This window comes from Kitasatospora sp. NPDC008115 (assembly GCF_042957205.1).
Lineage (GTDB): Bacteria > Actinomycetota > Actinomycetes > Streptomycetales > Streptomycetaceae > Kitasatospora.
This window is the reverse complement of sequence record NZ_JBIBHU010000021.1, coordinates 115,343-170,581: the sequence shown is the minus strand read 5'-3', so window position 1 is coordinate 170,581 and position 55,239 is coordinate 115,343. Positions and strand designations below refer to the sequence as shown.

Annotated in this window: 54 protein-coding genes (1 of these 54 running past the window's edge); 16 read left to right on the top strand and 38 right to left on the bottom strand. The window is 74.4% G+C overall.

The features are described 5' to 3' along the window. Positions 1-264: 264 nt before the first annotated feature. The 3 genes from ACFZBX_RS25475 to ACFZBX_RS25465 form a co-directional block, all read right to left on the bottom strand. A complete protein-coding gene (locus tag ACFZBX_RS25475; protein ID WP_380762360.1) occupies positions 265-1,074 on the bottom strand; it encodes a DUF3710 domain-containing protein in 810 nt (269 codons plus the stop codon). Positions 1,075-1,137: 63 nt separating this feature from the next. After that, a complete protein-coding gene (gene dut / locus ACFZBX_RS25470; RefSeq protein WP_391536099.1) occupies positions 1,138-1,605 on the bottom strand; it encodes a dUTP diphosphatase in 468 nt (155 codons plus the stop codon). Continuing rightward, positions 1,602-2,213, bottom strand: a complete 612-nt coding sequence (locus tag ACFZBX_RS25465) for a PaaI family thioesterase (RefSeq protein WP_391536098.1) — start codon at positions 2,211-2,213, stop codon at positions 1,602-1,604. Before ACFZBX_RS25465 ends, dut begins: the two co-directional genes overlap by 4 nt. An 85-nt stretch (positions 2,214-2,298) precedes the next feature. Here ACFZBX_RS25465 and ACFZBX_RS25460 point away from each other — a divergent pair, with 85 nt between their 5' ends. Continuing rightward, entirely contained in the window at positions 2,299-2,748 is a 450-nt protein-coding gene (locus ACFZBX_RS25460) for a DUF3093 domain-containing protein (protein WP_391536097.1), read from the top strand. Positions 2,749-2,958: 210 nt separating this feature from the next. Here ACFZBX_RS25460 and ACFZBX_RS25455 read toward each other — a convergent pair whose 3' ends face one another. From ACFZBX_RS25455 to ACFZBX_RS25440, 4 genes are all read right to left on the bottom strand, one after another. Next, positions 2,959-3,258 carry a DUF4193 domain-containing protein gene (locus tag ACFZBX_RS25455; RefSeq protein WP_327681335.1) on the bottom strand — a complete coding sequence of 100 codons (300 nt, stop codon included), beginning with the start codon at positions 3,256-3,258 and terminating at the stop codon, positions 2,959-2,961. A 454-nt stretch (positions 3,259-3,712) separates the two neighbouring features. Continuing rightward, a complete protein-coding gene (locus tag ACFZBX_RS25450) occupies positions 3,713-4,693 on the bottom strand; it encodes an acyl-ACP desaturase (RefSeq protein ID WP_391536096.1) in 981 nt (326 codons plus the stop codon). 320 nt (positions 4,694-5,013) lie between these two features. Beyond that, a complete protein-coding gene (locus tag ACFZBX_RS25445; protein WP_391536095.1) occupies positions 5,014-6,324 on the bottom strand; it encodes a sensor histidine kinase in 1,311 nt (436 codons plus the stop codon). A gap of 94 nt (positions 6,325-6,418) precedes the next feature. Then, complete coding sequence (locus ACFZBX_RS25440; RefSeq protein WP_148642660.1) at positions 6,419-7,072, bottom strand: response regulator transcription factor; 654 nt, start codon at positions 7,070-7,072, stop codon at positions 6,419-6,421. Positions 7,073-7,525: 453 nt separating this feature from the next. On the opposite strand from ACFZBX_RS25440, the gene ACFZBX_RS25435 reads away from it, so the two are divergent. Next, the gene (locus ACFZBX_RS25435; protein ID WP_030301315.1) at positions 7,526-7,711 is read left to right on the top strand and encodes a hypothetical protein; all 186 of its coding nucleotides are present in this window, start codon (positions 7,526-7,528) and stop codon (positions 7,709-7,711) included. Between the two features lie 161 nt (positions 7,712-7,872). Here ACFZBX_RS25435 and ACFZBX_RS25430 read toward each other — a convergent pair whose 3' ends face one another. Beyond that, entirely contained in the window at positions 7,873-8,676 is an 804-nt protein-coding gene (locus ACFZBX_RS25430) for an inositol monophosphatase family protein (protein ID WP_391536108.1), read from the bottom strand. A gap of 43 nt (positions 8,677-8,719) precedes the next feature. Continuing rightward, a complete protein-coding gene (locus ACFZBX_RS25425; RefSeq protein WP_391536094.1) occupies positions 8,720-9,862 on the bottom strand; it encodes a ferrochelatase in 1,143 nt (380 codons plus the stop codon). Between the two features lie 129 nt (positions 9,863-9,991). On the opposite strand from ACFZBX_RS25425, the gene ACFZBX_RS25420 reads away from it, so the two are divergent. Continuing rightward, positions 9,992-11,248 (top strand): MFS transporter, encoded by a 1,257-nt coding sequence (locus ACFZBX_RS25420; RefSeq protein WP_391536093.1) that lies wholly within the window; start codon positions 9,992-9,994, stop codon positions 11,246-11,248. 92 nt (positions 11,249-11,340) lie between these two features. After that, entirely contained in the window at positions 11,341-12,663 is a 1,323-nt protein-coding gene (locus ACFZBX_RS25415; RefSeq protein ID WP_391536092.1) for a D-arabinono-1,4-lactone oxidase, read from the top strand. Here the strand turns inward: ACFZBX_RS25415 and ACFZBX_RS25410 are convergent. Next, complete coding sequence (locus tag ACFZBX_RS25410) at positions 12,660-13,535, bottom strand: hypothetical protein (protein WP_391536091.1); 876 nt, start codon at positions 13,533-13,535, stop codon at positions 12,660-12,662. The two genes, ACFZBX_RS25415 and ACFZBX_RS25410, sit on opposite strands and share 4 nt — an antisense overlap. Before the next feature lie 581 nt (positions 13,536-14,116). On the opposite strand from ACFZBX_RS25410, the gene sepH reads away from it, so the two are divergent. Beyond that, positions 14,117-15,193 (top strand): septation protein SepH, encoded by a 1,077-nt coding sequence (gene sepH, locus ACFZBX_RS25405; RefSeq protein WP_391536090.1) that lies wholly within the window; start codon positions 14,117-14,119, stop codon positions 15,191-15,193. Positions 15,194-15,258: 65 nt separating this feature from the next. Here sepH and ACFZBX_RS25400 read toward each other — a convergent pair whose 3' ends face one another. Beyond that, a complete protein-coding gene (locus ACFZBX_RS25400; RefSeq protein ID WP_391536089.1) occupies positions 15,259-16,119 on the bottom strand; it encodes a sulfurtransferase in 861 nt (286 codons plus the stop codon). A gap of 156 nt (positions 16,120-16,275) precedes the next feature. Between ACFZBX_RS25400 and ACFZBX_RS25395 the strand changes: the two genes are divergently transcribed. After that, entirely contained in the window at positions 16,276-17,025 is a 750-nt protein-coding gene (locus ACFZBX_RS25395; RefSeq protein ID WP_391536088.1) for a VOC family protein, read from the top strand. Positions 17,026-17,032: 7 nt separating this feature from the next. On the opposite strand, the gene ACFZBX_RS25390 is transcribed toward ACFZBX_RS25395, so the two are convergent. From ACFZBX_RS25390 to ACFZBX_RS25375, 4 genes are all read right to left on the bottom strand, one after another. Next, positions 17,033-17,689 (bottom strand): thymidine kinase, encoded by a 657-nt coding sequence (locus tag ACFZBX_RS25390; RefSeq protein WP_380761754.1) that lies wholly within the window; start codon positions 17,687-17,689, stop codon positions 17,033-17,035. A gap of 33 nt (positions 17,690-17,722) precedes the next feature. Next, positions 17,723-18,907, bottom strand: a complete 1,185-nt coding sequence (locus ACFZBX_RS25385) for an alkaline phosphatase family protein (RefSeq protein WP_391536087.1) — start codon at positions 18,905-18,907, stop codon at positions 17,723-17,725. A 148-nt stretch (positions 18,908-19,055) separates the two neighbouring features. Then, positions 19,056-19,655: a DUF5998 family protein gene (locus tag ACFZBX_RS25380; RefSeq protein ID WP_391536086.1), complete on the bottom strand. Its 600-nt coding sequence runs from the start codon at positions 19,653-19,655 to the stop codon at positions 19,056-19,058. A gap of 93 nt (positions 19,656-19,748) precedes the next feature. Next, positions 19,749-22,565, bottom strand: a complete 2,817-nt coding sequence (locus ACFZBX_RS25375; protein WP_391536085.1) for a GNAT family N-acetyltransferase — start codon at positions 22,563-22,565, stop codon at positions 19,749-19,751. Positions 22,566-22,796: 231 nt separating this feature from the next. Here ACFZBX_RS25375 and ACFZBX_RS25370 point away from each other — a divergent pair, with 231 nt between their 5' ends. Then, positions 22,797-23,078: an HPr family phosphocarrier protein gene (locus tag ACFZBX_RS25370; protein WP_391536084.1), complete on the top strand. Its 282-nt coding sequence runs from the start codon at positions 22,797-22,799 to the stop codon at positions 23,076-23,078. Between the two features lie 78 nt (positions 23,079-23,156). Here ACFZBX_RS25370 and ACFZBX_RS25365 read toward each other — a convergent pair whose 3' ends face one another. From ACFZBX_RS25365 to ACFZBX_RS25315, 11 genes are all read right to left on the bottom strand, one after another. Next, positions 23,157-25,730 (bottom strand): ABC transporter permease, encoded by a 2,574-nt coding sequence (locus ACFZBX_RS25365; protein ID WP_391536083.1) that lies wholly within the window; start codon positions 25,728-25,730, stop codon positions 23,157-23,159. Continuing rightward, positions 25,727-26,479: an ABC transporter ATP-binding protein gene (locus ACFZBX_RS25360; RefSeq protein WP_391536107.1), complete on the bottom strand. Its 753-nt coding sequence runs from the start codon at positions 26,477-26,479 to the stop codon at positions 25,727-25,729. The genes ACFZBX_RS25365 and ACFZBX_RS25360 overlap by 4 nt, the downstream gene beginning before the upstream one ends. Before the next feature lie 38 nt (positions 26,480-26,517). Further along, positions 26,518-26,898, bottom strand: coding sequence for an SHOCT domain-containing protein (locus ACFZBX_RS25355; RefSeq protein WP_391536082.1), 381 nt, complete (start codon positions 26,896-26,898; stop codon positions 26,518-26,520). 168 nt (positions 26,899-27,066) lie between these two features. Further along, complete coding sequence (locus ACFZBX_RS25350) at positions 27,067-27,735, bottom strand: response regulator (RefSeq protein ID WP_391536081.1); 669 nt, start codon at positions 27,733-27,735, stop codon at positions 27,067-27,069. Then, entirely contained in the window at positions 27,732-28,940 is a 1,209-nt protein-coding gene (locus ACFZBX_RS25345) for a sensor histidine kinase (RefSeq protein ID WP_391536080.1), read from the bottom strand. The genes ACFZBX_RS25350 and ACFZBX_RS25345 overlap by 4 nt, the downstream gene beginning before the upstream one ends. Positions 28,941-28,954: 14 nt before the next feature. After that, positions 28,955-29,608 (bottom strand): DUF2269 domain-containing protein, encoded by a 654-nt coding sequence (locus tag ACFZBX_RS25340; RefSeq protein WP_391536079.1) that lies wholly within the window; start codon positions 29,606-29,608, stop codon positions 28,955-28,957. Positions 29,609-29,830: 222 nt separating this feature from the next. Next, positions 29,831-30,469 carry an NAD(P)-dependent oxidoreductase gene (locus tag ACFZBX_RS25335; protein WP_391536078.1) on the bottom strand — a complete coding sequence of 213 codons (639 nt, stop codon included), beginning with the start codon at positions 30,467-30,469 and terminating at the stop codon, positions 29,831-29,833. Positions 30,470-30,569: 100 nt separating this feature from the next. After that, positions 30,570-31,199, bottom strand: coding sequence for an NAD(P)-dependent oxidoreductase (locus tag ACFZBX_RS25330; protein WP_391536077.1), 630 nt, complete (start codon positions 31,197-31,199; stop codon positions 30,570-30,572). A gap of 76 nt (positions 31,200-31,275) precedes the next feature. Then, positions 31,276-32,907, bottom strand: a complete 1,632-nt coding sequence (locus tag ACFZBX_RS25325; RefSeq protein WP_391536076.1) for a PQQ-binding-like beta-propeller repeat protein — start codon at positions 32,905-32,907, stop codon at positions 31,276-31,278. Between the two features lie 31 nt (positions 32,908-32,938). Then, on the bottom strand, positions 32,939-33,757 hold the full coding sequence (locus tag ACFZBX_RS25320) for an NAD(P)-dependent oxidoreductase (protein ID WP_391536075.1): 819 nt from the start codon (positions 33,755-33,757) through the stop codon (positions 32,939-32,941). Between the two features lie 441 nt (positions 33,758-34,198). Beyond that, positions 34,199-35,902 carry an MDR family MFS transporter gene (locus tag ACFZBX_RS25315; RefSeq protein ID WP_391536074.1) on the bottom strand — a complete coding sequence of 568 codons (1,704 nt, stop codon included), beginning with the start codon at positions 35,900-35,902 and terminating at the stop codon, positions 34,199-34,201. Between the two features lie 167 nt (positions 35,903-36,069). Here ACFZBX_RS25315 and ACFZBX_RS25310 point away from each other — a divergent pair, with 167 nt between their 5' ends. Together ACFZBX_RS25310 and ACFZBX_RS25305 are read left to right on the top strand one after the other, a co-directional pair. Then, positions 36,070-36,882, top strand: coding sequence for an SDR family NAD(P)-dependent oxidoreductase (locus tag ACFZBX_RS25310; protein ID WP_391536073.1), 813 nt, complete (start codon positions 36,070-36,072; stop codon positions 36,880-36,882). A 65-nt stretch (positions 36,883-36,947) separates the two neighbouring features. Further along, the gene (locus ACFZBX_RS25305) at positions 36,948-37,802 is read left to right on the top strand and encodes a GNAT family N-acetyltransferase (protein ID WP_391536072.1); all 855 of its coding nucleotides are present in this window, start codon (positions 36,948-36,950) and stop codon (positions 37,800-37,802) included. A gap of 176 nt (positions 37,803-37,978) precedes the next feature. Here ACFZBX_RS25305 and ACFZBX_RS25300 read toward each other — a convergent pair whose 3' ends face one another. Together ACFZBX_RS25300 and ACFZBX_RS25295 are read right to left on the bottom strand one after the other, a co-directional pair. Next, a complete protein-coding gene (locus tag ACFZBX_RS25300; protein WP_391536071.1) occupies positions 37,979-39,028 on the bottom strand; it encodes a methyltransferase in 1,050 nt (349 codons plus the stop codon). A 145-nt stretch (positions 39,029-39,173) separates the two neighbouring features. Beyond that, positions 39,174-40,238: an RCC1 domain-containing protein gene (locus ACFZBX_RS25295; RefSeq protein WP_391536070.1), complete on the bottom strand. Its 1,065-nt coding sequence runs from the start codon at positions 40,236-40,238 to the stop codon at positions 39,174-39,176. Between ACFZBX_RS25295 and ACFZBX_RS25290 the strand changes: the two genes are divergently transcribed. The 3 genes from ACFZBX_RS25290 to ACFZBX_RS25280 all read left to right on the top strand — a co-directional run bounded on the left by ACFZBX_RS25290 (position 40,218) and on the right by ACFZBX_RS25280 (position 41,779). Further along, positions 40,218-40,463, top strand: a complete 246-nt coding sequence (locus ACFZBX_RS25290) for an SDR family oxidoreductase (RefSeq protein WP_391536069.1) — start codon at positions 40,218-40,220, stop codon at positions 40,461-40,463. The genes ACFZBX_RS25295 and ACFZBX_RS25290 overlap by 21 nt on opposite strands. Positions 40,464-40,524: 61 nt before the next feature. Further along, positions 40,525-40,905 (top strand): SchA/CurD-like domain-containing protein, encoded by a 381-nt coding sequence (locus tag ACFZBX_RS25285; protein ID WP_391536068.1) that lies wholly within the window; start codon positions 40,525-40,527, stop codon positions 40,903-40,905. 1 nt (position 40,906) lies between these two features. Further along, entirely contained in the window at positions 40,907-41,779 is an 873-nt protein-coding gene (locus ACFZBX_RS25280) for an LLM class flavin-dependent oxidoreductase (RefSeq protein WP_391536067.1), read from the top strand. A 117-nt stretch (positions 41,780-41,896) separates the two neighbouring features. On the opposite strand, the gene ACFZBX_RS25275 is transcribed toward ACFZBX_RS25280, so the two are convergent. From ACFZBX_RS25275 to ACFZBX_RS25260, 4 genes are all read right to left on the bottom strand, one after another. After that, on the bottom strand, positions 41,897-42,532 hold the full coding sequence (locus ACFZBX_RS25275) for a TetR/AcrR family transcriptional regulator (protein ID WP_391536066.1): 636 nt from the start codon (positions 42,530-42,532) through the stop codon (positions 41,897-41,899). Positions 42,533-42,698: 166 nt separating this feature from the next. Continuing rightward, positions 42,699-43,205 (bottom strand): quercetin 2,3-dioxygenase, encoded by a 507-nt coding sequence (locus ACFZBX_RS25270; protein WP_391536065.1) that lies wholly within the window; start codon positions 43,203-43,205, stop codon positions 42,699-42,701. Between the two features lie 85 nt (positions 43,206-43,290). Beyond that, complete coding sequence (locus tag ACFZBX_RS25265; protein ID WP_391536064.1) at positions 43,291-44,268, bottom strand: alpha-ketoacid dehydrogenase subunit beta; 978 nt, start codon at positions 44,266-44,268, stop codon at positions 43,291-43,293. 23 nt (positions 44,269-44,291) lie between these two features. After that, positions 44,292-45,278 carry a thiamine pyrophosphate-dependent dehydrogenase E1 component subunit alpha gene (locus tag ACFZBX_RS25260; protein ID WP_391536063.1) on the bottom strand — a complete coding sequence of 329 codons (987 nt, stop codon included), beginning with the start codon at positions 45,276-45,278 and terminating at the stop codon, positions 44,292-44,294. Positions 45,279-45,639: 361 nt separating this feature from the next. On the opposite strand from ACFZBX_RS25260, the gene ACFZBX_RS25255 reads away from it, so the two are divergent. Beyond that, positions 45,640-46,548, top strand: coding sequence for a sensor histidine kinase (locus tag ACFZBX_RS25255; protein ID WP_391536062.1), 909 nt, complete (start codon positions 45,640-45,642; stop codon positions 46,546-46,548). 124 nt (positions 46,549-46,672) lie between these two features. After that, on the top strand, positions 46,673-47,329 hold the full coding sequence (locus tag ACFZBX_RS25250) for a response regulator (RefSeq protein WP_391536061.1): 657 nt from the start codon (positions 46,673-46,675) through the stop codon (positions 47,327-47,329). A gap of 21 nt (positions 47,330-47,350) precedes the next feature. Here the strand turns inward: ACFZBX_RS25250 and ACFZBX_RS25245 are convergent, their stop codons facing one another. Together ACFZBX_RS25245 and ACFZBX_RS25240 are read right to left on the bottom strand one after the other, a co-directional pair. Next, entirely contained in the window at positions 47,351-47,620 is a 270-nt protein-coding gene (locus ACFZBX_RS25245; RefSeq protein WP_391536060.1) for a hypothetical protein, read from the bottom strand. Between the two features lie 173 nt (positions 47,621-47,793). After that, the gene (locus ACFZBX_RS25240) at positions 47,794-48,795 is read right to left on the bottom strand and encodes a medium chain dehydrogenase/reductase family protein (protein ID WP_391536059.1); all 1,002 of its coding nucleotides are present in this window, start codon (positions 48,793-48,795) and stop codon (positions 47,794-47,796) included. A 182-nt stretch (positions 48,796-48,977) separates the two neighbouring features. Between ACFZBX_RS25240 and ACFZBX_RS25235 the strand changes: the two genes are divergently transcribed. Then, positions 48,978-49,607, top strand: coding sequence for a TetR/AcrR family transcriptional regulator (locus ACFZBX_RS25235; RefSeq protein WP_391536058.1), 630 nt, complete (start codon positions 48,978-48,980; stop codon positions 49,605-49,607). 323 nt (positions 49,608-49,930) lie between these two features. On the opposite strand, the gene ACFZBX_RS25230 is transcribed toward ACFZBX_RS25235, so the two are convergent. Next, complete coding sequence (locus ACFZBX_RS25230) at positions 49,931-50,647, bottom strand: DUF4386 domain-containing protein (protein WP_391536057.1); 717 nt, start codon at positions 50,645-50,647, stop codon at positions 49,931-49,933. A gap of 131 nt (positions 50,648-50,778) precedes the next feature. Here ACFZBX_RS25230 and ACFZBX_RS25225 point away from each other — a divergent pair, with 131 nt between their 5' ends. Then, entirely contained in the window at positions 50,779-51,294 is a 516-nt protein-coding gene (locus ACFZBX_RS25225) for a MarR family winged helix-turn-helix transcriptional regulator (protein ID WP_391536056.1), read from the top strand. 76 nt (positions 51,295-51,370) lie between these two features. On the opposite strand, the gene ACFZBX_RS25220 is transcribed toward ACFZBX_RS25225, so the two are convergent. From ACFZBX_RS25220 to ACFZBX_RS25210, 3 genes are all read right to left on the bottom strand, one after another. Continuing rightward, positions 51,371-52,564, bottom strand: a complete 1,194-nt coding sequence (locus ACFZBX_RS25220; RefSeq protein ID WP_391536055.1) for an RtcB family protein — start codon at positions 52,562-52,564, stop codon at positions 51,371-51,373. 335 nt (positions 52,565-52,899) lie between these two features. Next, entirely contained in the window at positions 52,900-54,267 is a 1,368-nt protein-coding gene (locus tag ACFZBX_RS25215; protein ID WP_391536106.1) for a M16 family metallopeptidase, read from the bottom strand. A 20-nt stretch (positions 54,268-54,287) separates the two neighbouring features. Then, positions 54,288-55,239: the 3' portion of a M16 family metallopeptidase gene (locus ACFZBX_RS25210; protein ID WP_391536054.1), read on the bottom strand. It continues 404 nt past the right edge of the window; only the last 952 of its 1,356 coding nucleotides appear in the window; its start codon lies beyond the right edge, outside the window; its stop codon occupies positions 54,288-54,290.

Genomic DNA, 55,239 nt, shown 5'->3' with positions numbered 1-55,239 from the left:
TGGCACGCTGTTGAGTTCTCAAGGAACGGACGCTTCCTTCAGGCGGCTTTCACACCGGCCCTCCGGGCGCTTCGTTCTTTCGTGTTTCCAGCTTATCAGACGTTTTCTGCTCCGTTTTCCGGAGTTTCATTCCCCGACTTCGCTTTCCGCTTGTCTCCGCTCTCTCGCGGCGACTCCGGAACTGTACGGGGACGGGGCCGCCACATGCAAATCGTCCCCGCCCGGGGTGCGGGCGGGGACGATCGGCGGGGTCGAACGGGGTGCTCAGCGGACCTCGGTGATCTCCGGGCCGCGGGCGAACGGGTCGAGCGCGGCGCCGCCGAAGCGGTTCTCGCCCTCGCCGGCGGCCGCGACGGCGCCGCCACCGTCGGCGACCATCTGCGCGTCCTCGGGAAGCTTCAGCACGATCGGGTCGCGGGGCGCCATCGGGGTCTCACCGCGGACGACGACGGTCTGCCGGAAGACCTGCTCCAGGATCCCGCCCATCTCGGGCTGGACGGCGGCCTGGCCGGAGATCACGCCGCGGAGGAACCAGCGCGGGCCGTCGCAGCCGACGAACCGGACCAGCTGCACGCCCTGCGTGCCGTCCGGCAGCTGCACCGGGACCTGGGCGCGGAGGTGCCAGCCCAGCGGGCCCTCCTCCTCCTCGACGATGCCGCCCTGCGAGGTGATGCCGGTGGCGATCTCCTCGCGGACCTCGCCCCAGATGCCCTCCGACTTGGGAGCGGCGAAGGCCTGCAGCTGGATGGCACTGTTGCCGAGGACCAGGGTGGCGGCCACGATCGCGTCGCCGGCCACCTCCACCCGGAGCTCCATGCCCTCGACACCGGGGACCAGCAGACCACCGAGGTCCACGCGGCCCTCCTCCGGGTTCTCCAGCTCGGAGTGGTCCCACGGACCGTCCGGACGCGGGGCCGGCGGCAGGCCGACCCGGTCCGCCGGGTCCAGCTCGGTCACGTTCTCGCTCTCGGCGGAACCTTCGACGTCATCGGCCGTCTCGTCGGCGCTGATGGCGTCGTCGGCGAGCTGCTCGACAGCGTCCTCGCTCTTCTGGCGACGACGGAACACGGTCACTGTCCTTCCCGGTCCAAGACCGATGCGAATACCTGCTCGGCTTCCTGCGAGGCCGCGGGCAGCCTAGACCGCAGCGTGGCCGCCGGTCGACCCGAACCCGCCCTCGGCGCGTGCCGACCCCGGCAGCTCCTCCACCTCGTGGAAGCGGGCCTTCTCGACCTGCTGGATCACCAGCTGGGCGATCCGGTCCCCTCGGCGGAAGCTGACGCCCTCGCGCGGGTCCAGATTGACGACGATCACCTTGATCTCTCCACGGTACCCGGCATCGACCGTCCCTGGGGCGTTCACCAGAGCAACTCCGCAACGAGCTGCCAGTCCCGAACGGGGGTGGACGAACGCGGCGTGGCCGTCGGGCAACGCGATGGCGATGCCGGTGGGCAGCACGGCCCGCTCGCCGGGGGCCAGCTCGGCGTCGACGGTGGTCCGCAGGTCGGCGCCCGCGTCGCCGGGCTGCGCGTACGCGGGCAGCGGCAGCTCGGGGTCGATCCGCCGGATCAGGACGTCCAGGGGCTCGCGGGGGGTGGTGCTCAAGGGTTCACCTCAAAGGCTCGGGCGCGCTTCATCAGGTCGGGGTCGTCGAGGACCTTCTCGATGTCCTCGGGACGACCGTGCTTGGTGAAGTGTTCCAGCTTCACCTGGATGAAGAGCGCCCGCGCGCGCACCGCGACCGGCCCGTCGGGGCCGCCGATCCGGGCCTCGGCCTCGCTGTAGACCTTCCGGCCGAGCACCCCGGTGACCCGGGCGCTCAGGTGCAGGGTGGTGCCGACCGGCACCGGGGAGAGGAAGTCGGTCTCCAGCCGGCCGGTGACGGCGGGCACGTGCAGGAGCCAGTTGAGCGTGCCCAGGGTCTCGTCCATGGCGGTGGTCAGCAGGCCGCCGTGGGCCAGGCCAGGGCCGCCCTGGTGCTCCGGGCGGACGGTGAGCTCGGCGGTGACGTCCAGGCCCTCGCCGGCCACCGCGTCGATCCGCAGGCCGCCGGGGTGCTGCGGGCCGCAGCCGAAGCAGTGCTCGTAGTGGGAGCCGAGCCGGGTCCCGGGGGCGGGGGCCTCGGGGGCGCGCGGCGGGAGGACGGCCTCCGGCGGCGGCGTGGTGGGGGTCGTGGGGGCGGCGGGCGCGGTGGGGGCTGTCGAACCGGTCACGGCGCCCTACCCTACCGACCGGTAGCCACGTCCGGGACGGGGGTTGCGTCCGGGCGCCGGCGTCATGGCGCCCACAATGGAGGGCATGTACGACGAACGCCTCACCGTGCCGCGCTCCTGGTGGCTGTTCCCGGTCGTGATCGGCCTCACCCTCGCGCTGATCCTGCTGCGCCTCAGCGCGGTGGGCGCGCTGGTCGGGCTGGTGGTCGGCATCGCCGCCGGCGCCGCCGCGATCAGCAGTTACGGCTCGGCCCGGATCCGGGTGGTCCAGGGCTCGCTGGTGGCCGGACCGGCCAGGATCCCGGTGGACGCCCTCGGCGCCGCGCAGGCGCTCGGCCCGGCGGACGCCGCCGCCTGGCGCGGCCCGAAGGCCGACCCGCGGGCCTTCATGCTGCTGCGCAGCTACGTGCCGACCGCGCTGCGGGTCGAGGTGAGCGACCCGGCGGACCCGACGCCGTACCTCTATCTCTCGACCCGCTCGCCGATGAAGCTGGCGGAGGCCCTGGACGAGGCCCGCCGCAGCGCCCGCGCCTGAGGGCGGCCGACCGAAAAGGAGAGGGACGGTACCGCCTCGGCGGTACCGTCCCTTCGCGTCTCTGGAAACGCTTTCCATCCGACCGTATGACTGGTGCGTCCGTCGTGACGGACGCCGGAGCTGCCGTCCGGCCCCGCTGCCCGGGGCCGGAAGGGGCGTCGCACCGGTCTCGCGGACATCGCGAAACCCGAGTCATGACCGCCCTGGTCCTCAGGCGCCGCAGTCCCGGCAGATCGGGTTGCCGTTCTTCTCGCTGTACAGCTGGCTGCGGTGGTGGACCAGGAAGCAGCTCATGCAGGTGAACTCGTCGGCCTGCCGCGGCAGCACCCGGACGGAGAGCTCCTCGTTCGAGAGGTCCGCGCCGGGAAGCTCCATGCCTTCGGCGGCCTCGAACTCGTCGACGTCGACCGAGCTGCCGCCCTTGTCGTTCCTGCGGGCCTTGAGCTCCTCGATGCTGTCCTCGTTGAGCTCATCATCGGTCTTGCGTGGGGTGTCGTAGTCGGTAGCCATTTTTCGCTCTCCCCCTCCGGGTTGTGCGGTGTGTGCGGTATCTCCAGCGCACGTAACGCATGGGGGGTCGGTCTTGTGCCCGACCCGAGGCGGAGATTTTGCCTTACTTCAAGCCCCGTTACTCAATCGACACTCAGCCAGGGGTCCGTTGGGGTGATCCACTCGGGCGTTCGGGGCCTCACGCAGGGCCATCGCCGCGACGCGTGAACGCCCGAATAGTGGACACGCTCCGTGAGCGAAGGTCCTTGACGCGCTCGCCAATTCCCTTGCCCACCAGGGCCGGGAGCCAATCCTCCGATCTGCCCCCGATCGCCGGCCCACTCACGGACGGCGATCGGGGCCGCCGAAGGCATGATCACTCTCCGGCGTCACGCAACCCCTCGGAGCGACACAGTGTGAGCTTGGTCACGTTAGCCGCCGGGCCGGGCAAACCGTGGAAAATCCGCCCAAGCCACTACGCCTGCCGCCGGGCCGCGCGGCGGGCCAGCAGCGCCGCCTGGCGCTCGTCGAACTTGGTCGCCTGGGAGTCCAGCCCCTCCAGGAAGACGCCGAGCTCCTGCTGGGCCTGCGCGCCGTCCGGGCCGAGGCCGGCCAGGTCCATGATCTTGAGGTGGCGCAGCACCGGCTGCAGCACGTCGTCGTGGTGGATGCGCAGGTTGTAGACCCCGCCGAGGGCGATCTGGGCGGCGGCCCGCTCGAAGCCGGGGATGCCGTGGCCGGGCATCCGGAAGTTGGTCACCACGTCGGCGACGGCGCGCATGGCCTGGTCCGGGGCGATCTCCAGGGCGGCCTTCAGCAGGTTCCGGTAGAAGACCATGTGCAGGTTCTCGTCGTTGGCGATCTTCGCCAGGAGCTGGTCCGCGAGCGGGCAGCCGGCGAAGTGGCCGGTGTTGCGGTGCGCGATGCGGGTGGCGAGCTCCTGGAAGGCCACGTAGGCGACCGACTGCAGCATGCTGTGCGCGTTGTCGGACTCGAAACCGTCCGACATGTGGGCCATCCGGGCCCGCTCCAGCTCGTTCGGGTCGACGGCCCGGGTGGTGAGCAGGTAGTCGCGGATGGCTATGCCGTGGCGGCCCTCCTCCGCCGTCCAGCGGTGGACCCACTCGCCCCAGGCGCCCTCGCGGCCGAACATGGTCGCGATCTCGTGGTGGTAGCTGGGGAGGTTGTCCTCGGTGAGCAGGTTGACCACGAGCGAGACCCGGCCGAGCGGGGTCACCTTGGACTGCCCGAGCTCCCAGGCCTCGCCGCCCAGGACGCCGTCGAAGTCACGGCCCTGGCTCCACGGGACGAACTCGTGCGGCATCCACTCCTTGGCGACCTTGAGGTGCCGGTCGAGCTCCTTCTCGACGACCTCCTCCAGGGCCAGGATCAGCCGCGTGTCGGTCCAGGCGCTCGAACCGAGCGAGGTGCTGCGCTGCGCGGGGGCGATGGTCACGGTCTGGCTCCTGGGGGACGGGCACGCGCGGGACGGGCGCGTTGGACGGGTACGCCGGAGTCCGTTCGGACGGCACTTACGGTCGCGTAGGTTACGACACCGTAAGTTGCCCGGGCAGGAAATGACAAGCCGCCCCCGCCAGGCCTTATGTCGTCTTGACGGGCCTGGCGGGGGCGGCTGGGAATGGTCGGCGCACGGACCGGGCTCACCCGGACGGCGCAGCGGCCCCGTCACGGGCCCGAGAAGGGCCGTGACGGGGCCGCGGAGGCCCGGGGAGCACCTGCCCGGAGGGGCAGGGCGCCCGGCGTGTCAGGGGGCTCTCACCCGCCCGGGATGCGCACGCGCATGGTGAGGCCGCCGCCGGCGCGCGGGGTGGCCTCGATGGTGCCGTTGTGCGCGCGGACCACGGAGCGGACGATCGACAGGCCGAGGCCGACCCCCTTGTCGCTGCGGGTCCGGTCGGCGCCCTTGACCCGGCGGAACGGCTCGAAGATGTGCTCCAGCTCGTAGCCGGGCACCACCGGGCCGGTGTTGGAGACCACCAGTTCGCCGCCGCCGGGCACCGGGGCGGTGGTGATCTCGACCCAGCCGTCCGGGCTGTTGTAGCGCACGGCGTTCTGCAGCAGGTTGAGGGCGATCCGCTCCAGCAGGACGCCGTTGCCGGAGACCGTCGCGGGGTGCAGCGAGGCGCGCAGGTCGACCTCCCGCTTGGCGGCCTCCGCCCTGGTCTGCTCCAGGGCCCTGGTGGCCACCTCGGAGAGCTCCAGCGGGCGGCGGTCGGTCAGCTCGTTGTCGCTGCGGGCGAGCAGCAGCAGGCCCTCGACCAGCTGCTCGCTGCGTTCGTTGGTGGCCAGCAGGGTCTTGCCGAGCTGCTGGAGGTCGGGTGAGACGTGCGGGTCGGAGAGCTGCACCTCCAGCAGGGTGCGGTTGATCGCCAGCGGGGTGCGCAGCTCGTGCGAGGCGTTGGCGACGAAGCGGCGCTGGGAGTCGAAGGAGCGGTCGAGGCGCTCCAGCATCTCGTCGAAGGTGTCGGCCAGTTCCTTGAGCTCGTCGTCCGGGCCGTCCAGCTCGATCCGCCGGTGCAGGTCGGAGGAGGCCACCTCGCGGGCCGTGCGGGTGATCCGGCCGAGCGGGCGCAGCACCCGGCCGGCCATCGCGTAGCCGGCCGCGAAGGCGATCACGGCGAGGCAGACCAGCATGGTGAGCGACTTGCGCAGCAGCGTGTTGAGCGCGCTGTCCGCCTTTATGGTGTGGGCGTCGGCGAGGTACTGGTTGAACCCCTCGGTGCTCATCCAGACGCCGTTCACCCGGGCGCCGGAGGGCCCGAAGTCGAAGGGCGGCGGCTGGACGTCGCGCAGGGCCTGGCGGACGAAGACGTACATCAGCAGCAGCAGCACCACGCCGGCCATCAGGAACATCCCGCCGTAGAGCAGGGTGAGCCGGATCCGGATGGTGGGCCGGAACGGCAGCCAGGCGAGCATGCCGTCGCCGGGCACGTAGGTGTCGTGCGAGGAGTGCAGGCGGGGGGCGCGCGGCGGGTGGGCCGGCTTGGGCGGTACGGGCCGGTTGGGCACGGCGCGCCCGCCGGTGGGCGCGCCGGAGGGCCCGCCGGCCGGGGGCGGGGTGGTCATGATGGTCCTCTCGGGGCGTCCGCCGGAGGCGGGCGCGGGGTGGGGGCGGCCGGGATCCGGGAGTGCGGGGTCCGGTCGGAGCCGCGCGGTCCGGTCAGATCCGGTAGCCGGAACCCGGGACGGTGACGATCACCGGCGGGTCGCCGAGCTTGCGGCGCAGCGTCATCACGGTGACGCGCACGACGTTGGTGAACGGGTCGGTGTGCTCGTCCCAGGCCTTCTCCAGCAGCTGCTCGGCGGAGACGACGGCTCCGCCGGCCCGCATCAGCACCTCCAGGACGGCGAACTCCTTGGGGGCGAGCTGGACCGGACGGCCGTCGCGGATGACCTCGCGGCGGCCGGGGTCGAGCGAGATGCCGGCCCGCTCCAGGACGGGGGGCAGCGGGACGGTGGCGCGGCGGCCCAGGGCGCGGACCCGGGCGACGAGTTCGCTGAAGGCGAACGGCTTCGGAAGGTAGTCGTCGGCGCCGATCTCCAGGCCCTCGACCCGGTCGCTGATGTCGCCGGAGGCGGTCAGCATGATCACCCGGGTGGCCAGGCCCTGGTCGACCACACTGCGGCAGACGTCGTCACCGTGGACCAGCGGCAGGTCGCGGTCGAGCACGACCACGTCGTAGTCGTTGACCGCGATGCGCTGGAGCGCGGCCTCCCCGTCGTAGACCACGTCGACCGCCATCGCCTCGCGGCGCAGACCGGTGGCCACTGCCTCGGCGAGCAGCTGCTCGTCCTCGACGACGAGAACCCGCACGGTGGTAGTCCCTTCTTCAGGCCGGCCCCGGAAGCGGACGCGCGGCTCCGACGCTGCCTCCATCCTGCCTGGTCCGGCGGTAAGGCAGCGATAAGCTGCCCCGCGGGCACGGCCGCCCTCCGGCGGGTGCCGGGCGCGCGGCGGCGGTTCGTGGCGCAAGCAGTCCGGTTGGACTGTGACGCGGGCAACTTTCTTCCGCCGGGAGGTTTCCCCGCCCCGGGGGTGGGGAGGACAGGTGCACACCCGCGATCCGGTTCTGAGCCGATCGCACCCACCCGCCGTGCGTTCATCCGCGCCGGCCCTGGGGCTGGGGCGTCACCGGGAGCGGCCGAGGGCCGTCTCCGCGCCCGTCCGGAGATCTTCACCGCCCGGACCGGACGCTTCCGCTGGCTACCGTCACCCCGGGGCGGGGGGCGCACGACCGTGCACGTCCGACACAGTAAGGGGGCCCGTATGGACGCCTTCACCGCCGGAATCCTGCAGCGCATCGCCAATGCCGAGCAGGACCTGCACCGCGCGATCGAGGCCGGGGACGAGTTCCTCGCCGAGGTGGAACAGTCCGAGCTGGACGATCTGCGCCGTCTCGCCGCCGAGCACGGCGTGGACACGGTGCTGGAGCGCCACCGCACCGCCGCCTGATCCCAGCCCGACCCGTCGCCGGATGTCCGGCACCAGCGGCCCTGCGGGGGCCGTGCGAGAAACCAGGCCCTGGCATCCCCCGTATGTCAGGGCTCTTCGTCGCCCCGGAGGGCCCGTCCTCCCGACCGCTCGGCGGCGGGAAGGACGGGCCCTTCGCGTGCTCAGTCCGCCCAGGCGTTCAGGGCGGCCAGCCGTTCCTGGAGCGGCTCGTAGACGCCGGGGGCGGCGGCCACGGTCAGCTCGCCGTCCGCGTCCCGCCCGGGGCGGCCGCCGACCAGGGCACCGGCCTCGGCCGCGATCAGGCAGCCGGCCGCCCGGTCCCAGGGGGCCAGCCCGCGCTCGTAGTAGCCGTCCAGCCGGCCGGCGGCGACGTCGCAGAGGTCCACCGCGGCGGCGCCGCCCCGCCGGATGTCGCGCACCTCGGACATCAGCCCGAGCACCACCTCGGCCTGCCGGACCCGCACCTCGCGGACGTAGGCGAAGCCGGTGCCGATCAGCGCCTGACCCCACGGCGGGGCGGGGCGGGTGGCGAGCGGGCGGCCGTCGCGCCGGGCGCCGCGGCCGCGCACGGCGTGGAACAGCTCACCGCGCGCCGGGGCGTACACGACGCCGACCACCGCGCGCCCGTCCAGCTCGGCGGCCACGCTGACCGCCCAGGACGGCAGTCCGTAGAGGTAGTTCACGGTGCCGTCGAGCGGGTCGACGACCCAGCGCACCCCGCTGGTGCCGGGGCGCTCGGCGCCCTCCTCGCCCAGGTAGCCGTCCTGGGGGCGGCGGGCGGTGATCAGTTCCAGGACGAGCTTCTCGGAGGCCAGGTCCATCTCGGTCACCACGTCGACCGGGCTGCTCTTGGTGCCGGCGACGCCGAGGTCGGCGGGCCGGCCCTCCAGCAGCAGGGTGCCGGCCCGGCGGGCGGCGTCCAGGGCGACGTCGAGCAGTTCGTCGAGCAGGGCGGGATCGGGCACGGCGGGGCTGGACACGGGGTTCTCCTCGGGAGGCGGAACGGGGTCAGCGCTCGGCGGCGGCCGGGCGGGGGGCGCGCGGGTTGGGGCAGCAGGCCACGGCGCAGACGTCGTGGCCGGGGCCGAGCGTGCCGAGGGCGCAGCGGGTCACCGGCTCGCCGCGCTCGGCGGCGGCCCGCTCCAGGACGAGTTCGCGGACGGCGGCGGTGAACCGGGGGTCGGCGCCGACGGTGGCGGCCCGGGCGACCGGCAGGCCGAGCTCGGCGGCCCTGGCCGTCGCCTCGGTGTCCAGGTCGTACCTGACCTCCATGTGGTCGGAGACGAAGCCGATCGGGACCATCACCACGGCGGGGGCGCCGTCGGCGTGCTGCGCCTCCAGGTGGTCGCAGATGTCGGGCTCCAGCCAGGGGATGTGCGGGGCGCCGCTGCGGCTCTGGTAGACCAGCTCCCAGGGGCGGTCGGCGACGCCGGTGCGCTCGGCGACGGCGGCGGCGACCAGCCGGGCCACGTCCAGGTGCTGGGCGACGTAGGCGCCGCCGGGGCGGCCGCGGGCCGGGTCGTCGGGGGCGCCGGAGGTCTCGGCCATGCTGTCCGGGATGGAGTGGGTGGTGAACGCCAGCCGGGCGCCGTCCCTGCTCCCCTCGGGCAGCCGGCCCAGGGCGGCCACGGTGGCGTCGATCATCGGCTCGACGAAGCCGGGGTGGTTGTGGAAGTGCCGCAGCTTGTCGACCCTCAGCTCCGGCAGGCCCTCGGCGGCCAGCGCGGCCAGCGCGTCGGCGAGGTTCTCCCGGTACTGGCGGCAGCCGGAGTAGCCGGCGTAGGCGCTGGTGGCCAGGACGGCGATCCGGCGGTGCCCGTCGGCGGCGATCTCACGCAGGGTGTCGACCAGGTAGGGCGCCCAGTTCCGGTTGCCCCAGTACACCGGCAGGTCGAGGCCGTGCCCGGCGAAGTCCTCGCGCAGCGCGGCCAGCAGTTCGCGGTTCTGGCCGTTGATCGGGCTGACGCCGCCGAACAGGAAGTAGTGCTTGCCGACCTCCTGGAGCCGCTCCTTCGGGATGCCCCGGCCGCGGGTGACGTTCTCCAGGAACGGGACGACGTCCTCGGGGGCCTCGGGCCCGCCGAAGGAGAGCAGCAGCAGGGCGTCGTACGGAGCGGCGCCGGTGACGGTTGTGTTGCGCGCGTCGGACATGGCACCGATCCTGCCACTGTGAACAGGGGGGCCTGTGCCGGGGCCGCACCCGGTGCCCGGAAAAATACCGTTTGCCAAGGTTCGTAAGCTGTCTTTGCCAGCGACGTTCCTTACCCCTGCGGAGCCCTTGTGCTGTCCAGCTACCGCCAGATCTTCGCCTCCCCCGGCAGTCTGGCCTTCTCGTCCACCGGGTTCATATCCCGGCTGCCGATCTCCATGACGGGGATCGGCATCGTCACGATGCTCTCCGAGCTGCGCGGATCGTTCGGCGTGGCCGGCCTGGTCTCGGCGACGATGGCGGTGTCCGCCGCGATCCTGGGGCCCCAGGTGTCCCGGCTGGTGGACCGGCACGGGCAGCGCCGGATCATCCTGCCGGCCACCGCGCTCACCGTGGTCGCCGCGATCGGCCTGCTGCTGGCCGCCCGCTTCGAGGCGCCGGTCTGGACACTGTTCGTGTTCGCCGCCGGGATGGGCGTGATGCCGAGCACCGGCGCGATGGTGCGGGCCCGCTGGGCGCACCTGTACCGGGACCAGGGACCGAAGCTGCACACCGCCTACTCCTTCGAGGCGGTGGTCGACGAGGTCTGCTTCATCGTCGGCCCGATCCTCTCGGTGACGCTGGCCACCGCGGTCTTCCCGGAGGCGGGCGTGCTGCTCGCCGGCGTCTTCCTGGCGGTGGGCGTGGCGCTGTTCGCCGCCCAGCGCTCCACCGAGCCGCCGGTCCATCCGGCCGCCCGGCAGATCGGCAGCCCGGTGATCCTCAACCGGGGCCTCCAGGTGCTGATCCTGACCTTCGTCTCCACCGGCGCGATCTTCGGCTCGGTCGAGGTGGTCACCGTCGCCTTCGCCAAGGCGCAGGAGCACGGCGCCACCTCCGGCCCGATCCTGGCGCTCTGGGCGCTCGGCTCCTGCGTGGCCGGCGTGGTCTACGGCGCCCGCAAGCCGGCCGGGTCGATGGCCGTGCGCTTCCTCGTCGGCGTGGTGCTGATGGCCGTCAGCATGGTGCCGCTGCTGCTGCTCGCCGAGTCGGTGAACGGGGTCGGCGGCCTGGTGGCGGTCGGCGGCGCGCTGCTGATCGCGGGCATCGCCATCTCCCCCACGCTGATCACCGCGATGGCCCTGGTCGAGCGGCTGGTGCCGGCCGCCCAGCTGACCGAGGGCATGACCTGGACGACCACCGGCCTGGCGCTGGGCGTCGCGGTCGGCTCCTCGGCCGGCGGCTGGGTGGTCGACGCCGGCGGCGCGGCGGCGGGCTACTGGGTGCCGCTGGCCGCCGGGGTCTTCGGCGTGCTGGTCGCCTGCGCCGGGCTCGGCCGGCTGCGCGCCGGGGTGGCCGCCGAGAAGAGTGCGCTGCCCGCGGCCGAAACCGTGGACCTCGAACGGTGACCTGACCTACCCTCCTCCCTACCCGCGGCCTACCCGTGGGTAGGGACCGAGGTGAGCCGACACCGTGCGGCCACGGAGCAGGAGGCGCCGCAATGCCCCAGGCCAGTACCGCGACCCGCACCCGCTGGACCAACTGGGCGGGCAACCAGAGCACCGTGCCCGCCCGGGTGGTCACCCCCGGGACGGCGGAGGAACTGGCCAAGGAGATCCTGCGCGCCGGCGACCAGGGCCGGACCGTCAAGGCGATCGGCTCCGGCCACTCGTTCACCGCGATCGCCTCCGCCGGGGACGGCGTCCTGGTCCGGCCGCACGCGCTGACCGCCGTGCGGGAGATCGACCGGGAGAGGGGCACGGTCACCGTCGAGGCCGGACTGCCGCTGCACCGGCTCAACCGGGTGCTCGCCGCCGCCGGCCTCTCGCTCACCAACATGGGCGACATCGAGGTGCAGACCGTGGCCGGCGCCACCAGCACCGGCACCCACGGCACCGGCCGGGACTCCGGCTCGCTCGCCGCCCAGATCCGCGGCCTGGAGATCGTGCTCGCCGACGGCAGCGTCCGGCGCTGCTCCCCCGCCGAGCACCCGCGGCTCTTCGAGGCCGCCCGGCTCGGCCTCGGCGCGCTCGGCGTGATCACCGCGCTCACCCTCGCCGTCGAGCCGTCCTTCCTGCTCACCGCGCACGAGCAGCCGATGCGCTTCGACGAGGTGCTGGAGCGACTGGACGACCTCACCGCCGTCAACGAGCACTTCGAGTTCTACTGGTTCCCGCACACCGACCGCTGCTCGACCAAGCGGAACAACCGCAGCCAGGGCCCGGCCGCGCCGCTGCCCCGGTTCAAGGAGTGGCTGGAGGACGACTTCCTCTCCAACACCGTCTGGGAGGGCGCCTGCCGGGTCGGCCGCCGCTTCCCCGGCTCGGTGCCGGCCATCGCCGCGCTGGCCAGCCGCGCGTGGTCGGACCGCAGCTACACCGACACCGCGTACAAGGTGTTCACCAGCCCCCGCAAGGTGCGCTTCATCGAGATGGAGTACGCGGTGCCGCGCGCGGCGGCCGGCGAGGTGCTGCGCGAGCTGCGGGCGATGGTCGAGCGGTCCGGCTGGCGGATCAGCTTCCCGGTCGAGGTGCGGTTCGCCCCGGCCGACGAGGTCTGGCTCTCCACCGCGCACGGCCGGGACACCGCCTACATCGCCGTCCACCTCTACCGGGGCACCGCCGAGCAGGGGTACTTCACGGCGGTCGAGCGGCTGATGACCGGGCACGGGGGCCGCCCGCACTGGGGCAAGCTGCACACCCGGGACGCCGAGTACCTGGCCGGGGTCTACCCGCGCTTCGCGGACTTCACCGCCCTGCGCGACGAACTGGACCCGGACCGCCGCTTCGGCAACGACTACCTGCGCCGGGTGCTGGGGGCCTAACCCCGCTCCGACGCCGCGCCCGCCGCGCCCGCCGGGGCTTGCGGCGCGGCCGGGGGCGGCTCGGCGGCGGTGCTCGGGGCCGGGGGCTTCGGGGTCGCGGCGCCGGACGGCTTCGTGGACGCCGCCCCGTCGCTGGCCGGCGCGGAGGGAGCGCTGGACGCGGACGGCGCGGGGGGCGCGGACGGCTCGCCGGTGGGGCGCGCGGAGGGCGACGCGGACGGCGCCGTGCTCGGACCCGCGCCGGAACCGGCCGACGGGGAGGCCGACGGTTCACCACCCCCGGTGTCCGGACGGGCACCGGGGCTCGGCCGCCCGGAGGCGCCGCCGTCCGCGCCGTCCCCGCCGGCCGACGGCGAGGGCACCGAGGAGGGTCCTGAGGAGGGGGCGTCACCCGGTGGGACGGTCGGTTTCCGGTCGACCCGGCCGCCGATCGAGGTGCCGCTGCCCGACTCGCCCTTGACCGTCGCCGACACCGGCTGCCCGGTCGCCAGTTCGAAGGCGAGGATCGGGACCATCGCGAGGGTGAACACCAGCGCCGAGACCGCGGTGAACGACTTCCAGGTCCACCGGCGACGCGCCCGGACGACCCGCGGGGTGCTCCACTGCCCGGAGACCGGCGGCGGATCCGCCGCCGGAGCCGGCTCCGGCGCCTGCCTCAGTCCGTTCGTCAGCTGCCCCGGCCCGGCGGTCCGGTCCACGGCGTCGCGCAACTGTTCCCCGGTGCGCTTGAAGAGGTGCTGGAACACCGCACTTCCGGTGGTCGCGCCGATGCTCACCACCGCGGCGCCGAGAATGGTGCCGTACACCCCGAGTTCGGACGCGAGCACCGCCCCCACCACGGTCGCCAGTGCGCTGGCGGCGACCTGAGCCACACTCAGATCAATTCGCCTGCGACCTTCATCGGCTCCGTCCTGGCCGGGCTTCACCTGCGGCATCAACATCCCTCGCGTCAGTACGACTGTCCTTCGAACAAGTCACTCCATCTTGCACAAAGAAGGACACAAGGGTCGAAAATGCGGTTCTTCGCGAGAGATATATGTGAAGATGATCACCGTTCATCGGCCGATCCTCGGCCATTGGGGTCGCATGCTCTTGAGATTCCCGTGAATCGCGGGAGACTTGAGCGGCGAGCCGCCCCTTTGGATGCCACGAATGGAGTACTGTTCGTAAAGCCTGAGGCCTGGGTCGACTTGTCGACTGCCCATCAACCGGCAGCCTGACGAAGAGACACGGTGCAGGCACGCACGGCGACGCCCGTCCCGGACCGTCGCGTTCACTGCGCGTGCGAGGACGGCCGGGACACCCAGGCGCGACGTCGACGGATGACGTGGCAAAAAGGCAACCGTGCCACAGCGGCGTGGCCGGGCGTAAGCCCGACACGCCGGGGAACTCAGCAAGGTTGTGGCCAGTCGCGAGCGGGCAGGCCACACTCAGTACGGGAGCAGCGACGCAGGTGACGTCGGCAGGCACCACCCGGGAGGTAACCGTGCCCGAACTGCGGGTTGTGGCCGTCAGCAACGACGGCACACGGCTGGTGCTCAAGGCTGCCGACAGCACGGAGTACACCCTTCCCATCGATGAGCGGCTGCGCGCCGCCATCCGTGGTGACCGTCCGCGCCTCGGCCAGATCGAGATCGAGGTCGAGAGCCACCTCCGCCCCCGTGACATCCAGGCGCGGATACGAGCCGGTGCCTCCGCCGAGGAGGTCGCGCAGGCGGCCGGCATCTCCGTCGACCGGGTCCGCCGCTTCGAGGGTCCGGTGCTGGCCGAGCGGGCCTTCATGGCCGAGCGGGCCCGCAAGACCGCGATCCGCCGGCACGGCGAGGCCCCCGGCCCGCAGCTGGGCGAGGCGGTGGCCGAGCGGCTGGCGCTGCGCGGCGCGGAGAAGGAGACCGAGCGCTGGGACTCCTGGCGGCGCGACGACGGCACCTGGGAGGTCATCCTCTCCTACCGGGCCGACGGCGAGGGCCGCAGCGCGTGCTGGACGTACGACCCGCCCCGGCGGCTGGTCCAGCCGAACGACGACGAGGCCCGCGCGCTGATCGGCGAAACGGTCGAGCGCGAGGAGGAGTCGGTCTTCCCGTTCATCCCGCGGATCGCCCGGCTCCCCCAGGAGCGGCCGCCCCGCCCGATGATCGACCGGCCCTCGGCGGACCGGATCATGTCGGCCCGCGAGGTGCGGGAGTCGCGCGAGGCGACGGCCGAGTCCCGGGACTCGCTGACCAGCCTGCTGGACGTGGTGCCCGCCTTCCGCGGCGACCTCGCGGTCGGCGCGCCGCCGCCGATCGAGCCGGTGCCCGCCGAGGTGGCCGAGGAGGCCGAGGAGCCGGCGGCCGCCGCCCCGGCGGTCGGCGCGGGCTCGGCGTACGCGGACATCCTGATGCCGCGCGCGGTCGCCCCGCACCGGGACCGGCTGGTCGGCACCACCGACCGGCAGGCCGAGGCGGACGGCGTCCGGCCCGGTCGCCGGGCCACCGTGCCGAGCTGGGACGAGATCGTCTTCGGCAGCCGGCGCAAGAAGCAGGACTAGTAGGAACGGCAGGACAGCGGAGGGGCGGACGGCCGTGGCCGTCCGCCCCTCGCGCGTCCGCGGACTCAGCCGGGCTGGTCGGTGACGGCGACCGGGCGGGTCCCGTCGCTGGACCACTCGCTCCAGGAGCCCGGGTAGAGGGTGGCGGGCAGGCCGGCGACCGTGAGGGCCAGGATCTGGTGCGCGGCGGTCACCCCGGAGCCGCAGTAGACGGCGGTCTCCCGCTCGCCCGCGCCCAGCGCCCGGAAGCGGGCGGCGAGTTCGGCGGCGGGCCGGAAGCGGCCGTCCGGGCCGACGTTCTCGGTGGTCGGCGCGGAGACCGCGCCCGGGATGTGGCCGGCCCTCGGGTCGATCGGCTCGCTCTCGCCCCGGTACCGCTCCCCCGCCCGGGCGTCCAGCAGCAGCGCCTCGCGGGCCCAGGCCGCGGCGCCGTCCGCGTCGGTCACCGGCAGCTGCCCCGGCACCGGTTTGAAGTCGCCGTCCGCGGCGGACGGCACCTCGGTGCTCACCGGCAGTCCGGCCTCCCGCCAGGCCGCGTAGCCGCCGTCCAGCACCCGCACGTGCGGGTGGCCGGCCCAGCGCAGCAGCCACCAGGCGCGGGCGGCGGCCAGCGAGGTGGCGCCGTCGTAGACCACCACCGGGCGGTCGGCCGAGACGCCGAGCCGGCGCAGCGCGGCACCGAACTCCTCGGGGTCGGGCAGCGGGTGGCGCCCGCCGCGGCCGGGCGGGCCGGCGGGGGCGGCGAGGTCGGTGTCGAGGGGGACGAAGTGGGCGCCGGGCAGGTGGCCGGCGGTGTACTCCTCGATGCCGGGCGGGCCGCCGAGCTGCCAGCGCACGTCGAGCAGGACCGGCGGGTTCGCGGAGGCGAGCGCCTCCCGCAGTTCGGCCGCCGACACCAGCGGGGAGTCATCGTGATGGGTGCTCATGGCGGTCATTCTGGCGCAGTGCCACCGGGCCGGTGCTCTTTGTGCGGTCTTTGCCGGACTTTCCGCGCGGCCCGAGGGTTCGACGCGCGCCACGGTGGAAGCATCACCCTCACTGCGCCGTTTCGTGCGCCCGTCCGCCCCCTGAGGAGACCTGTCATGTCCGCGCTGACACTTCGGCTGGCCCAGGGCACCCCGTGCTGGGTCAGCCTGATGACCGACGATCTGCCCGGCGCCCGGGCGTTCTACGGCGAACTGCTCGGCTGGACGTTCACCCAGGGGCCCGCCCAGCTCGGCGCCTACGTGCGCGCCCGGCTCGGCGCGGAGCCGGTGGCCGGGCTCGGGGTGTCCTCGATGACCGGTTTCCCGGTGCAGTGGACCACCTATTTCGCGGTCGACAGCGCGGACCGCTCGGCCCAGTTGGTGCGCGAGTGCGGCGGGACGGTCGCGGTCGGGCCGCTCCAGGCGGAGCGGGCCGGACGGCTGGCGATCGCGGCGGACGTCTCCGGGGCGGTCTTCGGGCTCTGGCAGGGCGAGGAGCACCTCGGCCGGGAGGCCGGTCCCGAGCCGGGCGGGCCCGCCTGGGCGGAGCTGCTCACCCCGGACGCGGACGGCGCGGCGTCCTTCTACCGCGCGGTGCTCGGGGTGCCGGTGGCGGAGGACGAGGGCGGGTCGGCGCTGCTGGTCGGCGGCCGGCCGGTGGCCGGGATCCGGCGCGGCGCCGAACTGCGCGGCCACCCGCCGCGCTGGCGCACCCACTTCGCGGTCACCGACGCGGAACTGACGGCGCGCCGGGCGGTGGAGCTGGGCGGACGGGTCCTGGTGGAGCCGCACGCGACGCCCCGCGGGCGGGTGGTCCGGCTGGCGGACCCGCGCGGCGGGCACTTCTCGGTGCTGGAGACGGCCTGAGACCGGCTCAGGCCTGCTGCTCCTCGAAGGGGAGGACGTCCGGGGAGAGGACGGCGGCGCGGGCGGTGGCGGCGGTCAGCCGGCGGCGGTGGTGACGGCGGCAGAGCACCTCGTAGCCGACCTCGTCCTCGCGGACGGAGATGTCGCCGATGACCACCTGCGCGCCCTCGACCACCATCACCCCGCCGACGGTGCGGGCGTTGTGGGTGGCCCGGGCGCCGCACCAGCAGAGCGCCTCGACCTGGAGCACCTCGACCCGGTCGGCGAGCTCGATCAGCCGCTGCGAGCCGGGGAAGAGCCGGGTACGGAAGTCGGTGGTGATGCCGAAGGTGTAGACGTCGATGTCGAGTTCGTCGACGACGCGGGCGAGCTGGTCGATCTGGCCGGGGGTGAAGAACTGGGCCTCGTCGCAGATCAGGTAGTCGACCCGGCCGCCGGCCGAGAGCCGGTGCACCACATGGGCGTGGAAGTCGAAGTCGTCGCCCACCTCGACCGCGTCGGCGCGCAGGCCGAGGCGGCTGGAGATGGTGGCGGCGCCGGCCCGGTCGTTGCGGGTGAGGATGATCCCCTGCCGGCCGCGAGCGGCGTGGTTGTGGTCCATCTGGAGCGCGAGCGTCGACTTCCCGCAGTCCATCGTGCCGGAGAAGAACACCAGTTCAGCCATGGGTGGTGCAAAGGCCTTTCGCATCAAGGGGGTTCAGCGGCGGAATTCGAGCAGCGGCACGTACTGCTCGACCGGGGTCATCGATCCGTGCAGGCCGATCATCGCGGACTCGCCCGGCTCGTTGCGGGAGGCGGTGATCGCGATGTCGTCGCGGGCGGCGGCGACCACGTCGCCGATCCGGTGGTAGACGCGCTCGTCCACGGCGGGGCCGAACCAGCCGGCCGCGATCGCCTGGTCGCGGGTGGCCACCCACATCCGGTCGCCGAGCACCTCGCTCCAGACCGCGTGGACGTCGGCGGCGGCGCCGGGGACGGCGTAGACGTGGCGGGCCCGGCCCTCGCCGCCCAGCAGGGCGACGCCGGCGCCGAGCTCCCAGTCCTCGTCGAAGTCGATCCGGTCCTCGGGGGCGATGTCGATCATGCCGTGGTCGGCGGTGACGTACATCACCGAGCGCGGGGGCAGCTGTTCGGCGAGCCGGCGGGCCAGCCGGTCGACGGCGTCCAGGGTCATCCGCCACTCGTCGGAGTCCACGCCGAAGCGGTGGCCCGCGCCGTCCAGTTCGCTGACGTAGGTGTAGACCAGTGCGCGGTCGTGCTCGGCCAGCCAGGCGGCGGCGCGGTCCATCCGCTCCTCGCCGGTGGTGCGGCCGAGGAAGGTGCCGCCGGAGAGCGCCACCCGGGTCAGCGGGGTCTGGGCGAACAGCGGGGAGGAGACCTGGGCGGTGGCCACCCCGGCGGCGTCCACCCGCTCGAAGACCGTCGGGTACGGCTGCCAGCTGCCCGGGTCGGTGTGCGGCTGCCAGCGGAGCTGGTTCATCAGGTGGCCGGCGCCGGGCACCGCCACCGTGTAGCCGGCCAGGCCGTGCAGACCGGGCGGGGTGCCGGTGCCGACCGAGGCCAGCGAGGTCGCGGTGGTGGACGGGAAGCCGGCGGTCAGCGGGCGGCCGGTGCCGCCGAGCGAACCCGGGGTCAGCGAGGAGAGGAACGGCGCGTACTCGGGGTGGCGCAGCAGCAGTTCCCAGCCGAGGCCGTCGACGAGGAAGACCACCGCGCGGTCGGCGGGCGCCAGCGGCAGCGCCGCCTCGAAGCCGGTGACGCCGAGGCCGGCCGCCACCGAGGGCAGCAGGTCGCAGAGCGAGCCGGCGCCGTAGGGGGGTGCGGGGGCGGCGGCGGGGTCGAGGAGCTCGAAGGCGTCGTGGCCGTCGGGGGCGAAGGGCATGGTGGCGGGGGTGGCTTCCTGGCTGGCCGGTACGGTCCGGGCGGGTGGGGGCGGCGTCCGGACGGCGCGGGTGGGCGCGTGGCGGCGGTACGAGGCGGTGGCGCGGGCGGGCGGGTGCCGGACGGTGCCGCGGGCGGGCGGGTGCGGGTCAGACCCGGGGGGCGTCGGTGACGGTCGCCTCGGACAGGGCGCGGGCGAAGAGCAGGGCCTGGGCGACCGTCTCGGGGCCGTCGCCGGCCTCGCTGACCCGCAGCGAGAGGTCGTCGGCGGTGGCCGAGCCGGTGTAGCCGTGGTCCGCCTCGCAGTTGGGGTCGGAGCAGCCGGCCGGTTCGAGGTCGAGGCGCTGGACGGCGCCCCAGCCGATGGTCAGCACCACCTCGCGGGGCAGCGTGCCCGGGGTGTAGGTCTCCGGGTTGGCGACCATCCGGCTCACCACGACGGAGTTGATCCGGTCCAGCCGGACGCTCTCGGTGGAGGTGGTGGCCAGCGGGACGGCGGGGCTGCTGGCGTCGCCGGTCTGCTCGTCGGTGTGGCTCACCACGAAGCGGGTCGGGGTCAGCACCAGCACGGTGACGTGCCGGCGGACCTCGTTGGCGTCGAAGGTGGTCTCCTGGTGCACCAGGTAGGAGCTGATCGGCTCGGGACCCACCGCGGACTCCACCGCCTCGGACACCAGGGCCGGGTAGTAGCCGCTGCGTTCGATCGCGGAACGCAGGTCCTGCGTGGTGGTGGTACCGGTCTTCGCCATAACTCCATCCTGGCATGGTCCGCCGACGAAGCGGGCGGCGCGGCGCCGAGCTTCGGACAACGGCGCCCGCGGTCCGGACGCAACCAAGGAAGGTTACAGCGTGCTCATGGCGCGCGGGCCCAGATCACTGCGGACCGGCAGGGGTGCGATGCGCACGCGCGCCCCCAGGATCGCCAGTCCGTGCGGGGCCACGACCACCGGTTCGAGATCCACCGAGGCGACCTCCGGCAGGTCGTCGACCAGCCGGGACACCCGCAGCAGCAGCTCCTCCAGGGCGTCGGTGTCGACGGCCTCGGCGCCGCGCCAGCCGAACAGCAGGGGCGCCGCCCGGACCTCGCGGACCAGCGAGGCGACGTCCTGGTCGGTGGCCGGAACCAGCCGGTGGGCGACGTCGCCGAGCAGTTCGGCCGGGGCGCCGGCCAGGCCGAAGGAGAGGATCGCGCCGACCGCCGGGTCGACGGTGGCGCCGATCACGGTGTCCACCCCGCGCGGGGCGAGCCGCTGGACCACCAGTCGGGCCTGGGCCGCGCCGCCGAGCAGGGCGTCCAGTTCGCGGTGGGCGCGGCGCAGGCCGGGCTCGCCGGTCAGGTCGAGCCGGACGCTGCCGAGGTCGGGGCGGTGGCGCAGGTGGGGGGCGGTGGCCTTGAGCGCGACGGGGTAGCCCAGGGTGGCGGCGGCGCGTACCGCGCTCTCCTCGTCGGGGGCGGGCAGGGTCGGCGAGACGTCGACGCCGTAGCGGGCGAGCAGGGCGGCGGCGTCGGCGTCGGGCAGGGTGATCCGGGCGCCGCCGGGCTGGGTGCGGGCGGCGATCGCGGTGCGGGTGGAGAGCGCGGCCTCGACCAGGTCGCGGGCGCCGGCCTCGTCGATCCGGTCGAGTTCGGGGACCCGGGCGGTCTCCTCGGCCGCGGCCATCCGGTGGCGCCAGTCGGCGTAGTGGACGGCGTGGGCGAGAGCGCGCACGGCGCGCTCGGGCGCCGGGTAGGCGGGGATGTTGCCGGGGCGCAGCCGGCCGGGCAGGTCGGTGAGCGCCAGGTGGGCGAGGAGCAGCGGCTTGCCGGCCACGCGGGCGCGCTCGCCGGCGTCGAGCAGGGCGGCGGCGATCTCCGGGTCGTCGGAGCCGAGTTCCGGGTCGTCCGGGTCGGTGAGCCGGCCGCCGGCGCCCGGGCCCCAGCCCTGGTTGCCGATCGGCGGGATGGCGACGGCGATCACCGCGTCCACCCCCGGGTCGCTCAGCGCGGTGTCCAGGGCGACCCGGAAGTTCTCGCCGGTGGCGGCGGTGGTGAGGTCGACGGGGGTGCGCGGGCGCAGGCCGGCGGAGAGGCAGGCGTCGTGGGTGAGCAGGCCGAGGGAGTCGGAGTTGCCGATCACGGCGACCCGGTCGCCGGACGGCAGCGGCTGGAGGGCGAGCAGTTCGCCGGTGTCGCACAGTTCCGTGATGGTCTCCACCCGGGTGACGCCGGCCTGCTGGAAGAGGGCGTCGACGGTGGCGTCCTTGAGGCCGGTGGCGGTGGCGGGGACGGCGTGGCCGGGCGGCAGGCTGCCGGTGTGGCGGGCGCCCTTGACCACGACCACCGGCTTGGCCTGGGCGAGCCGGCGGGCGATCCGGGTGAACTTGCGGGGGTTGCCGAAGGACTCCAGGTAGAGCAGGACGACGTCGGTGGCCGGGTCCTCGGCCCAGTACTGGAGGAAGTCGTTGCCGGAGACGTCGGCCCGGTTGCCGACCGAGGCGAAGGAGGAGATGCCGAGGCCGCGCCGGTGGGCGGCCTCCAGCAGGGCGACGCCGATCGCGCCGGACTGGCAGAAGACGCCGAAGCCGCCGCGCGCGGGCAGCACCGGGGCGAGCGAGGCGTTGAGCGGCCGCTCGGGGTCGGTGGAGATCAGGCCGAAGGCGTTGGGTCCGATCACCCGCATGCCGGCCGCGCGGGCCTGGCGGACCAGGGCGCGCTGGCGGTCGCGGCCCTCGGGTCCGGTCTCGGCGTAGCCGGCGGTGACCACGACCAGGCCCTGGACGCCGTGCGCGCCGCACTCGGCGACCGCCTCGGGGACGGCGGAGGCGGGGACGGCGATCACCGCGAGGTCGACCGGGCCGGGGATGTCCAGGATCGAGCGGTACACCGGGACGCCGTCCAGTTCGGTGCCGGGGGTCGCGGCGCGGTTGACCGCGTGGACGGGGCGGTCGTCACCGGCGAAACCGGCGAGCAGGTCGCGCAGCAGGGCCCGGCCGACGGTCTGCGGGCGGCGGGAGGCGCCGATCACCGCGACCGAGCGGGGGGTGAGCAGCCGCTGGACGGAGCGGGCCTCGGCGCGGTGCTCGCGGGCGCGCATGACGGCGAGCGAGGCGGCGGTGGGTTCGAGGTCGAACTCCAGGTGGACCACGCCGTCGGCGAAGCTGCGGCGCTGGACGTAGCCGGCGTCGGTGAAGACCTTCACCATCTTGCGGTTCTCCGGCAGCACCTCGGCCTGGAAGCGGCGGATGCCGCGTTCCTGGGCGACGGCGGCGATGTGCTCCAGCAGCGCGGAGGCGACGCCGCGGCCCTGGTGGGCGTCCTGGACCAGGAAGGCGACCTCGGCGTCGGTGCCGGTCTCGGAGGGGCGGCCGTCGTGGTCGATCCGGTCGTAGCGGACGGTGGCGATGAAGCGGTCGCGGACGACGACGGCGAGGCCGACCCGGTTGACGAAGTCGTGGTGGGTGAAGCGGCGGACGTCCTTGTCGGAGAGCCGGGGGTAGGGCGCGAAGAAACGGAAGTACTTGGACTGGTCGGAAACCTGTTCGTAGAACTCGACCAGCCGGCCGGCGTCGGCGGGGGTGATCGGCCGGATCCGGGCCGTGCCTCCGTCGCGCAGGAGGATGTCGGCCTCCCAGTGCTGGGGGTACTCCGGTTCGGTTCGCGGTACCGCAGAGTCGTCCACGACCGTCAGATTATCCGGCGGCGGGCCGAATGGCGCCGGGCGTGTGTTCACGGCAGGGTGGACAGGGCCGCTGAACGGGGATTATTCGCTGTTTATGGCCCCGAAAGAAACAATCACAAGTCCCGAACGCCGCGGCTCGCAGGGGTCGCCTGCGTGCAACACTGGTCTAGACAACACGTCCGTCTCCCCCCATCACGGCCGTGATCCAGCTTTACCGGAAAGGCACGTCTCATGGCTGAGCGCCGCGTCACCATCGGTTGGCCCGAGGGCCTGCACGCCCGTCCCGCCTCCGTCTTCGTCAAGGCCGTCGCGGCCACCGGCGTGCCGATCACCATCTCCAAGCCCGGCGGCAACCCGGTCAACGCCGGCTCGATGCTCGGCCTGCTCGCGCTCGGCGCGCAGGGCGGCGAGGAGGTCGTGCTGGCCTCCGACGCCGAGGGCGCCGACCAGGCCCTGGACCGCCTGGCCAAGCTGGTCGCCGAGGGCCTGGACGAGCTGCCCGCCGCCGCCTGAGACCGCGCCGCGCCGTACGCGTCCGGAGCCCGGGCCCCGTTGGTCGGGGGGCCCGGGCTCCGGTGCGTCCGCGGCGGGTCAACCGGCCGCGATGGCCCGCAGGATGTCCAGCCGGGCCGCCCGGCGGGCCGGCCGCAGCCCGGCCACCGCTCCCGCGACCAGTCCGGCCACCAGCACCACCGTCAGCTGCAGCGGCGGGAGGGCGAAGCTGCCGGTCCCCTCGGTGTCGGCCGCCCGCACCAGCGCCCAGCCCAGGAACGCCCCCAGGCCCAGGCCGCCGACCGTGCCGAACAGCGCCACCAGCACCGACTCCCAGCGCACCATCGCCCGCAGCTGGCCGCGGGTCTGGCCGACCGCGCGCAGCAGGCCCAGCTCCCTGGTCCGCTCGTGCACCGCCAGGGTCAGCGTGTTGGCGATGCCCAGCAGCGCGATCAGCACCGCCAGCGCCAGCAGCGCGTAGACCACCGCGAGCATGGTGTCGACCACCGAGGCCGCGCTCTTCGCGTACTCCGCGCGGGTCTGCACCTTCGGATCGCCGAACGGCGCCACCGCCGCCGTCACCGCCGCCTTGCCGGCCGACAGCGACACCCCGTCCTTCAGCGCGACCGCCACCAGTGAGTCGACGTCCTGCCCCCGGTGCGGGGCCCAGGCCTCCCGGGTGACCAGGTAGTCGCCGGCCAGCTCACCGCCCTGGTAGAGCGCCTTCACCGTGAACGGCGCCTCGACGCCGTCGCTGAACCGCACCGGGACGGTGCTGCCCACCTGCCAGCCGTGCTTCCCGGCCTCGGTGCGGGACACCGCCAGGCCGTCGGTGCCCAGGCGGAGCGAGCCGTCCACCCGGCCGAGGTCGACGATGCCCGCCAGTCGGGCCGGATCGGTGACGTCCAGGGTCCGGCCGTGGCCGTCCACCCGGGCCACGCCCCGGCCCAGGCCCACGCTCCGCTCCACCTCCGGCAGCGCGCCGACGGCGTCCGCCAGCTTCGGGCTCAGCCCGCCGCCGCGGAAGCCCCCGGTGGAGACCGCGAGGTCGCCGGCGAAGGTCCGGCTCACCGTGTCGTCCATGGTCGCCTTGATCGAGGCGCCGAAGACGGTGAACAGCGAGACCACCGTGACGCCGACCATCAGCGCACTGGCCGTCGCCGCCGTCCGCTTCGGGTTGCGGGCCGCGTTGCGCTGCGCCAGCACGCCGGGGATGCCGCGCAGCCTCGGCAGCGGGGCGCCCAGCCACCGCACCACGAAGGTCGCGAACACCGGGCCGAGCACCACCACGCCGAGCAGCGTCGTCACCGCGCCGCCCGCGGTCAGCCCGACCGACGGGCCGTCGGTCGCGCCGGTCACCGTGCCCGCCGCCCCGGCCGCCACCAGCAGCGCGCCGGCGATCCAGCGGATCCGGCCGGCCCGGCCCTGCGCCGCGCCGTCCACCGCCACCGCCCGCATCGCGGCCAGCGGCGCCGTCCGGCCCGCCCGCACCGCCGGCGCGACCGCCGAGGCGACCGCCGTGACCGTCCCCACCAGCAGCGGCAGCGCCACCGAGACCGCGCCGACCACCAGGCCGCCGGCCGGCAGGTTGAAGCCGATCACCTTGAACAGCGACTTCAGCCCCGTCGCCACCCCGATCCCGCCGAGCAGACCGGCCGCCGAGGCGGCCAGGCCGACCACCACCGCCTCCGCCAGGGTCGCCGCCAGCACCTGGCCGCGCGCCGCGCCCAGCGCCCTGAGCAGCGCGTTCTCCCTGGTCCGCTGGGCCACCACGATGGCGAAGGTGTTGTGGATGGTGAAGGTCGCCACCAGCAGGGCGATGCCCGCGAAGACCAGCAGCAGGGTGGTGAACATGGTCAGGAAGCGGCTGGACACCTGCGCGGTGGCCTCCTCGGTGACCTTCGTCCCGGTCACCGCCTCCAGCCCGGCCGGCAGCCGCTCCGACAGCGCCGCCACCAGTTCCTGCTGGGAGACCCCGGGCGCGGCCCGGAACTGGATCGAGGTGGCCTGGCCCCCGCCCTTCGGGGTCAGGTACCGCTCGGCGTCGGCCAGCGTCAGGCCGGTCCAGGTGTTCTGGCCCATGCCGTCGGCCTCGGCCCCGAAGGTCGCGATGCCGACGATGGTCACCTTCACCGGGTCGGGCGCGCGCAGCACGGTGGTGTCGCCGATCCCCAGGTCACCGGCCTTGGCCGCGCCCCGGTTGATCACCGCCTCCCCCGGCCGCTCCGGCGCCCGGCCCTCGGCCAGCCGGTACGGGTTGAGCCCGCTGTCCTTCTGCCAGTAGCCGGCCAGGGTGGGCGGACCCTGGCCGCCCACCGCCTTGCCGTTCCTGCCGATCAGCTGGCCGGAGCCCTGGATCGCCGGCTCGGCCGCCGCCACCCCGGGCACCTGGCGCAGCCGATCGGCCAGCGCCTGCTCCACCGGGGCCCGGACGCCGCCGAAGGTGTTCCCGGTGTCCAGCACGTCGGCGCTGCGCACCACGGCGTCGGTGCCGCGGTTGGCGTCGGCGAACAGGGTGTCGAAGCTGCCGCGCAGGGTGTCGCCGAGCACCAGGGTGCCGGACAGGAAGGCCACCCCGAGCAGGATCGCGGTGAACGTCCCGGCCAGCCGCCGCTTGTGCGCGGCCAGCGAGCGCAGGCTGATCCGCAGGGTGGCGGTGGCGCTGCTGCTCATGACCGGACGCCTCGCCGTCCGGTCGCGGGGGCATGGTCGAAGGCCTTCATCCGGTCCAGCACTCCGGCCGGGGTGGGCCGCTCCATGCGGTCCACCAGGCGGCCGTCGGCGAGGAAGAGCACCTCGTCCGCGTAGCCGGCGGCGGTCGGGTCGTGGGTGACCATGACCACCGTCTGGCCCATGTCGTCCACCGCGCGGCGCATCAGCTCCAGCACCTCGGCGCCGGTGCGGGAGTCCAGGTTGCCGGTCGGCTCGTCCGCGAAGACCACCTCGGGACGGCCGGCCAGCGCCCGGGCCAGCGCGACCCGCTGCTGCTGGCCGCCGGAGAGCTCGCTCGGCCGGTGGCCGAGCCGCTCGCGCAGCCCGACCGCGTCGATCAGGCTCTCCACCCACTCCCGGTCCACCTCGCCGCCGGCCAGGTCGACCGGCAGCGTGATGTTCTCCCGGGCGGTGAGCACCGGCACCAGGTTGAAGGACTGGAAGACGAAGCCGATCCGCTCCCGGCGCAGCAGCGTCAGCCGGCGGTCGCTGAGGTTCTCCAGCTCGGTGTCGCCGATCATCGCGGTGCCGGCGGTCAGCCGGTCCAGCCCCGCCGCGCAGTGCAGCAGGGTGGACTTGCCGGAGCCGGACGGGCCCATGATCGCGGTGAGCCGGCCGGCCGGGAAGCCGACGGTCACGTGGTCCAGGGCGCGCACCTCGGTGCGGCCGATGCCGTAGACCTTGACCGCCTCGGTGACCCCGGCGGCCATCCGGTCGGCCCCGACCACGTCGAGTACCGGGAAGGTGGTCACTTGGCGCCGCCCTGGCCCGGCTTGGTGTCGCCCTGGTCCCGGGTGTGCTCCAGCAGGGTGTCCCGGCGGGTGCGGTACTCCTCCTCGCCGATCTGGCCCTCGGCGTACCGGCGGGCCAGGCTTGCCAGCGGGCCCTCGGGACCGCCCGGCCAGCCGCCGCGCCAGCCCGGTCCGCCGTTCCACGGGCCCTCCCACTGGCCGACCCACGGCGGGCCCCACGGCCCGCGCCGGCGGCGGCGCAGCACGGTGAACACGGTGATCAGGACGAGCAGCCAGAACAGCGGGAAGAGCAGGAACCACGGGCCCGGGCCGCCCCCGTTCCACGGGCCCCAGCCGTCCCGGCAGATCGTGTCCGCGAGTAGTACGGTGCTCTGCATGTCGGTCAACTCCTCGGTGGGCCCCGCGCGTTCGGGCGGGGCCTGGCGCCGGCCCCGGACGGTTCCCCGAGGCCACCACGAGCGTCCCGCCGAGGAGGGGTCCGGCGCGTCCTCCGGGGAGCGGCACCGGGGGTACGACGCGGGGAGTAGGGAGGCGGGACCCGCCTGCTACCCGAGCCAGCCTGGGCGGACCAGGCCGGACTCGTAGGCGAGGACGACGAGTTGGGCGCGGTCGCGGACGCCGAGCTTCACCATGGCGCGGCTGACGTGCGTCTTGGCGGTGAGCGGGCTGACCACCAGCCGACGGGCGATGTCGTCGTTGCTGAGGCCCATGCCGACCAGGGTGAGCACCTCGCGCTCCCGGTCGGTGAGCGAGGACAGCAGCCGTCCGCTCGCGGCGGGCTCCCGGGAGCGGACGGCGAACTCGTCGATCAGCCGGCGGGTCACGCCCGGGGAGAGCAGCGAGTCGCCGACGGCGGCGACCCGGACCGCGCGCAGCAGGTCGGCCGGTTCGGTGTCCTTGGCCAGGAAGCCGGCCGCGCCGAGGCGCAGCGCCTCGAAGATGTACTCGTCCAGCTCGAAGGTGGTCAGCACCACCACCCGGACCGCGGCCAGCTCGGGCCGGGTGCAGATCCGCCGGGTGGCCTCCAGGCCGTCGGTGCCGGGCATCCGGATGTCCATCAGCACGACGTCCGGCCGCAGCTCCTCCACCAGCCGGACGGCCGCCTCGCCGTCGTCGGCCTCGCCGACCACCTCGATGTCGGGCTGGACGTCGAGCAGGGCCCGGAAGCCCGCCCGGACCAGGACCTGGTCGTCCGCCAGCAGTACCCGGATCATCCCGGCCGTCCCTTCGTGCTCGCCGTGCCCGGCCCCGCCGGGTCGGGCAGCCAGGCCCGGACCCGGAAGCCGCCGCCGTGCGGTCCGGCGGTCAGCTCCCCGGCGAAGGCCGCGGCGCGCTCGCGCATGCCGATCAGGCCGTTGCCGGAGCCGCCGCCGTCGCCGCCGGCGGCCGGGCCGGGGTCGTCCACCCGGAGCAGCAGCCCGTCCGGGGAAGACCAGTCCATCAGAACGGTGGCGGTGCGCGCGGCCGAATGGCGGATGACGTTGGTGAGCGCCTCCTGGACGATCCGGAAGGCGGCCAGCTCCACCTGGGCGGACAGCGGCCGGACCGTGCCGGCCGTCTCCACCGTGACGGCGAGTCCGGCGTGGCCGGCCTGGGTGACGAGTTCGGGCAGCCGGGCGAGGCCGGGGGCGGGGGTGCGCGGGGCCTGGCCGTCCGGGCCGCGCAGGGTGCCGAGCACCTGGCGGACCTCGCCCAGCGCCTCCTTGCTGGTCGCCTTGATGACGGTCAGCGCGGCGCGGACCTGGTCGGGGTGCTCGTCGATGAGCTCCAGGGCGACCCCGGCCTGGAGGTGGATCACCGAGATCGAGTGGGCCAGGATGTCGTGCAGTTCGCGGGCCATCCGCAGCCGCTCCTCGGCGGCCCGGTTCTCCTCGGCCTGCCGCCGGGCCAGCCGGCGGGCGGCCAGTTGTTCGCCGCGGGCGCGCATGATCTCGGCGCCGGCCAGGATCAGCAGCAGCCAGGCCGCCGCGCCGGCCTCCTGCCACCAGCCGGGGCCGGTGCCGGGCGCGCGCTGCCAGGAGTGCGGCAGCAGGTGGGAGCTGGACAGGTGGAGCAGGTAGCCGGCGCCGAGCGAGGTCCAGGCCCACCGGCGGCGGCCGCGGGCGAGCGCGCCGTAGACGGCGACGGCGAGGCTGAAGAACACCGGGCCGTACGGGTAGCCGGCCAGCAGGTAGCCGGTGGTGACGGCGGTGACGGCGGCCACCACCGGGCCGGGGTAGCGGTCGCGGAGCATCAGCAGGGCCGGGCCGAGCAGCAGCAGCGCGTACCCGGCGGCGTCCAGCGCGGCCCGGTCCGGCTGCCGGCCGGCGGCGGCGGTGGAGCCGACCACCTGGACCAGGGCGACCAGCAGCGCGGAGACCCGCGTCCAGGCCGGCCTGGTCCAGGGCGGTCCGCCGTAGGGGTCGTGGTCGCCGCTCACGGACGGCGGACCGCTCACCGCCCGGGCGCCGCGTCGGCGGCCCGGCCGGTTCGGGCGGCGCGGGCCTCGGCGGCCAGCCGCCGGCCGCGCCCGGTCATCCCCCAGGGCTTGACCACCGAGAGCACGGTGGCGGTCAGATAGACGAGCAGCGCCACCGAGGGGGCGATCACCAGGACGTGCGGGGCGCGGCCGTCCGGTGGGACGGTGCCGGCGGCGACCTGGCCGGCCGCGTCGTGGATGAAGGCGCGCAGCGCGAGGATCGAGGCCAGGGTGGCGGCCAGGGTGAGCCAGAACTTGGTGGCGACCCAGTAGTGGCGCAGCAGCCCCCAGGTGGTGCCGAGGGACAGCAGCAGGCCGGAGAGCAGCGAGAGCAGGCTGACCGGGATCAGCAGCCAGTCGGCGAAGATCCGCTGGGCCAGGTAGGCGGCGCGCACGGTGTCGGGGTCGTCGGAGAAGCGGCCGGCGATGCCGAGGGCGAGTACGCCGGCGGTCAGGCCGAGCCAGCCGACCGAACTGGCGACGTGCACGACCAGCCAGACCCGGCGGGCGCGCCGGGGCAGCCGCAGGCGCCCGGCGGGGGCCGTCGGGGCCGCGGGCGGCGCCCCCGCCGCTGGCCCGGACGGGGGCGCGGGGGTGTCGGCGGCGGACGGACCGGGAGGTGTGGGCATCGGCTGTGCTCCGGAGGGGCGAGGGGCGACGCGGGCCACGGGCCGGCGGCCACCGGGGTGGATGGTGTGCGGCCGCCGGCCCACGGCTCGGGTGATCCGCGGGATCGGCTCCACTCTGCCCGGTCCGCGGGGGTCGGGCATCGCACCGCGGGAGTAGCCGGCCCTACCGCTCGTTGAGTACGCGCTGCGGGTGGCCGCGGCCGTCGGCCGGCAGGCGGGCGGTCAGTACGCGACCTCGACGACCGCGCGACGGGCGGCCGGGTCGTCGAGCGCGCCGAGCAGATAGTGCGCGAGGTCGGCGCGGGATATCGACCAGGCGCCGGGCAGCCGCCGTCCGGCCGCCGTGCGGTAGCGGCCGCGGGCCCGGCCGGCGGTGAGCCGGGCGGCCCGGACCAGCGTCCAGTCCAGCTCGGTGTCGGCCAGCAGCAGCCGCTCCATCCGCGCCATGTCGGCGTAGGGCCGGCGGAGCACCGGGTGCAGCATCCAGGAGGTGAGCGCGCGACGGGCCGGGTCGGCGGGCCAGGGCGGCAGGCTCATGCCGGTCGTGGAGACGCAGAGCACGCGGGTCACCCCAGCCGCGTGCATGGCCTTGAGGATGTGGCCGGTACCGGCCGAGTAGACGGTGGTGGCGGCCCGGCTGTAGCCGATGCCGAGCGCGGAGACCACCGCGTCCGCGCCCTCGACGGCGCGGGCCACCGCCCGCGGGTCGAGGACGTCGCCCTGCCGGATGGTGGTCGGCCGGGCGTCGACCAGGGCCAGCGGGTCGCGGGCGAAGGCCACGGTGGAGTGCCCGGCCGCGCCGGCCAGTTCCAGGAAGCGGCGGCCGGTGCCGCCGGTCGCGCCGAAGACGGCGATGTTCACGGTGGGGTTCCCCTCGGTCGGCGGTGGTGGTGCCCCTGCGGCGCGCGGCCGGCCCGCGCCGCGGATGTGCCGCGGGCGGGCCGGCCTCCGCCGGGGGTCATCAGTTGGCCACCTCGACGCGCCGGCCGTAGGTCGCGGTGTCATCCAGATGGGTGACGATGTAGTCGGCGACGTTCGCCCGGGCGATGCGCGAGGCCTTGGCGATGTGACCGCCCACCACCGCCTGGTAGTCGGGCGTCGCCGGACCGTCGGTGAGCATCGGCACCCGGACGATCGTCCAGTCCAGCGGGCTGGCCTCGACCTCGTCCTCCATCCGGCCGAGGTCGAGGTGGATGTTGCGGTAGACCCGGTCCACCACGAACTCGGCGACGAAGCGCTGCATCGCCGGCAGGTGCTTGGTCTCCAGGCCCGCCGAGGACATCGTGATCAGCCGGCGCACCCCGCCCGCCCGGGCGGCCGCGATGATGTTGCGCACGCCCTCGGAGAACACCGTCGTGGTGGTGCGGCTGGTCACGCCCAGCGCCACCACCACGGCGTCCTTGCCCTCCAGCGGGCCGGCCAGCGAGCCGGCGTCGAACACGTCGCCGCGCGCCTTGGTCAGCCGATCGTGCTCCACCGGCAGCTTGGCCGGGTCGCGCAGCAGGGCGGTGACGCCGTGCTTGTTCTCCAGGGCCTTCTCGACCACCAGCCGACCGGTCCGGCCGGCCGCTCCCACCACGACGATCTCCATGACTTCCTCCTTGCCGGGGCCGGCGGCAACTTGGCTTCGCCGGCCGTGAGTTGACCTTCGCTTGCGCCGACGCGTCCTACCGTAGGGAAAACGCGAGCAGCGCGCCGCCCGATGCGCTCGGGTACTGCGGGTAGTACGCCGCCTGGACGTAGAGCATGCCGTCGGCGACCACCGCTCCCCCGCCGCCGGAGAGCGCCGTGCCGTGCGCCGGGACACCGTTGACCGTGGCGAAGTCGCGGACCACGTCGTACTGCCAGAGCACCGCGCCGGTGCTCGCCGAGAAGACCCGCATCTTGCCGTCCGCGCCGCCCTCGTAGACCAGGCCGCGGCTGACGCTCACGGCGGGGGTGAAGGCGCGCCGGCAGAGCTCCGGGTAGGCGGCGGCGCCGCCCCACCGGCAGCCGTCCGCCGGGCTCTCGGTCTGCCAGAGGGTCGCGCCGGTCGCCGGGTCGAGCGCGTACAGGGTGCCGGGGTCGGCGAACCAGGTGGCGACGTAGAGCCGGTGCCCGTCGTAGCCGGTGCCCCACTGGATGCCCGAGCTGCCGCCCTTGGTGTTGGGGTCGGCGACCACCGCGCGGTCCCACACCTTGGCGCCGGTCAGCGCGTCGTAGACGTGGTAGACGCCGTTCTTCTGGCCGATGCCGACCACCCGGCGCTCGCCGATGCTGAAGACGTTGGCGCCGGCGCCGAAGTCCCAGTCGTGGTCGGTGCCGTCGGCCTTGCCGGGGCAGTAGGCCTCGGCACCGGGGATGCCGCAGGCGACGGTGAACGTGTCCGGGAAGACCTCCTGGGCGCGCCAGCGGACGGCGCCGGTGGCGGCGTTCAGGGCGAGCACCGAGTCGGTGTCGCCGCCCGCGCCGGAGTAGTTCTGGCCGGTGCCGACGTAGACGGTGCCGCTCTCCCGGTCGACCACCGGTGAGCTCCAGACGGCGACGCCGGAGGGCTCGTAGCGGTTGGCACCGTTCGGCCAGGTGCCGGCCGGCTGCGGCTCGGGGCTGGTCCAGTGCCGCCAAGTGAGCTGTCCGGTCGACGCGTTGACGGCGACGACCGAGCCGCGGAACGTGCAGCAGGGGTAGCTCAGGTCGAAAGTGGCGCCGGATTCCCTGCTGGACACGCCGACGTACACCTGGCCGTTGTACACCAGCGGCGAGCTGGTGATCTGGGCCTGCGGGTGGCTGTCGAGCCGCAGCGACCAGCGCAGCGCGCCGCTCCGGCGGTCGAGCGCGTACAGGTGGCCGCGGTTGTCGCCGAAGTAGACGGTGTCGCCCTCGACGGCCGGGCTGCTGCGCACCGGGTCGGGGTCGGTGACGGAGTGGGCGCCGGCCACCGGGGCGACGTCGAAGGTCCAGCGGGCCGCGCCGGTCCGGGCGTCCAGGGCGTGGAAGGTGCCCTCGGCGCCGCCGACGTACAGGGTTCCGTCCACCACGGCGGGCTGGCTGCCGAGGTAGACGCCGGAGACCTTGGCGTGGCCGAAGACCCACTTCAGGCCGAGGCCGCCGACGGTGGCCGGGGTGATCCGGTACTCCTGGCCGTTGAACCGGCTGCCGGCCGGATCGAACTGCCAGCCGCTCCAGTTGCCGGGACGCGGGCGGGCCCCGGCGTCCTCGGCGCCGGCGCCGTTGGTGGCGGCGAGCAGCACGAGGGCGGTCAGCAGGGCCACCAGGCCGGTGCCGAACCCGGCCACCCGGGGCCGTCTGGACTGGGACACGTGGATCAACTCCTCGATGAGGTCGAGTGGTTCACGTACGGTCCGGGGTGCCGGCCAGTCCGGCGGCGGCCTCCGCGTGGGAGAGCACGGCGGCGCAGTCCAGCTCGCCGAGACCGGCCTCGGCGGCGGCGACGAGCGTCTCGTGGGTGGTGTCGCAGACGGGGGTGGCGACGCCCAGGCGGCCGGCCTCGGCGGTGGCCAGCCGGAGGTCCTTGCGCATCAGGTCGAGCCTGAACTGCGGCTCCCCGTAGGCCCGGCGGCGCATCACACCGGCCTTGTAGCGCATCACCGGGGAGCTGAATCCGCTCTCGCTGATCATCGACAGGGCGAGCTCGCGGTCGATGCCGGCCCGCTGGGCCAGCGTCACGGACTCGGCGAGCACCTGCATCTCGACGCCCATCAGCACATTGAGCATGACCTTGGCGGTGGCGCCCAAACCGCTCGGGCCGAGGTGGCGGACCTCCTTGGCGAGCGGCTCCAGCACCGGGCCGAGCCGCTCGAAGACCTCGGCGGACCCGCCGACCATGAAGCGCAGTTCGCCGTCCGCGGCGTGCCGGCCGTTGCCGATGACGCAGGCGTCCGCACCGGCGCGACCGAGGCCCGCGACGCGGTCGGCCACCGAGCGGGCGAAGTCCGGGGAGACGGTGCTGGTGTCCATCACGACGCCGTGCGCGGGCAGCGTCTCCAGCACCCCGCCGGCGCCGAACAACTGCTCCTCGACGGCCGCCTCCGAGGCGAGACTGAGGATCACCACGTCCACCCGCGCGGCCAGCCCGGCCGGGGTGGCGGCGACCTCCGCGCCGCGGGCGGCGTACGGCGCGGCGCGCTCGGGGGTGCGGTTGTGGACCACGATCCGGTGGCCCCGGTCGCAGCCGGGAGGCCATCCCGCCGCCCATCACGCCGAGACCGATGACGCCGATCCTGGTCGCCGGGGGTGCGCCGGGGGCGGCGGCGGGCGGGAGGTCCCGGGAGAGTGCACGCCGCCGGCTGGGTATGTCGGCCATGGAGTCGACCCGCTTCCTGGTGGCTGGTCGCGCCGGGGATCCCGGCGCTCGGAGTGCGGTGGGGAAGCCGTGCCAGGCACCCCGCCCCACCGCGGCCGGGGTGTCGACTGCCCGTCAAGCCTAGCGGGTGAACACTCACTCCGCGATGGCTTCCGACGTCCGTTCGAGCCGTTCCCGGTGCTGATGTGCCGTCAATTCCTTTGCAGGACAAGCCTCCTCTCCCACCACCCGGGGTAGCGGTGGGAGAGGGGAGGCCGAGTCGACCGGCTCCGGCCCGACCTTCGCCGTCAGCCGGCTGCGGTCTCCGGTCGGCCGCCGGCGGCGGGTCCGGCGGGTCCGCCGGACTGGGCACCCGGGGTACCGGCGGCACCCTGGCCCTGCCACTGGCCGCCACCGGGGCCGCCCTGGCCCTGCTGCTGCCCGCCGGGGCCACCGGGGCCGCCCTGACCGCCGGGGCCCCTGCCGCCCGGCGCGCCCATCGGCGCCCGCATCGGCCGCTCCTGGAGGAAGACCACCACCAGGGCGCCGATCAGCGCGATGACCATGCCGGTCAGATAGACCGTGTGCAGCGACTCGGCCAGCGCGGCGGCGACACCGTCACGCACCGCCGGCGCCTGCGCCCTGACCTTGGCCGGAGCGGTCAGCAGGCCGTCCGTGCCGAGCCGCGCCAGGGCGTCGGCGGGCACCTTCTTCGGCAGCCAGTCGCGCAGCTGCGAGTTGAGGACGGCGCCGAAGATGGTCACGCCCATGGCGCCGCCCAGCGAGCGGAAGAAGTTCGCCGCGGCCGTCGCCACACCCAACTGCCGCATCTCGACGGAGTTCTGCACCGCCACGATGAGCACCTGGGTGACCAGGCCGAAGCCGATGCCGAAGACCGCCAGGAAGACGCCGGCGGCGACCTCCGAGGAGTCCGCCTTGAGCGTCGACATCAGGTAGAGGCCGAGGGCCATCACCAGCAGGCCCACGATCGGGAACAGCTTGTACCGGCCGGTCTTCTCGACCACCTTGCCGGAGAGGGTCAGGCTGGCCACGGTGGCGAGCATCATCGGGACCAGCAGCAGGCCGGATTCGGTGGCGCTGTCACCGTTGGCGACCTGGAGGAAGAGCGGGGTGTAGACCGTCGCCACGAACAGCGAGACCGAGGTGAGGAAGAGGCCGAGGGTGGCCACCAGGACCACCGGGTCCTTGAACAGCGCCAGCGGGACGACCGGTTCGGCGGCCCGCTTCTCCTGCCACACGAAGCCGGCGAGCAGCACCACGGCGAGCACCAGCAGGCCGATGATCTGCGCCGAGCCCCAGGAGTACTGGTCACCGGCCCAGACCGAGACCAGCAGCACCGAGACGATGGCGGCGCTGAGCAGCGCCGAGCCCAGGTAGTCCAGCTGCTTCTTCTGCTTGTTGACCGGCAGCTTCAGCACCGAGCCGACGATCAGCAGCGCGACCACGCCGATCGGCAGGTTGATGTAGAAGATCCACGGCCAGGACAGGTGGTCGACGAAGGCGCCGCCGATCAGCGGGCCGACCACGCCGGCGACCACGAAGCAGGACTGCGCGTAGCCCTGCCACTTGCCGCGCTCGCGCGGCGGGACCAGCTCCGCGATGAGCGCCATGGCCAGCGCCATCAGACCGCCCGCGCCGAGCCCCTGGAGCGTGCGGAAGCCGATCAGCTGGCCGATGTTGCCGGAGATCCCGGACAGCGCCGAGCCGAGCAGGAAGATCGCGATGGCCGACTGGAACATCAGCTTGCGGCCGTAGAGGTCGCCCAGCTTGCCCCAGAGCGGCGTGGCCGCGGTGGCGGCCAGCATGTAGGCGGTGACGACCCAGGCCAGGTGGGTCACGCCGCCGAGGTCACCGGCGATGGTCGGCAGTGCCGTCGCCACGATCGTCTGGTCCAGGGCCGCCAGGAACATGGCGAGCACCAGGGCGGCGAAGATCGTCAAGAAGGTCTTGCGTGGCACTTCCGGGGCGGGTGCGGGGTACGGGGCGCTCATGGGTACTCCTCGAGGAGGCGCTCGCCGACTCGGAGTCCTTGCTCCGAGCTTGAATTCGTATAGACTATACAATCAAAATTAGCCGTCAAGAGCCAACGTCAAGGGTGGCCACCGGCCGCCCGGAGGGGCAGCTAACGATGAGTCAACTCCAGGGGAAGATCGCACTCGTGACCGGTTCGACCTCGGGCATCGGCGCGGCCGCGGCGGCCGCGCTGGCCGCCGCCGGGGCGCACGTGGTGGTCTCCGGCCGCCGCTCCGGGCTGGGCGGATCCGTCGTGGAGCGGATCCGCGAGAAGGGCGGGCTCGCGGAGTTCATCGCCGCCGACGTCACCGTCGAGGATGACGTCGCCCGGCTGGTGGGTACCACGGTCGAGCGACACGGACGACTGGACATCGCCTTCAACAACGCGGGCGGCGGCGGGGCGTTCGGCCCGCTGGACCGTGTCCCGGCGGAGGCCTTCAACGAGGTGATCGCCGTCAACCTGATCGGCACCTACCACTCGCTCAAGCACGAGATCGCCGCGATGCGGGCGAACGGCGGCGGCAGCATCATCAACAACGCCTCCACCGCCGGCGTCCAGGGCACCGCCTTCGGCCTGGGCGCGTACACCGCGGCCAAGCACGGAGTGGTCGGCCTGACCCGGGCCACCGCACTGGAGGCGGGCCCGGCCGGCATCCGGGTGAACGCCCTGATCACCGGACCGGTGGACACCGAGGACTTCCGCCGGCGGGTCGGCGGCCAGCCCGGTGCGCTGGAGCGGGCCGGGGCGGCCACCGCGCTGGGGCGGATCGCCACCGAGGAGGAGGTCGCCCACGCGGTGGTCTTCCTCTCCAGCGACGCGGCGAGTTTCGTCACCGGCTCGCTGTTCGGGCTGGAGGGCGGCATGACGGCCGGCGTCACGGCCGGGGCGATGGGCCGTCCCGGCGGCGGCGCCCCGGGGCAGGGCGGCCCCGGTGCCGGACGACCGGGCGCGAACTGACCGGAACGCATTCCCCGGAGCGCCGCGCCATTGCCAGCACACCACCCCCGGGATACTTTTTCGGCATGCTCGTTAAAACCACGAGGAACATCGAAGAGTTCATCTCGGAAACCGGCGAGTGGACGGCCGGGAACCCGGTCGGGAATTCCATCCTGCTGACCATGATGGCGGGTGCGAAGCACCGCCCGCCGACTGCCCCGCCGATCAACTGGAGCCGGGTCGAGGACCCGGACTCCGGTGCGGCGCCGGTGGTCGGCGTGGCGGCCTTCACCCCGCCGCACCTGGTCGTGCTGAGCGGGATGCCGGACGCCGCCGCGGCCGCCCTGGGCGCCGGACTGGGCACCGGGCCGGACCTCCTGCCGGGCGTGATCGGACCGGACCGCGCGGCCGCGGCGTTCGCCGCCGCGTGGTCCGGGGCCACCGGCCGCCCCGCTCGGCCCGGCCGGCGCGAGCGGGTGCTCCGGCTGGACGGCCCACCGCTGCCGTCCGGCCGCCCGGCGCCGTCCGGCCAGGTCAGGGCCGCCGAGGTCGCCGAGACGGAGCTGTTCACCGGCTGGTGCCTGGAGGCCGCGCACGGCGCCGGGCTCAGCCGGGAGACCGCTCGGCGCTCGGTCCAGGGGCAGATCCGCGGCGGCCTGCTGCGGGTCTGGGAGGACGGCGGCCGCCCGGTCGCCGTCCTGGGCCGGACCGCCGCCGTCGCCGGCGTGGTCCGGTACAACCCGATGTACGTCGAGACCGGCGTCCGCCGCGGCGGCTACGGGCGGGCGCTGCTCGCCGAGGTGCTGACCGCGGTGCACTCCGGCGACGGCGCGCCGGTCGGCCTGGCGGTCACCGCCGACGGGAACAGTGCGATCCGGACGCTCTTCGAATCCTTCGGGTTCCGGCCGTCCGGCGGTCTCTCCGAATACCGTTTCGACTGAACGGCGCACCCCTCCGGGGAATTCCCGGAGGAAAACCGCGGGGCCCGGGTCCGCATCGGATCCGGGCCCTTTTCCGGTCCCTGCGAAAAGGCCCGGCCCCCGGAAATTCCGGGGGCCGTTCCCGCGTTCCCCTCCTGCGTTCCGCGGCGCTCGGCCGGGTGGCTCGGTCCGGCGGCTCAGTCCAGCGGGTCCGGGTCCGGGACGGCCTCCAGCAGCGAGAAGGCCGTCCCGGTCGGCACCACCCGGTTCAGCCGGTAGCCGCCGCGCCGGAAGACCTCGGCGAACTGCTCCTCGGTGCGCACCTCGCCGCTCATGGTGACCAGCATGACCAGGTCGAAGTTCTTCACGAACCGTGGCACTCCCTCGCTGTGCACCAGCTCGGCCGCCACGAAGCGGGCGCCCGGCGAGGCCTCGCGGCACCGGCGCAGCAGCCGGACCAGCGCCTCGTCCGGCCAGGAGTGCCAGACCTGCTTGGTGACGTACGCGCCGATCCCGGCCGGGACCCCGGCGAAGAAGTCGACCGGCTGGAACTCCAGCCGGCCCTGCTCGGCCAGCCCGGCGACCTCCGGCCGGCTCCTGGCCTGCTCGATCACGCTCGGCAGGTCGGCCAGCACGCCGCGGCCGAGGGCGTCGTACTTGTGCAGGATCGCGGCCAGGTAGGTGCCCTGCCCGCCACCGAGGTCGCAGACCGCACCGGCCTCGGCGAACCCGGGGTACGCGGAGACCAGGGCGTCGGCGAGCGCGTCGGTGAAGTCGGTCATCGCCTGGTTGAACGTCGCGGCGGCGGCCGGGTTGCGCTGGAGCCAGGGCCAGAGCGCGGTGCCGTGCACCTTCTCGAAGCCGGGCTTCCCGGTCGCCAGGCTGTGGTCCAGCGCGCCCCAGGAGGACCAGAGCCATTCGGCACCGACCATCCGGGCCATCGCGTCCATCGACCCGGGCACACCCGGGCGGAGCAGTTCGGACAGCCCGGTGTTGGCGAAGAGGCCGGGCTCGGTCTCCTCGAAGACGCCGTCCTCGGCGAGCAGCGTGAGCACCTTGGCCAGCGGGCCGGCCGCCACCCCGGCGCGCTCGGCGAGTTCGGCGGCCGGCAGCGGGCCGTCGGCGAGCAGCTCGGCGATCCCGAACTCGGCGGCCAGCGCCAGGCAGCGCGGGGTGGACGGGAACATCAATTCGGAGAGGAACACCGCGCCGGCCGAGGCAGGGGCGGTCTGGGATACGGCGGTCATGGGGTGGGGCCTCCCTGCGGGAACCTGGCCGGGGGCGGACGGCGCCCCGGCCGGGGTCGGCGGTCATGGGTGGGCGGGCCGGACAGGCCCGCGCCGGGCGGCCCCGGACGGGCGGGGCCGCCCGGCGTTCGCACGGGTCCTGGCCTCAGCCCAGCAGGGCGAAGCCGAAGCCGCCGCCCGGGTTGGCCATGAACTTGTTGGTCGGCGGGATCTCGCCGCCGGCGGCGACGCCCACCGCCGGGCCGGTCAGCGCGATCGGGGCCGGGGTGGGGACGATCCGGACCTGCCCGGCGGCCAGCTGGCCCCAGTTGTTCCAGCCCCAGCCCCGCACCGAGCCGTCGGCCAGCAGCGCCAGCGTGTGCCCGCCGTTGCCGGGGGCCGCGTCGGTGCCGCCGCCGCCGGCCGCGATCGCCTTGACGCCGCTCAGGCCGGGCACCGGGGCCGGCACCGCGCGGTCGACGGTGGTGCCGTCGCCGAGCTGGCCGCCGTCGTTGAGGCCCCAGGCCCAGACGGTGCCGTCGGCCAGCAGCGCCACCGTGTGGTGGTAGGCGCCGACCAGCCGGGCGACCGGGTGCAGGCCGGTGAGCCTCTGCGGGGCGGGGCGGTCGACGGTGGTGCCGTCGCCGAGCTGGCCGCGGTCGTTGAAGCCCCAGACCGAGGCGCTGCCGTCGGCGTGCACGACCATGCTGTGGCCGCCGCCGGCGCTCATCCGGACGGCCGGCTCCAGACCCTCGACCACGGCCGGGCGCGGCCGGCAGTCGAAGGAGGCGGTCATGTAGGAGCGGACGATCCGGCCCTCGCGGGTCGAGCCGGGGCCGTCGCCGAGCTGGCCGCGGTCGTCGCGGCCCCAGGACCAGACGGTGCCGTCGGCCTTGAGCGCCAGGTTGTGGGCGCCGCCGACCGCGAGGTCGACGACGTCCTCCAGGCCGTCGACCCGCACCGGGACGGGCTGCACGCCGAACTCGGCCTCGCCGAGCGCGCAGAAGAAGCCGGCGCCCCAGGCCCAGACGGTGCCGTCCTCCAGCAGGGCGGCGCTGTGGCCGCCGCCGGCACCGGCGGTGCGGACCCGGCCGGGCAGTCCGACGGTCCGCACCGGGGCGGCCCGGTTCTCGGTGGAGCCGTCGCCGAGCTGGCCGAAGGCGTTGCGGCCGAAGCCCCAGAGCTCGCCGTCGCCGGTGACGGCCAGCGCGTGGCCGCTGCCGGCCGCCACCCGGACGACGTTCTCCAGGCCCTTGACCTCCTGCGCGGTGGCCCGGTTGACGGTGCCGCCGCAAACCCCGAGTTCATGCGGATGGTGCTCGGCCGGATCCCGCTGGGCCGCACCGCCGAGCTGCACGAGGTGGCCGACGCCGTCGCCTTCCTCGCCTCGCCACGGGCCGGCTTCATCACCGGCCAGATGCTGTACGTGGACGGCGGCGTCACCGCCAGCCAGTGACGGCGCCCGCCCCTCCCCCACCGACGGGCCGAGCCCGGCCCCGAACCGTCAGGAGACGACCGTGAGCACGTGGCACGCGCTGTACTACCCGCTGCTGCCGGGCAGCGAGGACACCGTCAAGGAGCTGTTCCGCAAGAGCGGGCGCCCGGACTTCGACGTCCGGACGCCCGACGGCACCGTGGTCGGCAGGCTCCTCGGCACCCAGGCCTTCGTGGGCAGGGAGCTGGCCGTCCGGGTGATCGAGATCGAGGGCCCGCTGCCGCTGGTGGCCGCCCACATGAGCCAGCAGCCAGCCGTTCGCGACTTCGAGCGGGAGCTGGAGAAGCACCTCGCCGTTCCGCGCGACATGACCAGCCGGGAGGGCGCGCAGGCCTTCTTCCGGCTGGCCTCGATGGAGAACGTGCTCTCCCGCCGCCACGACCGGCCGATCGAGGGTGAGTGAGATGAAGGTCGGGATCGGACTGCCGACCTCGCTGGCCGGCGCGGTCGGCGCCGACGTGGTCGCCTGGGCCCGGCTAGCCGAGGAGTCCGGGTTCTCCACGCTCGGCATCATCGACCGGCTGGTGCACACCAGTTGGGAGCCGCTCACCACGCTGGCGGCGGCCGCCGCGGTGACCCGGCGGATCGGCCTGGCGACCAGCATCCTCGTCTCGCCGCTGCGCGGCAACACCGCGCTGCTGGCCAAGCAGGCGGCCACCGTGGACCGGCTCTCCCATGGGCGGCTGACCCTCGGCCTGGCGGTCGGCTCGCGCCAGGACGACTTCGAGGTCGGCCGGGTGGAGAAGGCCGGCCGGGGCGCCCGGACCGGCACCCAGGTGGCCGAGCTGCGCCGGCACTGGGCCGACGCGCAGTCCGGCCGGGAGCCGGCGGTCGGCCCGGCCCCGGTCCGGCCGGACGGGCCGGAGCTGATCCTGGGCGGGCACTCCCCGGCCGCACTGCGGCGGGCCGCCCGGCTGGCGGACGGCTGGATCGGCGGCGGCACCGGGCCGGTGATGTTCGCCCCGGGCGCCGAGGCGCTGCGCGAGCAGTGGGCGGCCGAGGGCCGGACGGGCACGCCGCGGCTGGTGGCCCTGGCGTACTTCGCGCTCGGTGAGGACGCCGGGAAGCACACCGAGGGCTACCTGCGGTCGTACTACAGGGACGCCGGGCCGTTCGTGGACCACATCCTGCGCGGCGCGGCCGACAACCCGGGCAGGCTGCGCGGGCTGGTCGGCAGGTACACCGAGGCGGGCTGCGACGAGCTGCTGCTGATGCCGTGCGCCGGGGACCTCGGCCAGGTCACGGCAGCGGCCCGGGTCCTGGGTCTCCGGGGCTGAACCGCGGCACACCACCCGGGGGCGGACGGCGATCGCAGCCGTCCGCCCCCGGGTGGTGTGCCGAAAAAGCCCGCCGCCCGGTACTGCTCACCGGGCGACGGGCTGGTCCTCGCCCGCTCAGCGGGCCTTGGTGCGGCTCTTCGCGGGCGCCGCCGGCCGCTCGGCCGGGGCCAGCGTCCGCCAGACCTGCCGGACGAACGCCTCGGCCTCGCGCAGCGCCTCCGACCCGCCCGACGGGGCGGCGAACACACTCCCGTACGCGGCCAGGTAGCAGGCGCCGAGCAGGAGTTGGGCCGCCGCCACCGGGTCGGCGTCCCGGCTGACCAGATCGGCCCGCTGGGCCCGCCGCAGGTAGTCCGCCAGGAGTTCGGCGGCCCGGTGCGGCCCCGCGTTGTTGGCCCGCATCCACTCCCGGTGGCGGTCGAGCAGCTTGGGCTCGGCGAAGACGGACAGCAGCATCGGCATCGACTCGCGGTAGAAGGCGAGCGCCTCCTCGGCCACCTGCTGCAGGGCCGCCCGCACCTCGCCCTCGCTGGTGACCTCCTCGGGCAGCGTCCGCAGCACCGGCAGCAGGCCGGGCAGCCGCTCGGCGAGGACGGCCAGGAAGACGTCCTCCTTGCTGCGGAAGTGCCGGTAGATGGTGCCCTCGGAGCAGCCCGCCACCTCGGCGATCTCCTTGGTGGTGCAGCGGGCCAGGCCGAGGTCCCGGATCACCCGCTCGGCGGCGTCGACGATCTGCTCGCGCATACTCATGAAGGCTCCGAGGGGGAAGGGGCGGCCGGTTGCGAGCCGGCCGCGGCTGCGGAGGGGTACTCGAAGAATAGCGTGCAGGTGAGTGCCCGCTCACAGGCTTCGACCAGCACGCCGGCCCCACCGCCCGCGGAGGGCGACGGGGCCGGCGAGGGGTCGGCGGCACCGGTCAGCGCGGCGGCCCGGCGGGCCCGCCAGGACCGGGCGGCGGCCCGACCAACTGGACGCCGAGCGGCTCCAGTTCGCCGATCAGCCGGGCGAAGTCCGGCGGGCCCTGGAGCGGCGGCGGCAGTTCCGGGCGGGTGGCCGGCTCGCCGGTCCGGAAGAACCACTCCTCGAACCCGGCCGGGGTGCCCAGCACCAGGAACCGGGTCCCCTCGGTCTCCACCCGGTACTGGTGGGCGATGCCGCGCGGAGCGAAGACCGTCGCGCCCGGGCCGACCTTGTGCTCGTCGTCACCGATCCGCAGCACCATCTCGCCCTCCTGGACGATGAAGAACTCGTCCTCGCGGGTGTGCAGGTGGACCGGCGAGGCGTAGCCGGCCGGGGACAGCTGCTCGGCGAGCCAGAACTGCCCGCCGGTCTCGGCGCCGGTCGCCTTGAACGTCAGCAGCGCGCCGACGTGCCAGATGGCGCGCCCCTCGTCGGGCCGCTTCACGAACGGTTGGGACGTCACTCGGTTCCTCCTCGGTCGGCGGGGCCCGCGGCCGGGCCCGGCGGCACAGCGGTACGGAAACTGATGGACGGTCGGATTCGGCTGCTCAGGCCGCGGTCCGCACCGGCCCGGTGGCGCGCACGGCGGTCACCACCTGGTCCGGGCCCGGCGCGAAGGCGTCCTCCAGCTCGGGACTGAACGGCACCGGCGCGTGCGGCCCGGTGACCATCCGGACCGGCCCGCGCAGCGCGGCGAAGCGGTCCTGCGCGACCTGCGCGGCGATGTCGGCGGCCAGGCTGCACCGGGGGTGGGCCTCGGCCACCACGACCAGCCGCCCGGTCCGCTCCACGCTGCCGTAGATGGTCGAGGTGTCCAGCGGGGACAGCGTCCGCGGGTCGATCACCTCGACCTCCACGCCCTCGGCGGCGAGTTGCCCGGCGGCGGCGAGCGCGACCGAGACCATCCGGCCGACCGCCACCACCGTGCAGTCCGTCCCGGGCCGGACCACCTTGGCCGAGCCGAGCGGGATCGCGTAGGGCTCCTCGGGGACGCCGCCGGGCACGAAGTAGAGCATCTTGTGCTCCAGGAACAGCACCGGGTCGTCGTCCACCAGGGCCTGCGCCATCAGCCCCTTGGCGTCGTACGGGCTGGACGGCGCGACCACCTTGAGACCGGGCAGGTGGACGAAGAGCGGGTGCAGCGCCTGCGAGTGCTGGGCGCCGCGGCGCAGGCCGGTGCCCCACATGGCGCGCAGCACCAGCGGCACGGAGATCCGGCCGCCGGCCATGTAGCGCAGCTTGGCGGCCTGGTTGGCGATCTGGTCGAAGCAGACGGTGGCGAAGTCGACGAAGAGCAGGTCGACCACCGGGCGCAGGCCGGTCGCGGCGGCGCCGACCGCGGCGCCGACGAAGGCGGCCTCGGTGATCGGCATGTCGAGCACGCGGTCCGGGAACTCGCGGTGCAGTCCCTTGGTCGGGCCCCAGGCGTTGGTGCTGTCCTCGCCCATGAGGACCACCGAGCGGTCGAAGCGCATCTGCTGGGCCAGTGCCTCGCCGATCGCCTGCTGGTACGTGATGGTGCGCACGTGGATCCCTCCTTGGGGGCGGGTCAGCGGGTGTAGACGTGGTCGAGCAGGCTGCGCGGGTCGGCCGTGAACGGCCCGGCGGCGGCGGCGACGGCGGCCTCGACGAGCGCGGCGGCGTCCCGGTCGATCCGGTCGAGTTCGAAGGCGGCGGGTCCGGGCACGGTGCCGTCGGCGATCCGGGAGCGGAGCAGCAGCAGCGGGTCGGAGTCGTTGCGCAGCCGCTCCGGGTCGGCGCCGGGGCGGTAGGACTGGTCGTCCCAGAGCTCCATGTGGCCGTGGAAGCGCTCGGCCCGGAACTCCAGCACGGTCGGGCCGCCGCCGTCCCGGGCGCGGCGGACGGCCTCGGTGGTGGCGGCGTGCACGGCGAGCACGTCGTAGCCGTCGACCACCGCACCGGGGATGCCGAAGCCGGCCGCGCGCTGGGCCATGTCGGTGCCGGAGAAGTGCCGGTCGGCGGGGGTCGCCTGGGCGAAGCCGTTGTTCTCGACGGCGAAGACCACCGGCAGGTCGAGCATCCGGGCCAGCACCAGGCTCTCCAGCACGGCGCCCTGGTTGGCGCCGCCGTCGCCGGTGAAGGCCACCGCCACCTGCCCGGTGCCCTGCTGGCGGGCCGTCAGCGCCGCGCCGCAGGCGAGCGGGACGCCGCCGCCGGCCAGGCCGTTGGCGCCGAGCATGCCGCGGTCGAAGTCCGCGATGTGCATCGAGCCGCCCTTGCCGCCGCAGATTCCGTCGGGGCGGCCGTGCAGTTCCTTCATCATCGCCTCGACGTCGCAGCCCTTGGCGATCGCGTGGCCGTGGCCGCGGTGGGTGCTGGCGAGGTAGTCGTCGGGGGCGAGGGCCGCGCACACGCCGGCGGCGACGGCCTCCTGCCCGCTGTAGAGGTGGACCGCGCCGGGGAGGTTCTTCGCGAGGCCGTGCAGGCGGTCCTCGAAGGCCCGGATCACGCTCATCGTCCGGTAGATCTCGGCGATCTGATTGAGCGTCAGATCGGTGGTGCGGGATGTGCCCATGGGTCGCCTCCTCGGCTCTCCGGGGGACGCCGGCGGGGCGTCGCGCGCCTCGTTCGCCGGTCGTGCTCGTGGCCCGACTCCATGAGGGTAAGTGCTCACTCACATGGGTGCAACCAAGTGTCCGAATCCGTCGGGGCCCCCTCACCGACCCGGCTCTCCCACCCTTGCGCCCCCTGCAACGGCGCGCCTAAGGTCTTGTTCCGGGTGAATTGGGATCGCGGCATTGGAACGCACGACGGACCGATAGCGAGGGGTCCGTCGTGCCGTTTTTCGGAGATGCCTGAGGAATTCCACTTCCCCGCGCCAGGAAACGCCCGTGCACAGTGGATCAGACGCGAGCGACGGGGGGATCTCAGGAACCATGCTGGAACAGATAATAAAATCCTCCGGCAGGGCCGACCGAAGACCGACCAACCTGGCCACGGGCGACGCGGCGGCGCCCGCCCCACGCGGTGAACGGAACACCTCCGACCGGATCGGCCGCCTGGTGAGCACCCTGCTGGGACTCGCCACCGGCCTCGGCGCGGCCGGCCTGCCACCCGTCCAGAGACGCCGGCCGGTACCCGCCACGGCCGCGCCCCCGGGCGCCGACACGGAGTCCGGCTGTCCGGACGCCGCCGCCCGACTCGACGAACGACGCCGCCTCAGGCGGGAGTTGCACGACTCGCTGGCTCCCCGGCTGGCCGCCCTGCACATGCGGATGGAGCTGGCGGGCCTCGATCTGAGCGACGACGCCGAGCAGGCACCGGCCCTGCTGGCGCAGGCCCGGGAGGACATCAGCACCGCCATCGCGGACGTCCGCCAGGTGATCCGGAACCTCGACCGGTCCGGGCCCGGGACCGCGGAGTCCGCCGGAACCCTTCGTCAGTTCCTGGACCGCCAGGTCCATGTTTTCGAGCAGGCCGGGGCGGGCCGGCTGCGGTTCGTCACGGAGCTTCCGACGGTCCTGGACGATTTCCCGGCCGACGTCCAGACCGAATTGAAGAAGATCTCCGGCGAGGCCGTCGCCAATGTCGCCCGGCACGCGCGGGCGTCGGTCTGCCGGATCTCCGCCTCGGTCGGCAGCGGCGGTCTCAACCTGTCGATCGAGGATGACGGGATCGGCATTTCCGCGGACGCCGTCGGAGGAATCGGACTTCCGTCGATGTGCGTCCGCACCAGAGAACTCGGCGGCGTTTTCTCGGTGGCCGCCCGGACCCCGCACGGCACCGCGGTCCGGGTCCGGCTGCCGCACTCGGCGCTGGCCGACGGCACCGGCCGGCTCGGCTGACCCCGCTCCCGGTCCCCTCCCGCCCCTTCCCCGGCCGAGGCGGGTTCCGTGCCCGACCGACCCGTCTGCGCACCCGGTCCCCCGCACGTTCCCCGCGTTCCCTCACCCATCCCTAGGAGCCCCCATGGATCCGGCCGCGCCCCGAAACCTCCGCATCCTGGTCGTCGACGACCACGAGCTGTTTCGGGCGGGTTTGCGCCAACTCCTGGACCGCATCGACTCGCTGACGGTGGTCGGCGAGGCGACCGACGGGGCGGACGTGCTCTGCGCCGTCGAACGGCTGGCGCCGGACGTCGTGCTGATGGACATCGGCATGCCCGGCACCGACGGCATCGAGGCGACCCGGACCCTGCTCGCCCGCCACCCCCGGGTCGCGGTGGTGATGCTGACCGCCGACGACAACGACGACTCCATCGGCGCGGCGGTCCGGGCCGGCGCCCGGGGCTACCTGGTCAAGGGCGCCGGCCTGGACGACGTCCGCCGGGCGATCACCGCGGTCAGCCAGGGCGGGGCGCTGTTCGGCCCGGAGGCCGCCGCCCACCTGTTGGCGCAGGTCCGCCGCCCGGTCCCCGAGCGCGAGCCGTTCCCCGACCTCACCCCCCGGGAGATGGCGGTGCTCACCATGCTCGCGGACGGCCGCAACAACGCGCACATCGCCAATGAGTTCGGACTCTCGATGAAGACGGTGCGCAACTACCTCTCCCGGATCTTCAGCAAGCTCCAGGTCGCGGACCGCGCCGAGGCGGCCGTCCGGGCCCGGCGCGCCGGCCTCGGCAGCTGACCGGCCGGGCCGCCGGGCCGGTCAGCGCTCCAGCAGGTGCGCCCACAGCTCCTCCTCGCACCGGGTCAGCGGCGCGGGCCGCGCCCCAGCCCGTTCCGGGTGCCACGGCGGCACCCCCGGCGGGGGCGGCCCGTCCTGCGGCCCGCGCGCGCCCGGCAGGGCGTCGGGCGAGGTGAGCGCCCCCATCGCCAGCCCGAGCCAGATCAGCCCGTCCGCCAGGTGGCGGCCGGTGCGCCGTGCCCACCGGCGCAGCAGGAGTCGGCGGTGGGCACGGCGCAGGGCGGTTCGCATCGGAGGGCCTCCGGCGGGACGGCAGCAGGGGGAAGCGGTGCTACGGCCATCCTGCGGACCGCCCGTCCCATCGTCATGGGTCGGGAATCCCCGACACGCTGGGAACCTTTCCTGCCCCGTCCCCGGTCACCCGGCCCCGCCCCGGGGACGGAAGCGCGCCGGGCCGCATCCGTTCAGGCCGCCGGGACCAGCACGATCTTCCCGCTGACGGCCGCGCTCTCCATCGCCCGGTGCGCGTCCGCCACCTCGTCCAGCGGCATGGTGCGGCCCACCCGCGGGCTGACCCGTCCCTCCCGCAGCAGGTCCAGCACGGTCGCGAGGTCCTGCCGGTACGCGGCCGGGTGGGACTTCTCCAGGCTCCAGGCGCTGTAGAACAGCGTCCGCCTGCCGTCCGGGACGAGCTTCGGCAGCACGATGCCGCCCAGGAACCCCTGCGCGCCGGTCAGCAGGTCCCGTCGGTTGCCGCGCAGCGCGGCGTTCTGGCCGAAGCCGACCATCACGCCGCCGCGCCGCACCGCCCGGTACGAGCGCAGGAAGTGCCGGCCGCCGATCGGGTCGAAGACCGCGTCCACCGCGCCGCCCGGCAGTCCGCGCACCACCCGCAGGAAGTCCTCGGTCCGGTCGACCGGGTGCCCGCCGAGCGCCCGCACCTGCTCGGCCCGGGCGGCGGAGCAGGTGCCGTGGACGGTGACCCCGGCGAGCGCGGCCAGTTCCAGGAAGGCGGTTCCGACGCCGCCGGACGCCCCGTGCACCAGCACCGTCCCGCCGCGCCGGACCCCGGCCACCCGGTGCAGCATCTGCTGGGCGATGAAGTAGTTGAGGGCGAGCGCCGAGGCCTCCACCGGGTCGACCCCGTCGGGCAGCGCGACCAGCCGGTCGGCGGCGACGAGCGCGTACTCCGCATAGCCGCCGCTGCGCACCAGCGCGACCACCCGCCGGCCCGGTTCGGGGGCCCTGGTGCCCGGTCCGGCCCGGTCGACCACCCCCACCAGGTCGTAGCCGGGGGTGAACGGGCGCTTGGGTCCGCCGGGGATGACACCGGCACGGAGCAGAATGTCACCGTAGGAGACCCCGGCGGCGAGCACCCGGACCCTGACCTGGCCGACGGCCGGGGCCGGGAGCTCGTCGCTGGACAGCCGCAGGACCTCGGCTCCGCCGAGCCTCGGCACACTCACATGGCGATACCTCATCGTGGCCTCCGCGTGGAGAGATGTCGTTGGTGGGAGTGGCGCCGGTCCTCCGCGGGAGCGGGAACGGGAGACGGTCCGTGCCGGACCGTTCCCTGCCCCCGTATTTTTATATAGACTGAGTGTACAATGAATGTCATAGCACCCGCCTCAGGAGACGTCAACAGCCCATGAGCCCACGCCAGTACCGAGCCGGCCAACGCCAGGTAGCCGCCGAACAGACCCGCACCCGCATTCTGGAGGCGGCCTGCGAGCTGCTGACCGGGGAGAAGGGCCCGGCCTCGTTCAGCATGGACGCCGTCGCCAAGACCGCCGGAGTGGCGCGGATGACCGTCTACTACCAGTTCGACTCGAAGACCGGCCTGCTGGAGGCGCTCTTCGACGACCTGGCCCAGCGCGGCGGAATGGCCAGGATGCCCGCCGCGTTCATGGCGCCCAGCGGCCGGGAGGCGCTCACCGCCGTCCTGGACGTGCTCACCGGCTTCTACGCCTCCGGCCGGATCGCCCTGCGGCGGCTGCGCGGCCTCGGCATCCTCGACCCGGAGCTCGACACCGCCCTGCAGAGCCGCGGCGAGCGGCGGCGCGGCGGCCTCCAGGTGGTGCTGGGCCGGCTGCTCGCCGACCGCGACGCGGAGGTGGGCGAGGCCGAACTCGACGAGCTGGTGGAGCTGCTCTTCATGCTGACCAGCTTCGAGACCTTTGACCTGCTGGCCGGCCCGGACGGCGACAGCGGGGCGGTCGCCCGCCGGATCGAGGAGCTGATTCTCGCCGTTCTCGACCGCCGGCTCCCGGCCGCCTGACGACGGGAGGCCTTCCCGCGAACGCCGGGCCGCCCCGCGTTCCCGCCCCCGGCACGACAGCCTGACGCACCACCCGTTGGTGCGGCGACCCCCCTCCGATCGCCGCACGACGGCCGGCGGCGCGGCGGCCTTCCTCCCCAGGACACCGCCGCGCCGCCTTCCCTTTTCCTCACGGGCGCAGCGGCCCGTTCGGTCGCGACCGGTCCGCCGCGCCTCCCGGCGCCGCGCCCCGTCGCCCTCCCCCGGCCGGGACGGCCCCGCCCCGGAGCACCACCAACGGGGCCCGGGCCGTCACCGCACCGGAGCAGTCACCAGGTCCCGCCTCAGACGGGCTCCACCTCCGGCTCGTAGCCGGCGGAGCGGCGCGGGGGACGCTGCTTCGGCAGGATCGCACTGGCCGCGATCAGCCAGATCAGACCGCCGAAGCGGGCGATCGGCAGGAAGAGGCCGAGGCTGGTGGAGAGCAGCGCCAGGGTGCCGAGCACCCCGACCCCGGCGAGCACCAGACCGGCCCAGGCGAAGCCCTTGGGCCCGAAGCCGAGCAGCAGCATCGGCACCGCCACGCCGGCCAGCATCACCGCGAACGGGACGACGTGCCCGGGGCCGCCGGAGGCGAAGGTGAGGTCCGCCAGCGAACGGGCCAGCGGCGCGTCGCCGAGGTCACCGGCCCGGGAGGCGGTCCAGACGGTCAGCCCGCACAGCGCCATCGACGTGGCGGAGAGCACCCCGGAGACCAGCGCGATGCCGGGGCCGGGTGCGGCCACCCCGAGCCGGCGCAGCCGCTGGTAGGCGATCGCGGCCCAGACCGCGAGCGGGACCGAGGCGCCGAACTGCAGCGTTCCGGCGACCTTCGCGGCGGTCGCGTGATCCTGGTAGTAGGCGAGCGTGTCGGCCGCCGAGTCGGTGGGCAGCGGGGTCTGCCGGGCCAGCACGATGGACACCACCATCAGTGCCGCGAACGCCACTGCGGGCAGCAGCAAGGGGGGTCCCGACTGCCGGCGCCGGGCGGAGGCGGCCGGCACCGCGGATGTCGTGGTCATGGGGGCGCTCCAGTCGAGGCGGATCGTTCGGGGGCGAGGGGCGGCGCCGGACGGATCGACACCGGCGCCGGTAGTTCCAGATCCAGAATAGTTCACCCCGGGACATCATTGTCCACTGCTATCGTGTTTTCATGACCGAAACTCCCGACCCCGCCCCGATCCCGCACACGGGCCCGCCGGGAGCCCAGGTCGCCTTCCTCCTCTCCCAGTTGGGCGAACACGCGAGCCAGGCCTTCGCCCGGAGGGTCGCCGAGCTGGACCTCACCCCGGCCCAGGCCGGTCTGCTCCGGACGGTCGCGCTCGCCCCCGGCCGGCACCAGCAGGAGCTGGCCCGGCGGCTCGGCATGTCCCCCAGCCGGTTCGTGGCCTTCGTCGACGCCATCGAGGCGCGCGGCCTGGTCGAGCGCCGGCGCAACCCCAAGGACCGCCGGTTCCAGGACCTCTACCTCGCGCCCAAGGGCGAGGAGGCGATGCGCGGGCTTGCCGAGGCGGCGTTCGCCCACGAGGAGGCCATCTGCACGGGCCTCGACCCGCAGGAACGTATAGCCCTGGCAGAGCTGCTGCGCCGGGTCGCCGAGGCCCAGCACCTCACCGCCGGAGTGCACCCCGGCTACCGGCGGCTCGACCCCGGGCGCGACGAGGCCTGAGCACGCCGAAGCCCCCGGCCGGACGGCCGGGGGCTCGAAACGGGGCTTCGCGTGCGGGAGTTCGCGTGCGGGGGCCTCAGCCCTTGACGCAGACCACCTGCTTCAGGTGCGCCACGACCTCGACCAGGTCCCGCTGCTGCTCGATCACCTTCTCGATCGGCTTGTACGCGCCGGGGATCTCGTCCACCACGCCCGCGTCCTTGCGGCACTCCACGCCCTTGGTCTGCTCGGCCAGGTCGGCCGTGGTGAACCGCTTCTTCGCGGCGTTGCGGCTCATCTTCCGGCCCGCGCCGTGCGAGGCCGAGTTGAACGACGCCTCGTTGCCCAGCCCGCGGACGATGTACGACCCGGTGCCCATCGAGCCCGGGATGATCCCGTAGTCGCCGGCCCCGGCCCGGATCGCGCCCTTGCGGGTGACCAGCAGGTCGACGCCGTCGTAGCTCTCCTCCGACACGTAGTTGTGGTGGCAGCTGATCACCTCGTCGAAGGCGACCTTCGCCCGCGGGAACTCCCGCCGCACCACGTCCTGGAACAGCGCCATCATCAGCGCCCGGTTGCGCTTGGCGTACTCCTGCGCCCAGAAGAGGTCCTGCCGGTACGCGGCCATCTGCGGGGTGTCCGCGACGAACACCGCGAGGTCACGGTCGATCAGGCCCTGGTTGTGCGGCAGCGACTGGGCCACGCCCATGTGGTGCTCCGCCAGCTCCTTGCCGATGTTGCGCGAGCCGGAGTGCAGCATCAGCCAGACCGCGCCGGTGTCGTCGACGCACACCTCGATGAAGTGGTTGCCGCCGCCGAGCGTCGCCATCTGCTGGGCCGCCCGCTCACGGCGCCACTTCACCTCGGGCGCGACCGCGTCGAACCGCTGCCAGAAGTCGTCCCAGCCGCCGGTCGGGACGCCGTGCAGCCTCCCCGGGTCGACCGGGTCGCTGTGCAGGCCGCGGCCGACCGGGATGACCTGCTCGATCCGCGAGCGCAGCCGCGACAGGTCGTCCGGCAGGTCCTTCGCAGTGAGCGAGGTCTTCACCGCGCTCATCCCGCAGCCGATGTCCACGCCGACCGCCGCCGGGCAGACGGCGCCGCGCATGGCGATCACCGAACCCACCGTCGCGCCCTTGCCCAGGTGGACGTCGGGCATCACGGCGAGCCCGTGCAGCCAGGGCAGCGAGCTGATGTTGCGCAGCTGCTGCATCGCCTGGCCCTCGACGGTGGCCGGGTCGGTCCACATCCGGATCGGAACGCGGACGCCGGGTACCTCGGTGTACGACATGGTTCAACGACCTCCAAGGTCGGATGGTTCAAGCCTAGGCGGGGCACGCGCCCCGGAGGGATGCCGCGCGAAGGGACCCGGCGCGACGCGGGGATGTCTGGGGTGGGCGGCGCTCAGGCGGCCAAGGGGCATCGGGAGGACAGTCTCGGGGAGCGCCTGATGGCCTGCTGCTCGACCCGCATGGTGACCGCCTCCTCTCCGTGTGTACCGGTGCCGGGGGATATCTACCCACGCACCGCCGCGTCGCCGCAAGGGGTTTTGGCCCCGGAACGGCGGGGACGGAAAAGGGCCCGGCGGAGCGTCGGAACGCTCCACCGGGCCCCGGGGCCCCCGGGTCAGGCGCTGATCACGGTGACCTCGCCGATGCCCAGCTCCCGCACCCGGTCCGCGAACGCCGCGGCGTCGCCGACCAGGACGGTGACCAGCCGGTCCGGCGGGAAGGCGTTGACCACGGCCTCGGTGGCGGCCGCGGTCGGCAGCTCGGCCAGCTGCCGGTAGACCTCGGCCTGGAAGTCGTCGGCCAGGTGCTGCTCGACCTGGTCGGCCAGGGTGGCGGCCACCGAGCCCGCCGTCTCGTACTTCAGCGGCGCCACGCCGACCAGGAACTGCACCGCCTCGGCGCGCTCCGCGTCGGTGAGCCCCTCGGCGGCCAGCGTGCGCAGGATGGTCCAGGTGTCGGCCAGCGCCGGGGCGGTGGAGGCGGTGTCCACCGAGCCGCTGATCGCCAGCAGGGCGCGCCCGCTGCCGTCGGCGGCCGAGCGCAGCGGCTGGGCGAAGGCCCGCACGCCGTAGGTGTAGCCCTTCTCCTCGCGCAGCACCCGGTCGAGGCGGGAGGTGAGGGTGCCGCCCAGGCAGTAGGTGCCGAGGATCTGCGCCGCCCACGCCGGGTCGTGCCGGTCCGGGCCGATCCGGCCGATCAGCAGCTGGGTCTGCACCGACCCGGGGCGGTCCACGATGATCACCCGGCCGGTGTCGTCGGCGGTCACCGGCGCGTGCGCGCTCGGCTCGGCCGGGGAGCCCTTCCAGGCGCCCAGGGTGGACTCCAGCAGGGCCGGCAGGTCGGTGCCGGTGAGGTCGCCGACCACGACGACGGTGGTGGTGGCGGGCCGCACGTGCGCCTCGTAGAAGGCCCGGACGGCGGCCCGGTCGATGGTCTTGACGGTCTCGGCGGTGCCGGCCCGCGGGCGCGACAGCCGGTCGGCGCCGTCGAACAGCTCGGCGTACATCGCCTTGGCGGCCCGCCGGGCCGGGTTGGCCTGCTCGTGCACGATCTCGTCCAGCCGGTTGGCGACCAGCCGCTCGATCTCGTCCTCCGGCAGCGCCGGGCTGCCCAGCGCGGCGGCCAGCAGGTCCAGGCCGCGGGCCAGCCGGGAGGCCGGGACCTCCAGCGAGACCCGGATGCACGGGTGGTCCGCGTGCGCGTCCAGGGTCGCCCCGGCCCGCTCCAGCTCGGCCGCGAACTCCTCGGCGGTCAGCGTGTCGGTGCCCTCGCTGAACGCCCGGGCCAGGATCGAGGCGACGCCGTCCACGCCCTCCGGCTCGGCCGCGAGCGGCGCGTCCAGCAGCACGTCGACGGCCACCAGCTGCTGGCCGGGGCGGTGGCAGTGCAGCACCGTGATGCCGTTGCCGAGCGCGGCGCGCTCCGGCGCCGGGAACGCCCACGGGCTCGGGGTGCCGGGCTGGGGCTGGGGGTGGAAGGTCATGGCGGGAACGTACTCGGTGCTCATACGGCGGCGCCCTCCTCGTCGGTCTCGGCGGTGGCAGCGGTGTCGGCGGCGGTGTCCTCGGCCGGGGTCGGCTCGTACACCAGCACCGCCCGGTTCTGCGGGTTCAGCCGCGCCGCGGCGACCTCCCGCACCTCCTCGGCGGTGACGTCGAGGACCTTGGGCAGGGCGTCGTTCAGCAGCTTGGGGTCGCCGAACAGCACGGCGAAGCGGCAGAGTTCGTCGGCGCGGCCGGCCACCGTGGTGAGCCGGTCCAGCCACTCGCGCTCGATCTGCGCCTGGGCGCGCTCCAGCTCGGCCGGGGTCGGGCCCTCGGCGGCGAACCGGGCCAGCTCCTCGTCGACGGCCGTGTCGATCTGCTCGACGGTGGCGTCGCCCGAGGTCTTGACGTCCAGCCAGCCCAGGCTCGGCGCGCCGGACAGCCGCAGCAGGCCGAAGCCGGCCGCGACGGCGGTGCGGTCCCGGCGGACCAGCCGGTTGTACAGCCGGCTCGACTCGCCGCTGCCGAGGATGGTCAGCGCCAGGTCGGCGGCGTCCGCCTCGCGGGTGCCGTCGTGCGGCAGCCGGTAGGCGGCCATCAGCGCGCGCGACGGCACGTCCTCGCGGACCAGCTCGCGCAGCTCCCGGCCGATCGACTCCGGCAGGCTGCCGTCGCGCGGCGGCTGCTTGCCGTCGTGCGAGGGGATGCTGCCGAAGTACTTCTCCACCCAGGCGACGGTCTGCTCCGGGTCGATGTCGCCGACCACCGAGAGCACCGCGTTGTTCGGCGCGTAGTAGGTGCGGAAGAACGCCCGGGCGTCCTCCAGGGTGGCCGCGTCCAGGTCGGCCATCGAGCCGATCGGGGTGTGGTGGTACGGGTGGCCGTCCGGGAAGGACAGCGCGGTCAGCTTCTCGAACGCGGTGCCGTAGGGCACGTTGTCGTACCGCTGGCGGCGCTCGTTCTTCACCACG

Coding starts and splice junctions, on each gene's coding strand:
- ACFZBX_RS25460 (WP_391536097.1), top strand. CDS start 2,299: ATGTACGACGAACGCCTCACCGTGCCGCGCTCCTGGTGGCTGTTCCCG.
- ACFZBX_RS25455 (WP_327681335.1), bottom strand. CDS start 3,258: ATGGCTACCGACTACGACACCCCACGCAAGACCGATGATGAGCTCAAC.
- ACFZBX_RS25445 (WP_391536095.1), bottom strand. CDS start 6,324: ATGACCACCCCGCCCCCGGCCGGCGGGCCCTCCGGCGCGCCCACCGGC.
- ACFZBX_RS25435 (WP_030301315.1), top strand. CDS start 7,526: ATGGACGCCTTCACCGCCGGAATCCTGCAGCGCATCGCCAATGCCGAG.
- ACFZBX_RS25425 (WP_391536094.1), bottom strand. CDS start 9,862: ATGTCCGACGCGCGCAACACAACCGTCACCGGCGCCGCTCCGTACGAC.
- ACFZBX_RS25415 (WP_391536092.1), top strand. CDS start 11,341: ATGCCCCAGGCCAGTACCGCGACCCGCACCCGCTGGACCAACTGGGCG.
- ACFZBX_RS25400 (WP_391536089.1), bottom strand. CDS start 16,119: ATGAGCACCCATCACGATGACTCCCCGCTGGTGTCGGCGGCCGAACTG.
- ACFZBX_RS25395 (WP_391536088.1), top strand. CDS start 16,276: ATGTCCGCGCTGACACTTCGGCTGGCCCAGGGCACCCCGTGCTGGGTC.
- ACFZBX_RS25390 (WP_380761754.1), bottom strand. CDS start 17,689: ATGGCTGAACTGGTGTTCTTCTCCGGCACGATGGACTGCGGGAAGTCG.
- ACFZBX_RS25385 (WP_391536087.1), bottom strand. CDS start 18,907: ATGCCCTTCGCCCCCGACGGCCACGACGCCTTCGAGCTCCTCGACCCC.
- ACFZBX_RS25380 (WP_391536086.1), bottom strand. CDS start 19,655: ATGGCGAAGACCGGTACCACCACCACGCAGGACCTGCGTTCCGCGATC.
- ACFZBX_RS25370 (WP_391536084.1), top strand. CDS start 22,797: ATGGCTGAGCGCCGCGTCACCATCGGTTGGCCCGAGGGCCTGCACGCC.
- ACFZBX_RS25365 (WP_391536083.1), bottom strand. CDS start 25,730: ATGAGCAGCAGCGCCACCGCCACCCTGCGGATCAGCCTGCGCTCGCTG.
- ACFZBX_RS25360 (WP_391536107.1), bottom strand. CDS start 26,479: ATGGCCGCCGGGGTCACCGAGGCGGTCAAGGTCTACGGCATCGGCCGC.
- ACFZBX_RS25355 (WP_391536082.1), bottom strand. CDS start 26,898: ATGCAGAGCACCGTACTACTCGCGGACACGATCTGCCGGGACGGCTGG.
- ACFZBX_RS25350 (WP_391536081.1), bottom strand. CDS start 27,735: ATGATCCGGGTACTGCTGGCGGACGACCAGGTCCTGGTCCGGGCGGGC.
- ACFZBX_RS25340 (WP_391536079.1), bottom strand. CDS start 29,608: ATGCCCACACCTCCCGGTCCGTCCGCCGCCGACACCCCCGCGCCCCCG.
- ACFZBX_RS25330 (WP_391536077.1), bottom strand. CDS start 31,199: ATGGAGATCGTCGTGGTGGGAGCGGCCGGCCGGACCGGTCGGCTGGTG.
- ACFZBX_RS25315 (WP_391536074.1), bottom strand. CDS start 35,902: ATGAGCGCCCCGTACCCCGCACCCGCCCCGGAAGTGCCACGCAAGACC.
- ACFZBX_RS25305 (WP_391536072.1), top strand. CDS start 36,948: ATGCTCGTTAAAACCACGAGGAACATCGAAGAGTTCATCTCGGAAACC.
- ACFZBX_RS25300 (WP_391536071.1), bottom strand. CDS start 39,028: ATGACCGCCGTATCCCAGACCGCCCCTGCCTCGGCCGGCGCGGTGTTC.
- ACFZBX_RS25280 (WP_391536067.1), top strand. CDS start 40,907: ATGAAGGTCGGGATCGGACTGCCGACCTCGCTGGCCGGCGCGGTCGGC.
- ACFZBX_RS25275 (WP_391536066.1), bottom strand. CDS start 42,532: ATGAGTATGCGCGAGCAGATCGTCGACGCCGCCGAGCGGGTGATCCGG.
- ACFZBX_RS25260 (WP_391536063.1), bottom strand. CDS start 45,278: ATGGGCACATCCCGCACCACCGATCTGACGCTCAATCAGATCGCCGAG.
- ACFZBX_RS25255 (WP_391536062.1), top strand. CDS start 45,640: ATGCTGGAACAGATAATAAAATCCTCCGGCAGGGCCGACCGAAGACCG.
- ACFZBX_RS25250 (WP_391536061.1), top strand. CDS start 46,673: ATGGATCCGGCCGCGCCCCGAAACCTCCGCATCCTGGTCGTCGACGAC.
- ACFZBX_RS25245 (WP_391536060.1), bottom strand. CDS start 47,620: ATGCGAACCGCCCTGCGCCGTGCCCACCGCCGACTCCTGCTGCGCCGG.
- ACFZBX_RS25235 (WP_391536058.1), top strand. CDS start 48,978: ATGAGCCCACGCCAGTACCGAGCCGGCCAACGCCAGGTAGCCGCCGAA.
- ACFZBX_RS25230 (WP_391536057.1), bottom strand. CDS start 50,647: ATGACCACGACATCCGCGGTGCCGGCCGCCTCCGCCCGGCGCCGGCAG.
- ACFZBX_RS25225 (WP_391536056.1), top strand. CDS start 50,779: ATGACCGAAACTCCCGACCCCGCCCCGATCCCGCACACGGGCCCGCCG.
- ACFZBX_RS25220 (WP_391536055.1), bottom strand. CDS start 52,564: ATGTCGTACACCGAGGTACCCGGCGTCCGCGTTCCGATCCGGATGTGG.
- ACFZBX_RS25215 (WP_391536106.1), bottom strand. CDS start 54,267: ATGACCTTCCACCCCCAGCCCCAGCCCGGCACCCCGAGCCCGTGGGCG.